The sequence below is a fragment of the Hymenobacter sp. BT18 genome (assembly GCF_012273015.1).
In the GTDB taxonomy this organism is placed as follows: domain Bacteria; phylum Bacteroidota; class Bacteroidia; order Cytophagales; family Hymenobacteraceae; genus Hymenobacter; species Hymenobacter lutimineralis.
On record NZ_CP050954.1, the window covers coordinates 2,778,406 to 2,833,749 of the forward strand.

The following is a 55,344-nucleotide window of genomic DNA, read 5'->3' on the forward strand; positions in this document are numbered from 1 at the left end:
GCGGACGCGCCGGCACCGGGCTATAGTTGACTACGGGAAGTGAGAATAGTGAAGCCGCTGGTCGCGTTTCGACGTGACTGAGCGCTGCCTTGCTGTGTGTCACACTTAACCCAAACGGTATGTTGCTCTTTACCACTTTGCTGGCTATGTGCTCCCCTTTAGCCGGGGACGCTAACGACTCAACGGCGCACGCGCCACCCTACAAGCTCTCCGGCTACGCCGATGTGTACTATCGGTACAATTTCCAGAACCCCAAAGACGCACCCTATAACAACCTCACCAGCTTTACCAACAGCCACAATTCGTTTGAGCTGGGCATGATTTCGCTGAAAGGCGAGCATACCATTGGCAAAGTAGGAATGGTGGCGGATATTGGGTTTGGTCGGCGGGCCGAGGAATTCTCCTACGCCGATGATAAAACCCGCTTTATCATCAAGCAGCTGTACCTCACGTACAGCCCCACCGAAAAGCTGAAGCTGACGGCTGGCAGCTGGGCCACCCACGTCGGATACGAGTCGGTAGACCCCTACCTGAACCGGAATTACAGCATGAGCTATATGTTCTCCTACGGTCCGTTTTTCCATACGGGCCTTAAGGCCGACTACCAGCTCACGCCCAAAACCACTCTGATGGCCGGTGTGGCTAACCCAACCGATCTGAAAAGCGCCAGCGCGATGCCCAAGGTGCTGATTGCGCAGGTGGGAACCAGCTCCGGCGACGATAAAATCAAAGCCTACTTCAACTACCAGGGTGGCCGCCAGCTTGATTCGCTACGGCTGCAGCAGGGGGATGTGGTGCTTACTTACGCTTTCACGCCGCAGTTCAGCTTCTCCTACAATGGTACCGTGCAGTACCGCAGCGAGCGGACGGAAACCGGCTGGCAGAAGGGCACCACGTGGTGGGGCTCGGCGGGCTACGTCAACTTCGACCCGGCTCCATGGCTGGGATTCACACTGCGGGGCGAGTACTTCTCCGACCGCAAAAATATCCTCGGCTTCGACCAGGACATTCTGGAGGCCACGCTGTCGGCCAACCTGCGCAAAGACAACCTGACGCTCATTCCCGAACTGCGCCTGGATAGCGGGCAGCAAACGGGCGGCCTTTTCGTGAACTCGGCCGGCAACGTGCGCAAATCCACGACTACTGCCTTGCTGGCGGCCGTCTACAAATTCTAGCCTCCTCAACTTTTTCGCCTCCTCACACCTGCTGGAAACGCGCATCGTCGCGGCCTACCGGGTACGTGCTGCTAGTCCATAATCAACCTTTTTTACTTTTTGTATGGAAACCACACATTCCTCAAAGACCAGGCTAAACTACGGTACGCTGCTGCTGATAGTGCTGTTCGTGCTAAGTGCGGTGGCTGCCTTCGTGCCCCTGCCGCACCCGTCGGCCTCTTCTACCGATGTACTCAATGCCGCTGATGTGGCTTGGATGCTCACCGCCTCGGCCTTCGTGCTGCTTATGACGCCGGGCCTCTCGTTCTTCTACGGCGGTATGGTGCGGCCCAAAAATTTGATTTCCACCATGCTGCAGAGCTTTGTGGCTCTGGGCGTGATTTCCCTGGTGTGGTACTTCGTGGGCTTCTCGCTGGCCTACGGCGACTCCTGGCATGGTATCATCGGCAATCCGCTCACGTTTGCTATGCTGCGCAATGTGGGTACGGCTCCGCATCCTACCTTGTCGCCGGCTATTCCGTTTGTATTGTTCTTCGCCTTCCAGCTGAAGTTTGCCATCATCACCCCGGCGCTTATTACGGGTTCGTTTGCCGAGCGGGTACGTTTTAAGGGCTACCTGGCGTTCATCATTCTCTTTTGCCTGTTCATTTACTGCCCACTGGCGCACTGGACCTGGCACCCTGAGGGCTTCCTGCGCAAGTGGGGTGTGCTTGACTTTGCCGGGGGCACCGTAGTGCACATCTCGGCGGGTATTGCCGCGTTGGCAGGGGCGCTGGTGCTGGGACCCCGTCGGGCCCACCGCGAAACGTCTTTCTCCACGCCCAATGTGCCATTTGTGCTGCTGGGCACGGGGCTGCTGTGGTTTGGCTGGTTCGGCTTCAATGCCGGCTCGGCCCTGGGTGCCAATGAAATGGCCGCGCTGTCGTTCGTCAACACCAACCTGGCTTCGGCTGCGGCCTTGGTGGTGTGGATGCTGCTGGAAGTAAGCCGGGGCGGCAAGCCCACGGCTATGGGCGCCTGCATTGGGGCAGTAGTCGGCCTGGTGGCCATTACGCCCGCTGCCGGCTACGTCGACTATGGCCAGAGCATCCTGATTGGGGTGGTTGGCTCGGCGGTAAGCTTCATGGGTGTGAACTGGAAAAACCGCACCACCCTTGATGATACCTTGGATGTGTTTCCCTGCCACGGCCTGGGCGGCATTGTGGGTATGATCCTCACGGGCGTCTTCGCCGCTAAAGTGGGCTTGGTAAACGGCACGGCTACCGTATTCGGCTACCACCTGCTAGGCCTCACCATCGTCATTGCCTACACCTTCGGGGTATCGTGGGTGCTGCTGAAGCTGACCGACAAACTATTCGGTCTGCGCGTGAAAGTAGCCGACGAAGAGCTAGGCCTCGACCTGAGCCAGCACGAGGAGTCCATCTACCACGTCGACGAAGAGTTCGAGAAAACCTACCGCAAGGAACTGGTTTCGTAAGCCACAGGTGGTGCGGTCAGCCTCGTGTTGGCCGCGCCCCTAGCGGGCTACTAGGTCTGGTCCCTCGGTGTGCATGGCCTGGCGCAGGCTTTCCAGTAGCCGTTGCAGACGGGAATGTACTTCGGCTAACTTCCGGGTGCGGTACTTGCTGGGCCGGGCATATACCAGGGCTTCCAGGCGCTGTGTAACGGCCCCGGCACTGTATTTACCTGCCCGGGCATAGTCAGGCTGAGTGTAAGCCAGGTCGGTAAGCTGGTACGTATACGCCCCATTCTCCACGCGTATGGTGAGGTGGCCGGTATAGTTTTCGAATCCGTGGCGGCTGTCCACGCGCATTTTCAGGGTGCCGGTTTCGGGGTTGCAGCGCCGAAGCGTCGCCTGATACGGAGTACCATCGGGCCAACTTTGGGCCCGCGCCAACAGCTCCGGCGCATTGGCGGCTACCGGCACTGTGCCGCTGTACAACACCTGATAGGTGCGGGTATCCAGCGGCAGTGGCGAAAACTGGAACGGCTTTTCCTGGGCCATTGCCCGGGGGCTGGCCAGCAGGCCAAGCACCAAAACAAGGTATTTCATGGGTGGGGGTGGGTACGCGTTGGCTCAAAAAGCAAAGAAACTGTATACGTGCCAAACAGCTGTTTGGTAGTGCGTAAGCAGCAGTTCCTTTCGCCCAGGCAGGAAGTAAACTCTTGGCTTAGCAAAAAGTCCCGTTCCCGCTCGGAACGGGACTTTCATGCTTAGTGCCCGTGGCTAGGCTGCCAGGGGCTCAATATCGAACCCCGCTTGCGCTACGGCCTTCATTACCTGTTCCGGAATGACGTTTGTGCCTTCCACCGTCAGCACCTTCGCCGGGGTAGCTGTATCAACGGCCCACTTTTCTACACTGGGCTCGGCATTAAGAAAAGGCGTAACGGCGCGCAGGCAGTTGGCGCAATTGATGCTGGTTTTGAATTGAAGAGTCGGCATACAAAGCAAGTTGGGTTAAGCCACTGAAGCGGTTAGAAACGGCCCGGGGCGGGTGAGGTATTATAACAACACAAAAGTAGCCCCGATGGTAAACGAAGGCAGTATAGACTTTGACTGACAGCGTGCAGAGTTTTGCCTTTACGAGCCGAGTGCCAGGTCGAGGCTCTGAATGAGCAAGCAAAACTCTTGCGTCTGCCGCAGCCAGCTTGTCAACGGTCAAACCTCTCCTGACGGATTAAAAATTAACTCTTGCGAAAAAGGCAAGGCCCGGCTACGTGTGCAGTCGGGCCTTGCCTTTTGAGATATATGCCTTACGCCGGTCGTTGGGGACGCTTTTCCAGAATCAGGTTGGTGCGGAAGGTGTGCAGGCTCTCTTCCAGGCCTACTGGGTATACGTGCGGGTTCAGGAAGCGGCGGATGCTGGGGTCGAGGCTTTGCACCTCGCGCTGGGCGTGGGCGCGGCTTTCGGCTAGTGAGGGCAGCGCATGCACCAGCTCGCCGCGGCGGAAAATGGGTGCCAGCAGCTCCCGGTAGGGGGCATCGGGGCGCACGGGCCGGCGCCGGGTAGCGTCCAGGGGGTCGATGAGAGTGAGGGCGGCCGGGAGCGGCTCGGCTACGTTGTAGAGCATGTCGGCGCGGGGCTGGCCTTTTTCTGTTTCGTAGCGCCGCACCTGCAGAATGCCTGGAATACTGGTTTTGGCCAGCTGTTCGGAAAGCTTGATGGTGAAGTCCCAACCGGAATCATCGGGCTTGCGCAGGGCCGCCAGCTTGTACACCCCGCCCAGGGCCGGCTGGTCGTAGGCCGTAACCAGCTGCGTGCCGATGCCCCAGGTATCAATCTGGGCGCCCTGCTGCTTAAGGCTGGTGATAAGGTTTTCCTCCAGGTCGTTGCTGGCCACGATGCGTACTTTCTCAAAGCCCGCCTCATTAAGCAGCGCACGGGCTTCGCGGCTGAGGTAGGCTAAGTCGCCAGAGTCGAGGCGAATGCCGCCCAACTCGTGGCCACGGGCGCGCATGTCGCGGGCTACTTTGATGGCATGCCGTACCCCATCCAGCGTGTCGTAGGTATCTACCAGGAACACGGAGTCGTCGGGGAAGGCCTGGGCATACGCGGCAAAGGCAGTCGGCTCGTCCTCGAAGGCCATTACCCAGCTATGGGCGTGCGTGCCTTTCACCGGAATGCCGAAGCGCTGTCCGGCCAGTACGTTGGAGGTCGCATCGACCCCGCCCAAATAAGCGGCCCGGCTGGCACTTAGTCCCCCATCCGGGCCCTGAGCCCGGCGCAAGCCAAACTCCAGCACCGTATCCGGGCCGGCTGCCTCGCGGATGCGGGCGGCTTTAGTAGCCACGAGGGTCTGGAAATTTACGAGAGTAAGCAGGGCCGTTTCCACCAGCTGAGCCTGTAGCAAGGGCCCCTGCACCCGAACCAGCGGCTCGTTGCCGAAAACCACCGTGCCCTCGGCTATGGCATCCACGTCGCAGGTGAACTTGAGGTTGCGCAGATATTCCAGAAACTCCTGCGGAAACAAGGGCCCACCCTTGGCGCCCGGCAGGCTGCCGAGGTAGGAGAGGTCGTCGTCGGAAAAGCGCAGGTTCTGCAGAAAATCGACGGCGTAGGTCAGGCCGGCGGCCACTGCGTAGCCTCCCGCAAATGGGGCCTTCCGGAAGTAGAGGTGGAACACGGCTTCGCGGTCCTGGAGGCCCTGGCGCCAGTAGCCATACGCCATGGTCACCTGGTACAGGTCGGTAAGGAGGCTGAGTGAAGGCGCATAAAGGCCGGAAAGGGGAGCAGGGTTCATAAGCAGGAAAAGAGCCGCGAGGCCTGAGTGGAAGCAGAAACCAGACTGGGTGGCACAGCAGGGCCGGTAGTCCTATACCCGGGGGCGAAGGTATAGGTTGTAGCGCGTTGCACCGTGCCCCCGGCCGCATCGAGCGGTAGTGCTGCTGATGGCTTCTGCCCTGAGGCTCTTTTCCCGGACGGCCCAGCCAAGTAAAATGCGTACAAATACGGGGGCGAAATACGTATGAATGCTGAGTTTTTACTCGCTGCTTTTGGGGAACTATGCATAAGCAAATACACGACTTCCCAACAGCCTGCCGGCTGCTTTCACACCAAGTCTTCGGCACCACTTACCCTACTTATTATGGTCGCGCCCCGGCCTACTGGTTTTATACTATGGAATTCTTAGTATCAGCATCCTAGGTACTAGTTTATGTGCACAAGGAACGAAAAGGGCTGGCAGTTTCTGCCAGCCTTTTTTGTGCCTGGCCGACGCGGTAGCTACCCGCGCAGCCTGCGCAAAAGGCAGTGGCAAACGATAGAATCAGGCAATCAGCCCATGGCGAACGGCGTACTTGATCAGGGCCGCCGTGTTCTTGACCTGGAGCTTATCGAGGATGTTCAGCCGGTGCGACTCCACGGTGCGCTTGCTGGTAAACAGCTGATCCGCAATTTCGCCGCTGGTCAGGCCTTCCCCAATCAGCATCAGCACTTCCAGCTCCCGCGCCGACAGCTCGGGGATAGAGTGCGCCGGTTTGCGGGGGGCCAGCTGGCGCAGCCGGGCCAGGGCATCCAGGCCAATGGCGGTGCTCAGGAAGGGCTTGCCGGCCGCCACGGTCCGAATGGCGTAGGCCAGTTCGGTGGCATCGGCGGTTTTTAAGGCATAGCCCAGAGCGCCGGCATCCAGCATCTGGCTCACGTCTTCTTCGTGGTCGAGCATAGAAAGCGCCAGCACTTTCACGGCCGGGAAGCGCTGCCGCAAAAAAGGCAGGGTAGCCAGGCCATCCAGCACGGGCATGCCCACATCCATCAGCACCACTTCGGCCGGCGTGGTTTCCAGCATATCCAGCAATTCCTGTCCGTTGGCAGCCTCCCCTACAACTTCAACTTCTTCTACCCGGGCTAGTAAGGCCCGCAGGCCATTTCGCAGCAGGGTGTGGTCATCAGTAAGGATGATTCTAATCATGTAGGACGTAACGGAACGGGGAAGAGGTAGCGGCGCGTGGGGTAACGACAGGATATAACTAAAAAGTACGCGGAGTAGCCCCGGCGGGAATCCCGCTGCACCTTGCAAGTGGTTTATTAGTAGCAGATTGCTGGCCTTCTTGGAGAGTAACTAACCCAGGCACTAACCATGGGCGCGGCTCTCGTAGCCAGCGGGTGAGTATTCAGGCAGAACTTAGGCGGCGATACGCATCACGGCCAGCGGTTCTGCTGCTTCCTGAATACTCAGATTAAAAGACCCGGTTGCCTGAACCTTGGACAGGTCTACGCCTGATCGAAGTAAGTCCCGCAGCAGGCGGTTATGCTCACGCAATTCCCGCAGCTGCTCTTTGAGCTCCTTCACCTGGTCGGACTCAGGCACCACGCTGAGCGGGCCGGCCGTGGGCGTCGCCGGTGCTGGGTCAGCTGGCAGCCTTGTTAGCTCCCGGCCATCTCGGAGCATCTCTCCGGTACCGAGAAGTAACCAGTCTGGATTGAGGTCCGGAAAGCCGGCAATGATCTTCGCCATGTTTCCGCTTTTCGGGTCTGTACCCCGCTCCATCTGTGTGATGTTGCCTTGCTCCAGGCCGCACTGTTCAGCAAAAGCCTGCTGAGACAGCCCCTTATGCTTGCGAAACGCAAGCACTCGGGATGCAAAGGTTGTCTCCATCTTTATTTAGTAAAACTGTGTTTAAATTAGGTCAACTTTATTAGCTTTGCTTCGTTGAAAATCAGCAGAAGCGTGCTATTAATACGTAAACGTAGCAAAGTTTCCCTGAAAAAAGCAAAGAACGCCTAAAAACCCATCCAGATGGCCTACTCAGATGAACAAAAGCAAGAGTTTTCTACTCGGTTAGTAGCCGTCCGGGAGGGGCTCAAGCGCCGAAACATTAAGTATTACGCTGAAGCAGCCAAGGCAATCGACCCGCAGGCCAATTCCAAGCAGTTGAACAATGTCATGCAGGGCAACATCTACAATTTCGCCGCTCTGCGACTTTTGGAAAGGGTTGCTGGTGTGGTAGAGCCTGTAGCAGAGGACGTTCAGGCTTAGTAGGGGCCGGCTTTTTTGGGTCAATACTTAGTAAAACTTTATTAAAATACTTTTGGTATTAAGTAAAGTTCTACTAAATTTGATTCATCAAACAAGTCAAAAACTACTAAGCATGCAAGTCTCTACCACGACCAACCCCCGCGTGAATCCGGCCGAGCTGCGCTACCTGCGCCAGGCTGTTGATGCCACCACCACTGATTGCCGGCGCACGGCCATTCAGGCCATCGTCGTCTACGCCCAGCTGCACGACGGCATGGACTTGACCGGAGAAGCCGCCTACCTGCTGGCCGAAATGGAGCAGGGGAGCAGCAAGCCCCGCCTCTGCGCTGTCGCTGATTGCCTCGAAACCGCCGCCAACTAAGCCGCCATGCTGACCTCCCTCGCTTGCCTGAATCACTCCCTGCGCGTGCTCTTTCACGAGTGGCCGGTGCGCGCCCAGCTGGAGCACTTCCTGCGCAACCCGCTGCTGGTGGCCACGTGCCCCAAGCGGCTCGATGCCACCCGCGAAGCGATGGGCGGCTACACGGATAAGCGCTGCCTGCAGGCGCTAATTGCCCTCAAATCGGAGCGGGACCGGATGCGCCACCGCCTGGCTGTGCCGGCCGATGTGCTGCCCGCCTCCAAGCTCACCGACCTCTTTTACCACGAGCTGATTACGGATGCCGAGCGCAACCGCCTGCGCACCAACTGCTGGCACCCACTGGAGCGGCAATGGGAATACGCCCGCGTGGAGCAGGTGCTGCAGGCCCGCGAAGCGGCCATGTACGAACAGGATCAATACGCCGCCTAAGCTATGCGCACGCCCCTCAATCCTACGGCCGTCTACCACCGCGCCCACGCCAGCAAGGAAACCGCCCTGGCCTTGTTTCACCTCCTACACGCCGCTGGCCTGCACCAAGCCGCCCTGCTGGTGCACGATCAGGTTCGGATAACCACCATCGAATACGAGGCCGCCCAGGCGGCGCTGCTGGCTCCCTGGGAGCTGCCCAACCCGGATACTATCACCGAAGACGAGGCCACCCAATACCAGGTGCTGGGGGAAGTCTTTGCCTGCTGCGCCCGGATGTGATGAAAGCTCCCCAGCGCCTCCGCTTTATCGGCCCCATTTCTCAACTACTCGCTTACCTCCGCCATGCCAACAGCTAATTCTCACCCCCGCACTTACGAGCAAGCCCAGGATGCCCGCCGCCGTGCTCAACTCTACAACCGGGCCGAGGGCTTTGCCCTGCTGGTGGTCGTGGTGCTGGTGGCCCTGGTGGTGCTGGCCAGCTGCTCAACCACCCGCCCCGCCGGCATCCGGGCGGGCAAGTTCGCTCAAGAGAACCCCGAGCCCCGCATCAACCGCTTGTAAAAAAACGAAGCGGGACCCCCTAGCACGAGGTCCCGCTTCTATTCAATCACCAATAGAGACGCGAATATAATGGCTTCTGAATCAACACCTGCACCACGTACCACGAAAGCAGTAACAGCCAAACCGGTTGTAGCAAACCTCAAAGCTCCCAGCTCCTCTATCAACGTAGCCCAGGAACTGGCCCGCTTTATCAAGGAGAAGAACCTTTGCTCCAATATCAAGGGCAAGGACTATGTGCAAGTAGAGGGGTGGCAATTCGCCGGCTCTCAGCTGGGAATCGTGCCCATCATGGGTGCCGTGGAAGATTTGAGCTTTGAGAAGGAGCTGCGCTTTCGTGCCACGGTTTCGCTCTACGACCTGCACAATAAAATCAACCTGGGTGGGGGCGTAGCAGAGTGCTCCAACACGGAGACAACGAAACGCTACTACGAGCGGTACGCCATCTGCTCGATGGCCCAGACCCGCGCCGTAGGCAAGGCTTACCGCAACGTGCTGGCCTGGCTGATTAAAGCCGCCGGCTTCGAGGCGACGCCTTACGAGGAAATGGTGGATGTAGTGGATGCCGGTACCGGTGCCACCGTGGTAGAGGAAAAGCCGCGCCCAGCCGGTGGCCCTGGCCATGAGAAGGATGCTGCGCCAAGTGATGAGGACGCACCCGCGCAGCCTAGTGAGGCCCAGCGCAAACAGCTCATTGCCCTGATAGCCTCGCCGCTGCTGGATGACGAGGAGCGTAGCACGCTGCTGGCTGTGCCGGTGGATAGCCGCCCGCTGGACTGGATGGAGAAGACGCTGGCTAAGCTGCCGGCCGTGCTCAAGGAGCGGGAAAACCCCAAGAAAGCCTTGGCTGCTGCCCAAAATCAACTGCGACAAGTAGCCACTAAATACGCTGCCCAGCTCGGAGAGCAGGAGCATAAGCGGTGGATGCTTCGGGCGGATTCCCTGACCGCTAAGCCGGAAGAATTGCGGGCCGAGTCCCGCGCGCTGGTTGCCCACTTCACCCTTCAGCCAGCGTAACGAGATGAATAGCCAGCAACTATCCTTGTTTGGTGCTGCTCCTCAGCGCGGGGTGCTTAATCGGCTAGGCCCTCACCCTGAGGGCCCAGATGCAAGCGCCCCCCGTCAGGTATTGTCAGGTGGACTGATTGCGCGGGTGCAAGCTGAAACCGGTGGGGAACTGCACTATTACATCTACCAGGGCAGCACATGGATCGGCACGCTGTTCCATGTAGGGCAGTCCTTGTGGAGCATCTACCTGCCCGGTGAGCATGGGGTAGCTGAGTTTGGTGGACCCACCCTGCGCAAGGCAGCACAGCAGCTGGCTACTCTGGTAGCCAGCGGAAAGGAGCTGGCCAATGCTTAGTTCATTAAGCCCCAAAGCCCTGCTGGATAGTGAAAACCCCGCGCAGGTTCTGGCTGACTACTATGCTACCTGCTCCGATGAGCAGGTAGCTACAGCTTACTCGAATGTTGCCAAGGGCCTGGCAGTGTTTGAGGAAACTCCTCGAGGAGAATTAGGGCTGGCCCTGCGCCGTCACCTGAATGTTATCGTGGCTGAGCAGCAGAAGCGAGGGGAGGTTCACCATGCCTAGCTACTTCAAACTGCGCACGGGCTTGAGCCGCGGCATCGAGGATGGGACATCCAAGAAGAAGGTGTGCACCTACATGATGCAGTACTTCTACCGGGATGCCACTGGCCGCCTGGCTGAGATTACTGTGTGCGAGGATGGCTTCTGCTATCGTAGTGCTGCCTCCTTCCGTCAGCAACTCAATCCCGAGTGGCCCGGTAAGCCCGGCCAGAAGCCTACCCCGCGCAAGTATGTGGAGGTACCAGGTGATGAGCTAGGCCTGCCCGTTGGGGCGGTGCCCTGCTCGGCAGCCGAGTACGATGCGGCGCTGGCCCAGGTGATTGCGGCCGAGAAGAAAGCGGAAGCAGAACGGCTGAAGGAGAAGGAGTTTGCCGAGTCGCTGAAGAAGGGCATGGTGCGCAACCAGCATGCAGCGGAGGAAGCCGGCGTGGCCGAGCCATTGGTATTGGCCCCGGCTCACTTCCTGGATGACTTTACCGTCTTCGATACCGAAACGACGGGGTTTAGTGCCGAAAACTGTCGCCTGCTGGAGGTAGCCGCCGTGCGCTACATCAACTGGGAAGAGGTGGACCGCATGCAGTCCTTCGTGCGCTTCACCGAGTTTATCCCGGCTAAGATCAAAGCCCTGACGGGGATTCGGGAAAGTGATGTACGCCAGGCGCCCGAGGCCAAGCAAGTGCTAGCCCGTTTCCGCCAGCTGGCGGGTGAGTCGCTGCTGGTGGGGCACAACGTGGCCTTTGATATCCGCTTCCTGGAAGCTACCCGCACCCGCCTCGGGGCTAAGCTACCCCTGCCCAATAAAACGCTCTGCACCCAGGCCGTGAGCAAACGCTACGATGGTAGCCATGTGCTGGGCGACCTGTGCACGCGCTTCGGCATCAGCAACGCCGGTGCCCACCGGGCGCTGAATGATGTGCTGATGACCTACCAGCTGCTGCGTCACATGCACCAGCAGCAGCCGATTGGAGCCGAGATGATTGGCGCCTCGGGCAAGAAGAAAGCAACACCCGCCCTTTCACTCTTCGCTGCCTGATGAGTACGCTCCACCGCTTCCTGCGCTCCGATGCCGCCGGCAGCTACAACCCGCCCCGCCTTGCCGCCCCGAACATGAATTACATCGAACTCATCAACCGTTTCTGGGCCATGGATGCTGAAGATCATTTCGGCGCCAGCAGCACGCGCCTATACTTTTTCCTCGTGCAGGTATGCAATCAGAAGCGCTGGGAGAATCCTTTTACCCTCTCTGATGCCCAGCTGTGCCTGTCACTCGACATGACGGCCAACACGATGAAGAAGGCCCGTGAGGAGCTCACCGAGCGTAAGCTGGTGGCCTATCAGGGAGGCAACAATGGGCGTGGTCTGGCTACGGTGTACCGCCTGCTTTCGGCCCCCAATAAAGTATCAAAAAATGACACTTATGGTACCGATAAATCCATCGGAAAAGTATCAGGTAAAGTATCAGAAAATGACGGTTTAAGTCCGATAAAAGTGTCAGATAAAGTGTCAAAAAATGACACGCCTTATATAGATAAAACAGTAAACAGTTCTGTAGTAGAAAACATAAACGAAGAAGTAGCGTCCGAGGCTTCTTCGTCGGCGGCTCGTTCGGAGAGAAAAGTTACCCCTCAACCTGCCAGCCAAAAGCCAACGTTGGGAACAGAGGGGGGCGCGGCGCAGCGGCCCGAGAGCCAGCACGCCGATGCCCAGCAGCTAACCACGGCGGATGTTTGCCCGCTGCTCAACAACCCCGCCGTGTTCAAGGCTGCTTGCCTGGACATCAACCCCGACTACGCTGGCATTGATTTCAATCACTATCGGCTGGAAATGCGCTTCGATGCGCTGGAGCAGCAGCTTACCCTCATGCCCTTCGAATGGCGCAAACGCCTCCGGAACTGGCTTACCAACGCCAAGGGCAGCCGCAACGGCCTGATCCTGGCACCCGCCCCAGGCCAGAAGGCCGACCCTCGGGCCCAACAGCCGCTGGCCAGCAAGTCCAGCGCCTCTCCCTCCAAAGTCAAAGACTTCAGCTAGATGAACACCCAGACCCACGTTCCCCCGCATTCGACGGAGCTAGAAGCGGCCGTGCTTGGCATTGCCCTGCAGGAGCGCAACGCCCTGAATACGATTCTTTCCCTGCTGCCCTCGGAGCAAGTTTTCTACACGCCCAAGCATCAGACGGTGTACAAAGCCATTCGGCAGCTACACCAGGCCGGCCACGCGGTGGATATGAAAACCGTTATCCACCAGCTGGCGGCCACGGGCCAGACGCATAAGGTCCGCCCGGCCGACGTGAGCGAGCTGGCCATCGGTATCGGCTCGGCGGCCCACATTGAAACCCACTGCCGCATTGTACTGGAGCAGCACGCCCGCCGGGTAGTCATCACGGCCGCCCGAGGCATGGAGGCGCACGGCTACGATGAAAGCCGGGATGCGCTGGAGGTAGTAGCCGAAGCGCAGGTACAACTCACCCAGCTGCATCAGCTCATGGAAACGCGCGGCGCTGTCTCCGCTGCCTCACTGCTGCCTGGTGTGCTGGACCGTATCCGCCGGGCCGTGGGCATGAGTGGCATGACGGGCATCCCCACGGGCCTCACGCAGCTCAACTCCGCCACCGGGGGCTGGCAGCCCAAGCACCTGATTGTTATCGGTGCGCGGCCCGGGATGGGTAAAACGGCGGCCCTACTGCACCATGCCCGCGAAGCGGCCCTAGTGGAAGGCATTCCCACTGGCATCTTTTCGATGGAAATGCCGGCAGATGAGTTGGTAGAGCGTCTGCTGGCGACGGAAGTAAAAACCTACTCCAACTCGGACCTGCGCAAGGGCAACCTGCAGGGCGGCGTGGAGGAGGTAGACCACTTGCTAAGCAAAGCGCAGTTACTGGCCAATGCCGATAATTTATTCATCGACGACACGCCAGCCCTGAGCCTGCACCAGCTGGCCTCCAAGGCGGCTCGTATGGTGGCGGAGCATGGGGTGCGCTTCATCCTGGTAGACTACCTGCAGCTCATGTCGGGGCCCAGCAAAACCAGCCGGCCCGGCAATCGGGAGCAGGAGATTTCGGAAATCAGCCGGGGGCTTAAGGCCTTGGCCAAGGACTTGAATGTGCCGGTGGTGGCGCTGGCCCAGCTTAGCCGCTCGGTAGAGCATCGCGGTGGCGAGAAGCGGCCGCAGCTCAGTGACCTGCGCGAGTCGGGCGCCATTGAGCAGGATGCCGATATGATCATTTTCCTCTGGCGTGGCGAGTACTACGGCATTGAGGAGTACGAAGACGGCACCAGCACGAAGGATACCATCCTCTACGACATAGCCAAGCACCGAGGCGGGGCGCTGAATGAGCTGATTTTCTACTGCCGCATCAGCCGGGGCATCTTCTCGGATTTGGACCTGAGCCCAGCGCCGGCGGGAGAGCGGCCTTTCTACGATAAGGACACCCGGGAAACGGTGCAGCTGGGTCGCCTGCCTGCCTCGCAGTTTGAGCAGGAGTCATCGGTACCGGTGGCCATGGTGGATGATAACGACATGCCCTTCTGATGTGCACCGATGAAGAGTACTCGCCCGAGCTGAAGAAGTGGGTCGCCAAGCAGCTGCACCAAGCCGACAAAAAGACCTTCCTGCAACTGCTCAACTACTTCCAGACACGCGGCGGCCCGGGCCTGGTACTGGCCCAGGAAGAAGCTGAATACCGCAACCTACAACCGCATTCCCTCACTCCCTCACTTCGTCCCTAATGAAAGCCATCTCACTCCTTCAACCCTGGGCCTCGCTCATTTTCCTGGGCTACAAGCATTACGAAACCCGCTCCTGGAATACCTCCTACCGTGGAGACCTGGCTATTCATGCCAGCCTGGGCAAGCCCGCTGAAGCCCGGCGCATAGCAGCTACCTGCCCCGAGATATCGGCTATTCTGGAGCGGCACGGCCTCACCTTCGACACGTTGCCGCGCGGCGCTGTACTCGGCACCTGCGAGTTAGCGGATACCCATAAAACCGATGATCTGCGGGGGCTGAGCATTACAGAGCTGGCCTGCGGCGACTACGGCCCCGGCCGGTATGCCTGGCGCCTGATAGCGCCCTTCGTGTGCGCCAAACCTGTGCCCTGCAAAGGAGCCCTGAGCCTGTGGGTAGTGCCTGAGGAGGTGGAGCAGGAAGTGAATGCTACGACCCTGCCTTTCTGATACTAACGCCCTCACGCACTTCCTTATGAAACTCCGCTTTATTGCTTCCGCTACTCGGGCCCACGCCCACCAGAGCACGGCCCGCACCGTTACCGTATCCCGCGGCGCTGGCTCCCTGAGCTTCTCTTCTGCTTTGGTGCGCGCACTCAGCCTGCAGCCAGGCCTACCAGGTGCTACCCTCACCGAGGATGCCGACGCGCCGGGTTCCTGGTACGCGCTGTTCGGTTCCGCAGATCCAGTTCACGACAGCCGGCCGCTGCGCGCCAAAGTGGCTGCCAAGGACCGGACACCCAGCCAAGCCCTTACCCTCATCAACACCGCGCTGGCCCGTGCCGTGCTCGACAGCTATGGGGTGCCGGCCGATGTCAACCGCCTGGTGCTCTACGTGCTGCCGGAGGCGGTATCGTTCGAGGGGCTGACGCTCTGGCCTCTGCGCCAGTCAGGTGCGCCCGTGGTGGCCCCGGTACCTACCCCGGCCCCCGCCCGGAAGGCCGCGCCCCCGAAGCCTACCCCGAAAACCGATGCCCCGAAAGCCGCCGCCCCGGCTATGGCTGGCCCCGCCCGCCCGGTGGCCAGCATCCCGGATGCCAGCACCGAGCGCCTGCAGCAGCGCCGGGAGCACCTGGTTACGCTGGATCGGGACTACACCAGCCACGAGGAGAAGGAGCTGGCTAAGGTCAACAAAGAGCTGCAGAAGCGCGGCGTGCTCACCTACTCTGAAACCTTCTAACCACAACGTAAAACCATGGCAAGCAACCTACCTCCCGGATACTGTGATGAAACCCATAGCTGGCGCGGCTTCGCGGCCGGCAACGCGGGCACCCCTCCATTCCCTACCGAGCCTACCCGCGCTCAGGTAAATACTGCCCTGCACGAGGTAGCCACGCTGGTGAGCACCAACCCGCAGTCAGGGGGCTGGGTAAACTGGACAGAAACGAAGCAACTCCCAGTTGGGCACCATGAAGTTGAACTGTGGGACGGACATTTAAAGCGCGCCTTTGGCCTGCTCGATAAAGACGAAGACCCGGTTGATGGCGGTGAGTGCTGGATACTATCCAACGATCAGGAAGTAGTAGAGCTTGATCGGTACATCTTCTGGCGTTATGCCGCACCCGCAGCGGCCCCCGAGGAATTCCAAGTAGAACCCGCCCCTTATCGGGAAACCTGCCTCAGTGTAAACGCTGATCAGTGCCCTGGGTGTGTGATATGCGGGAAAGGAGGTGAGGGGAAATGAACTACTTCCACCTCACTACCACCAAGGACGACGCTGGCCAGCCTGTCGGCCCGCACCATGTGCATATGCAGCTCACTGCTGAAGCAAAGGCCACCGGCTTTGGTGAGTTCCTCCAGCACTTCGAAGTACCCGTGCTGCAGGGCCGCAGCGAACCATGGGGCGACGACGGTACCGAGTACTGGTTCGAACTCAATGACGAGGATGCCCGCATCTTCTCGCAGGCCCTCACGATTTGCTTTTACGGTCTACCACCAATCAACTAGCTCCAAATGAGACGCTGCCACGGATACCATATCCAGAGCTGCCACTGCGGCGGCGACCTGTGCCTCTGCGGTCGGGATGGGGAGGAATGTATGGGCTGCCCCGATTGCGAGGGTGATGGGTCAGAGGATAGCTCAGAGCCCGACGCGGCCCCGGCTGGTACCTACCGCTGGCATGATGAAGATGATGGCGACGACTTCAACCCCGATGCCTGCCCAGAGTGCGGGAGTGATGAAGCCGGCGCTCTGATATGCTCCCAGTGCGGCTGCATTCTGATCGATGACAGCAATGATGAACTCGACTAATGGCTAAGCAGCCCCCACCACCCAAATACACAGCCCCGCCCGGGTATGCCGTCGCCACCGGCATGCCTGGGCGCGTGGTGTTTACCAACTGCCCGCCCGAAGTAGTGAAAGCCCTGCACGGCCTGGCCAAGCACTACGGCATCCGCTGCCTCAACCTGACGCTGACGGCTCCCGACCTCGGTACCGACTAACGCCCCCTCCCCATGCCCCTGATTCAAGATGTACCGATGTTGACGGTTTACCGGAATGGTTACGTCAATCTCAATGGAGAAGCCACGAGGCTGATGCATGACCGGCACCGGCAGGCTGATTTACTGCCTCCAGTCAATGCTCGTCATCCCTGGCAGCTGGACCGCCGTGCTGGAGCATCGTGCAACTTGCTAAAAGGGGGGCGTGACGGGTCCCACCTGCGTTTCTCGGCGCCATATCGAGCAGCAGAGCTATTTCGCCAGCAGCCGGCCTCGGTGAAGCGCATCGTTTTTCGCATCACGCCACACACTCAATTCCTGGATATGTATACGCTGGCGGCGGAGTTACCCCTGTTTACCCAGAAGCGCAACATTGCAACATAAGAGCCCCCGTAATTCGTCATAAGGCTACCCCGAGGGAGACATTTGGCCTATGGCCAACCCCGCTATTCAACTCGTGCCCATTGAGCAGGTGTCGCTGCATCCGCAGAACCCGCGCCTCATCAAAGACAACCGCTTCGAGCAACTGGTGCAGTCGCTTATCGACTTCCCCGACATGCTCAGCGTGCGGCCCCTGGTAGTTGATGAAAACTTCGTCGTGCTCGGCGGAAACATGCGCCTGCACGCGGCCATGCGCCTGAGCTACCACGAAGTGCCCGTGCTGCAGGTGACTGGTTGGAGCGAGGCCCTGAAGCGCGAGTTCATGATCAAGGACAACGCCAGCTTCGGGGAGTGGGACTGGGATGTGCTAGCCAATGAGTGGAGTGACAACCCGCTTGGGGCGTGGGGCATTGATCTGCCTGATGATTGGCTCAAGGAGCCGGATGAGGAGGAGGCCACCAGTAGCAGCAGCGGCTCCGACGACAGCCCCGACAGCGCTTTCGACGAGGAGGAAGAGCACGCGTCCGGTCCCCGCATGACCATCACCTTTCCATCGGCGGAGGAGTTGCAGAAGGCGGAAGCGGATGTGCAGGAGCTGCTGGACCGTAAGTACCCAGGAGCCAGTTTAACGGTGCAAGTAGGAGAGCGAAATGGCTAGAAAGTCCGAACATACCGAACAGCAAAAAAGGAAGTTGCTCGATGCCTTGCGCAAAAGCCTGGGGGTGGTGGAAACCGCATGTCGTAACGCCGGCGTTGGCCGAACCACCCACTACGAATGGCTGCAGAAGGATAAGGGGTATGCGGCCGAGGTAGCGGAGATTGATGAGGTGGCCCTGGACTTTGGTGAGTCGCAGCTGCATAAGCTGATGAATGGGTATACCCTGCCCGACTCCAAGGTATTCCTGGTGGATAAAACAGAGTTTAAGGCGGGGAAGGCCGTAACGGTGAAAGTGCCCCTGGTGGTGCCCCTGCAGAAGCATGTCGGGCCGAATGAGGCGGCTGTTATCTTCTTCCTCAAAACTCGGGGCAAGAAGCGCGGCTTTGTAGAGAAAACGCAGGTAGAGCACCAGGGCGAGCTGAGCGTTAAGCCGGCTGTCGACTACGACAAGCTGAGCAAAGAAACCCTAGCCGAGATTCTTCGTGTCACAGCTGCCTCCACTGAGTAGAGCCGGGGCCCTGGCCGGAGCCTTTAAGCAGGGGTACTACGACCTGCTCGGCCTGAGTCCGAAGCAGCAGGAGGCGCTGCGGTTACTCAGTGATTCTGAAACCGCGGCCCTGGCTTTCGGCGGGGGCGCCAACGGCGGTAAGTCCTGGCTGGGCTGCGCCTGGCTCATTATCATGTGTATGGCCTACCCCGGTACGAGCTGGTTTATTGGCCGCGAGGAGTTGAACCGCCTGATGCAGTCCACCTTCCTGACCTTCTACAAGGTGGCGGCCCAGCTGGGCCTCGGCCCCGACGACTTCCGGTTTAATGCCCAGCGCAACTACTTCAAGTTCACCAATGGCTCCCGTATCCAGTTGCTGGAGCTGGTACACAAACCATCCGACCCGCTGTATGAGCGCTACGGCTCGGTGGAGTTTACGGGCGGCTGGATTGAAGAGGGTGGAGAGGTGAACTTCGCTGCCTACGACACCCTGAAAAGCCGCGTTGGCCGCCAATTAAATGATAAATACAACCTACGGGGCCGCATCCTCATCACCTGCAACCCGAAGAAGAACTGGCTCTACACCATGTTCTACAAGCCCAGCAGCAAAGCAGCGTTGCCGCCGCGGCTCAAGTTTCTGCAGTCGCTGGTAACGGACAATCCCAACCGGGAGAGCGGTGCCATCGAAGCCCTGGAAGGCCTCACCGATGAGAGTAAACGGCAGCGCCTGTTGTATGGCAACTGGGAGTACGACGACGATCCGACGGCCCTGGTGCCCTACGAGTACGTTGTGCAGCTCCCAAACAACACCCACGCCCTCGGTGGCCTGCCTGCCATCACGGTAGACGTGGCCCGCTACGGCTCGGATAAAACCGTCATATGGGGCTGGGATGGGTGGCGCGCCAAGCTGCTGCAGGTGCTCAAAGGAGCATCGGTGCCTGAATCGGCCGAGGCCGTGAAGAAACACATGCGGGAGAGGCAGTGCCCGCCGAAGCGGGTAGTCGTCGATGATGACGGTGTGGGCGGCGGCGTGCGTGACCTGATACCCGGTAGTGTCGGGTTTATTGCCAACAGCCGCCCCCGAGCTGATCCCAAGGCCGAGAAGGTGCTCGACCCCAAAACCGGTAACCTAGTAGCGGTACCGGAGAACTACGACAACCTGAAGTCGCAGTGCAAGTTTCGTATGGCGGCCCGGATGGTGGCCGGCTCGGTGCTCATCGAAAACCCGGGGGCTGAAGCCTGGGAGCTGGTGAGCGACGAAATCAGCCAGTGGAAGCGCCAGGACGGGGAAGATGGGAAGATGGCCGCCGTATCGAAGGATGACGAAAAGCAAGCCCTGGGTCGCTCCCCTGACTACGCCGACCCACTGTACATGCGGGAGATTCTAGAGCTGCTCCCGCCGGCCCCGACACGGGCCCGCGCTCGGTGGTAAAAGTGCTGAGGTGCAGATAGAAAAGTCGTATCTTCGGATATACCAAATTAGCAAAATACAATGACAGCAAGAGCAATGCTATCCGGCACCTGCGCCCCGGAAGACGTAACCAAGTTATTCGGAGAGTTAATGGATAAACTTGAAGACATGTACCCTGGCGTTGGCATTGCTAATGTGCAGCATAGTGTTGCTGCTTGGGGCGTAGCTTCTAATCCATATGTGCTACTCACGCTACTCGTTCAATTCGAGGAGCTGTAGCCGATGATTCGCTTCCTCGATAGCACCGGCCCCTTCCTGCTGCCTACCGGCTGGCACGAGGTCACCACCCGGCAGTACTGCACCCTGGCAGCCCTGCCCGCGCCGCTGCTGTTCGATGTGGTGCCGCTACTGGTTGGGCGGATGGTGGAGCTCACCCCGCAGATTGACGAGTTGCTGAGCTTCATCACCGAGGGCACGGAGCCCCCGACCACCGGCGGCCTGCCATACCCGGCCGACCTGGGCCAGGAAACCTACCTGCAGGTAGAGCTGCTGCGGAGCATGCTTGGCCGCCTGCCGCTGCACGAGTGCCTGATGTCGCTTTACGGGGTCTTTGTGCAGCGAAAGCAGGAGCTGGGGGGCACGGGCCTGTTTAACCAGGCCGCCGCGGCCGCGCGGGCCGAGCGCGCCCTCAACTACCCCATCACGGACATCTACCCGGCCGTGCACCACAGCCTGAGCGAGTTGGCGCGGCTGGCCACTAAGTACCAGGCCCTGGCCGAGCCCGACCATACGCCCGCCGGGGAGGATGCCCAGCGCGCTGGAGTTGACCGGTTCGACAAGTACCAGTACTTCAACGTGCTCAAGCGCGTCGCCCAGGACTACCGGACTACCCCGGACTTAGTGGCGCAGTGGCCCTACGATACCGTGGCCACGCACTTGCTGCACGAGCGTGACACCTACGAATACCAGCAACAACTACACGCCCTCAAAAAGCACGACAAATGAACGCCTCCGCCTACCTCCAATCCGCTGCCACCCGCGCCCTGGGCCTTGACCTGGATACGCAGGCGGGCTTCTTCAGCTACGGCACGAAGCAGCAGGCTACGCTGGATGACAGCCAGCCCATGCCGCAGATTCACGCCTTCGAGCTAAAAAGCATTCCCGGCGGCTCTGATAAGACCGAACGCTACGAAGCCGTGCTCTACTTCGCTACCGACGTGGAAGGCGACAACGACGACCGGCCCGGCCTGAACGAAGCCATTGCCGAGATGCGCACCCTCAAAAACCGGTTCCTGCGCATCCTCGATACGAACCCGTTGGTAGAAGTGGCTGCCCCCCGTGATGAAGAATTGCGGGGCGTGCTGCAGGCCCGGCTCACCGGCGTGGCTCTGGCGTTCCAGCTGACGGTACCACGCACTGCTGATGCCCTCTACTGCTAATGGCCACCTTCGCCGCGCCCCTCGTCGTCCGTGAGTTGGAAACCTTCGGGGCCGAAGCCGTTTCTTTGATTCAGCAGAACATCCGCAGCAAGGCGGTTACCCGGTTTGGCGCCATGAATGCCAGCGGCCGGTCTGCTGCCTCCATCCGCCACGAGGTCACCGAGCGGGAGGACGGGCTTACGCTCACCATCTACGGCATCGACTATGCCCTGCACCTGGAGTATGGCCGGGGGCCGGGCAAGTTCCCCAGCCTGCTGGCCATCAAGGAATGGATTGGGGCCAAGGGGATTGTTCCCAAGCCCGATGCCAAGGGGCGGGCGGTGTCCGTTGATTCGCTGGCCTACCTGATCGGTCGAAAGATTGCGCGGGAGGGCACCATCCTGCACCAGCAGAAGCAGCCCAGCGGCATTCTCGCCGACGCATTAAACGGCCCCGCCCTCGGCATCCTGGAGCGCAAGCTGATGCCGGCGCTGGTGGAGCACGTCACGAGCGTACTACTGCAGGCCGCGTAAGTTTTGGCCGCAAATTGCTCCCATTTTGGGGCCAGCCATACGGGCGCGCGCGACCTTGCGTTGAACACGGCTCGTCATGGCTCAAACCCCGCTACTTACCACGTATAACCTGCTTTCGCAGGAGAATGACCCGCAAAACCCCGGTGTCTACAACGAAACCTACGAGGTGGTTGCCTACGTGTGGGATACGGTTACCAAGGAACGTTTAGGCCCGACAACGCGCACGGAAAGCTACGCGCAAGGGTACCCCGGCGCGCCGGCGCCGCCGCAGAACTTCAGCTGGCCCACGGATGTAGCCGTCGATACCTACACCGTGCCAGGCGTTGGCCAACCGGGCTACGTTGCCGGCAAGGTCGGCCAAGTGGCCACTATTATGCACGATGGAGAAGGCGGTATAGTGGCTACCTACGCACAGGTGTGCGACCTGCAGATTGGCGAGCCCTCCTTCATGCCCAACGGCGACGACGTGGACTTTGTCGTGTCCTTCACCACGAGCGCCGGGGATGGGCAGGCTGAGCTATCCGTAAATGGGCTACCCTACAATGGCGTCTTTTTCCCCTCCCCGGTCGGTGACACACTCCCGCCCGGAGAGCAGGTCACATTGGCATTTCGGGATCGAAACAACTGCGTTGGCTCTGTCGCATTCACCGTGCCCTTATTCGGCTGCACTGACCCTGAGGCAGACAATTTCAACGTCCTAGCCACCGCGGATGATGGTAGCTGCGTCTTTTTCCCCCGCTACGATGCCGTGCACCTGCCCGTTCTCTGGAACTTCACGGCCCCCGCTACCCTGACCGGGGAAACGGCCCTGCTGTTCGTTATCGATACCACGCCCGATGCCGGTGCTACCTGGAACCCCATTGCCTCCCTGCGGCGGCTGGTGCAGCCCGGAGACGCTGTGCAGCTGAACCTGAGCGAGTACCTGAAGGCGCAGTTCTCGATTGAGCCCCCGGTAGAAGGGGCCGACCCGAACCTGCTGGTAACCTACCGCATCCGCTACGGCGCCTTGCCGGACTTCACCGGGCCCACGGGTACGCCCATTCGCACTACCCGGGCGCACTACGTACTGAACGCCACCGTGCCCATTCCGGCCGATGATGACCGGCTCTCAACGGCCGCTTACTCCTCCGTGCCCGTGGGCGCGCTCGGGCTGCGCACGGATCTGGACAGGGGAAACCAGCAAGTAGTCAACACGGCCACCTTAGCCGAGAGTGCTACGGCCTGGCCCTGCGCGGCCCGGCAGCTGTTCTGGCTCAACGAGCGAGGCGGCTGGGATTATGGCTTCTGGCTAGGCAAGCATGAGCGCGGTGTCAGCGCCCAGGGGGGAACGGTCGTGCGCGACTATCAGAACGCCCCGCGCTACACGAGCCGGGGCGTAGTTCAGCCAACGGCCACGCTCTACAGTGACCGGCTCACCCTTACGCAGGCACAGGTTCTTTGGGGCATCCGGCGCAGCATTCAGGTGTACGAGCGCACGGGGCTGGGCACCTACATCCCGGTCATCGTGCAGGAAGGCTCTTTCCGCGAGTACCAGGAGACGGATAAACTCTTCTTCGTCGATGTTACCCTTGCTTATCCTCCGCTGCTTATCCAGACGCAATAATGCTGACGCTCTTCCTCGACTCGCAGCGGGTAGACTTACCGGATGACGCCTCGCTGGCCCTATCTTACCAAGCTAGTGACCTGGGCTCTTTTGCTTCCCGGGAAGCTAGCCTGAGCGAATCTTTCACGCTCCCGCTAACCAACCGTAACCTGCGCGTGCTGGGGCTGCCGCATGTGCTGGATTCGGGCACGGATACCCCGTACCGGATGCTGCCGGCCCTGCTGCTGGAGAACGATGTGCAGCTGCTCGAGGGAATAGCCATTCTCGAAAGTGCCGGGGAAGGGTACGAGGTCACACTGACGTCGCAGGAGGGGGCGCTTTTCTCGCTGGTGAAGGACCGCGGCCTGCGGGAGCTGGACCTGTCTGCCTATGACCACTCGCTCACGTTCGCGCAGGTGCAGGCCAGCGGCACCCACGACCCCGAAAGGGGCTACCTGTACCCCTTGTACGACGATGGCCGCCTGACCCAGCGCACAACCCACCTCAACGGAGGTAACACCATTCACTTCTCGGAACTCAACCCAGCCGTATACTCGGCTGTCGTGCTGCGTCAGTTAGTGCGCGAGACCCTGGGGTCGGATTGGACGATGAACGGCACCCTGCTCAGCGACTGGCGCTTCATTCGCCATGTGCTGCCCTGCGCCACGCCGGGCCCGCACCACCGACCAGCCTACACTGATGCCCGAAAAGCCAGCGCGTTCAAGAACAGCCCACAAAGCAACCGAGCCCCTGAGCATGGGTACGTTGACCCCGTGGTCTTTTTTCAGGATGAGGTAGTAGACCCGGGCAATGTACTGATTCAGCTCCCGTTCGTGGCCACGAACTACCAGCTGCCAGGTGAGTACAGCGACGTGCGGGTGCAGGTGAGCATGGTGCTGCGTATTGAGGCGCCGAATTTCAATGAGAAGAAAAGCACAGCGCCCAAGGTAACGGCCCGCGTCATTTCGGACTACGAGCTCGGGGAGGAGCAGACCGTACTGGAAGGCTGGGGCTACCTCCCCGGCATCTTCATTTACCGCAATGTCGTCTTGGATACCACCTTGAGCCGCCTGCCGCCCAATGGCACGGTAGCCGTGCAGCTCTTCATCCAGGACGGGCTGCTGGTAACCGTGCAGCCCGGCGCGCAAGTGGTCTTTTCCCTGCTGCCCCGCGCGTACCCCGAAGGGCCGGTACACCTGGATGCTTCCCTGCCCGACATCAGCCAGGGGGAGTTTCTACAGCTGCTGGCGGTGCAGTTCGGGGCATTGTTCCAGTGTGATATGGCCACGCGCACCGTGCGCCTGGACTTGCTGCAGGACGTGGACCAGCGCCGCGCTCAGGCCCGGGACTGGACCTACAAGCTCGACCTCTCCCGCCGCCCCCGGCTATCCTACCGACTTGGCGACTACGCCCAACGCACAACGCTGGCCTATGCCGACAGCCCAGGTGAGACAAGTTTAACGGATCAATATACCGGTGAGGGGGCGTTACTTATTCCCGACGCGACGCTGGAACGGACGACAGAAGGCTACACGGCACCCGTAGCGCTTCCCCTGCTGCGGCAGGCCCTCCGGCAAACCACGGCCCTGGCCTATACCGGTCAGTTTGCATCTGAAATCGGCCGCCTCCTCTGGGTGCCCGGGGTGTTGTGGGAGCCTGGTGGGTACACGTTCTATAAAAACCGCTACTACAAAGCCATACGCTTCATGGTCTGGGAGCCGGGCACCCCGCCGCCGGATGATGAGGGCGGCCCGGTCTGGGAGCTCGTCAGCGAATCAGTGGTGCACGGCTCGGGGCAGGATTCGCCCACGGTTGCGCTGGTAACGGACCTGCCCTCTTTGGGGGATATTCTGGTAGGCGAGGGCGTGGAAGGGTTCGGGTTTCTGCCGGCTACCACCATCACGCCCGTGGGGCTGGACTTCGCCGCCGACCTGCTGCCGGCTTACTACCCTATGCTGCAGCGAATGCTGGGCCGGGTGCAGGTACTTGAGGTGGACGTGCGCCTGAACGCTGTGGACATTGCTGGGTTGGACTTCTCCTATCCCATCCTGCTGAACCTGCCGCACATCCCCGGGTATGGAGCCCTCCAGGGCTATTTCTACCTGAACCTGATTGATCAATACAACCCTGGCGGCACGGCCCCGGTGGCATGCACCTTGGTCAGCCTCAACAGTGGGCTGTTCATTCCGGCCGAAGTTGATACCGATCCAGTTTTCGTTCGCGTCACTGAGGCGGGCGAGGCAATACTCACCGAGGCCGGGGAAGCCCGCCTGAACGAAGCCCCGTAATGGCACAGGAACAGATACTTCTAAAGCTGGACGTAGACTACAACGACAAGCGCGTAGTAGAGCTACAAAAGCAACTCAACGAAAATAAGCAGGCCGTTCAGGACCTGAACAAAGCCTTCAAGGAAGGACGGATTTCGGCCGACGATTTGGCCGCCGGACAGGTGCGCCTAAAAAATGAGGCTAGCACCCTGCAGAAGGAGCAGGCCGTTCTCAATAAGGCCAGCCGGGATTTTGCCAAAGCCAACCAGGAGGCCGCGGGCTCCATCGACCAGCTCAAGGCCAAGGCCGCCCAGCTTACCGCGCAGTACAATGCGCTGGGCAAGGAGGAGCGCGAGAACACCGCCGCCGGCAAAGCCCTGCAGGCCGAGTTGCTGGCGGTGAATGAGGAGCTCAAAGCCGGCGGTTTTGCCGTGGGCGACTTCCGCCGCAACGTGGGCAACTACGCCGGCAGCATCGGGCCACTGGTGCAGGAGCTGGTGAAGCTCCAGGAGCAGCAGAAGGCCGTAGGGGAGGGGTCTGAGGAATACAAAAAGATTACCACCCAGATAGGCTTTGTTACGCAGGCCGTCCGGGAAGCCGGTGCGAAATCCGGCCTGTCTTTCGAGCAGGCCGAAGCCAAGGTAAAGGAGTACGGCGAGAGCATCCGGCCCGTGGTGCAGGAAATCATTCGGCTCGAAAAGGAGCAGGAGAACCTGGACGAGAGTTCGGATGCCTACTCACGTATTGGCTTCAAGCTGGCCGCCACGCAGAAGAAGCTAGCCGAGGCCCCCGTCGAAACCAAGAAGTTCGGCACGGCTCTCGTTGAGGCCGCCAAGGGTAGTGATACTCTTGGTGGCGCGGTGGGCCGGGTTACCGGGCTACAGGAGCGTTTCACCCAGGCGCAGGGGCTAGCGCGCACGGCCCTCGGCGGCACGGCCACGGCCACCAACGTGCTGAAGGTCGCTATGCTGGCCTTGCCCATCTTCCTGATCATCGCCGCCCTGGGTACACTCTATACCTACCTGACTCGCACGGCCGAGGGTACCCGGTTGGTGGAAAACGTCTTTGCCCAGGTGGAGGCGACCATCAACGTGGTGATTGACCGGCTCGGGGTAGTCGGCAAGGCCGTCATGCAGGTGCTCAGCGGGGACTTTGCCCAGGCGGCCAAGACCGCCACCGGCGCCTTCAAAGGCATCGGCGACGAAATCGAGCGGGAGGTGAAGCTGGCCGGTGACCTGAGCAAAGCCCGGCAGCAGCTGGACCGCGACACCGTGAACAACATCGACACGAACAAGCGCCTGCTCAACGAAGTGGAGCGCCTGAAAAACGTGCGCGACAACGAGGCCAACAGCCTGGCCGTGCGCCGTAAGGCCAACGAGGATGCATTTGCCAAGGAGCTGGAGCGGGAAAAGACCCTGGCCGATCTGGCCCGGCGCCGTATTGCCATCCTTAAAGCTGAAATAGACCAGCGGGGCGGGTTCGACAAGGTGTCGCTGGAGCAGCTGCGCGAGTATAAGGAGGCCCAGAACGAACTATCCGACATTCTCGAAGATGCCGCCGGGAAACAGAATGAGTTGATCACGAACCGCTTCGCCCTCAACAAGGAAGGGATGGAGAAGGAGAAGGAGGCGCGCAACAAGCTGGACGAAGCCATGCTGGCCTCCTACGAGGAAGAAAAGCGCCTGCAGGAGCTAAAGGAGGCCCAGGCCGAGAAGCAGCTGGAGGATGACATCAAGGTAGCAGCCAACAAGCTGGCCGAGGAGGAGCGCGCGTACCAGCAGAGCCTGAACGACCTGGACTTCTTTCTTGCGGGCCGCAAACGCGCCATCGAAAAGGACAAAGCCACAGGCCAAATAACGGAGGAGGAGTACCAGAAGGCGCTCTACCTGCTGGATATGTCCTCCTTTGAAGCCCGGGAGTTGATTCAGAAGAAGTTCAACAAAAGCACAGCCGAACTGGTAGGGCAGCGGGCAGACCGGGAAATTGCTGAGGAAGGCCGCGTAACGGAGAAGGTACAGGCCGAAACAGAGAAGCGGATAGAAACCGCCGTGGCGCTGGGGCAGGCAATGGGTCAGCTGTTTGCCGACACACTCAGCCAGCAGGGAGTGACATTGCAGGGCTTCCTGGGTAAATTTATCGTCCTCATCCTGGATGCGCTGGAAAAGCAAGTGCTGGCGCAGCAGGCCGCCGCTACAGCCGCTTCCCTAGCCAGCCCGGAATCTGTCGCCACGTATGGCACGGCGGGCATCCTAAAGGCAGCGCTCATCAATGGCCTGATTGTGGCGGCCTTTGAGTCAGCCAAGTTCGCCATATCGGCCGGAACGCAGACCGAGTTTGCCACGGGTGGCGGCATCGAAGGCCCTGGCACCGGCACGTCTGACAGCATACCAGCCTACGGGCCGGGCAACTACAGTGGAGCCCCTCGGTATAAACTCAGCAACGGGGAGCACGTCTGGACGGCACAAGAAGTTCAGAATGCTGGCGGCCACAAAGCCGTTGAAGCCATGCGGGCGCAATTCAAGCACCCGCTCAGCTCCCTGCAGGCGCTGCTACCACAAACTGCTTTCGCTACTGGGGGCGGGGTGCTTGCCCCTGGTATTGCCGATGGGGGAGCAACGCAGCGAGCAGCCTCGGCGGCCGTGTCGGGACTTGATTACACCGAACTGGCCCGGGCCATGGCCCAACAGCCCGTCTTTGTAAAGGTGCGCGACGTAACCAATGCCCAGCAGCGCAAAGCAATCATCACCAATAAAATCACGCTAGGTAAGTAACTACCAGTCCTTCTTTGATTGCTGCATGGCCTGCTTCAGCGCTTCTACCTGCTGGCGGCTAACCTCATCGATAGACTCAGTGGCTTTCAAAAGGGCTGGCTTCGGCTGGCCCTTTTTCGTCATGTACACGCTGCGGGCGGGGTCATACATGGTTTCCAGTGAGGTTTTGCCCGGCGCCTCTGGCTGCTGCGCATTGACAGGCACTCGGGAAATGGCATAGTTCGCCAGCTCATACCGGTAGCGCCCATCCTTTACTTCCACTTTGATGGTGCGCCACAACCGATGCTCAAGCGCAAGCCCGGCTTGGGTGAGAAATAAAGGGCTGAAGCCCTCTGCTATCAAGCGTCCGCTGGCCGCGTCCTGCGTGACGATGCTGCTTTTACCGGTCTTAAAAGAGCCCAGCAGCCATTCCTGGGCCCGGCTGTAAAGTTCCGACTGGGTGGCCCCAGCTACTTGCACAACACCAGAGTATGTAATCTGGTGCGTAGTGGAATCCAGGGGCAAGGGGTTCTGCCACGTCTGCGCGAAGGATGCAGTCGGGAATAGTAGCAGGAGCAGTACCAGGAGTTTCATGGCCGGCAATGTAGCAAAACGCCGGCCAAGTGTCAGGGCTTACCGCCTACGGTCGGGCCGCTGGTACGGTAGGTCCGGTGGATTTCCCCCCGGCCCAACGCGTTGACTACTGGGGCTACAAAACTCTGCAGGGTCGTGTGGCCCTCATCGTCTTTGAGCTTTTCCAGTGCCTCATATATCTCTGAGGTGACCTTGATGCGCAGGTCGCGCATGGGCTTCTTCTGCTCAGTCATAACGGGTATAGTTTATGCCGCAATTTGTGGCAAATCTACCCCGCTAGTTATTCGGGCACTGCATCTTTACCCTATGCATGTTGCAAAGGTAAATTTTGGAGAAACGATAGGTAGCGGGGACTGCTTCTGGGGGACTACCCTGATGGAGGTTCGTTATCTGTGTGAAGGGTATAGTGCCTTTGATTCTTCGCTGGAGCAGCAGCTGCCCGAGGTCGTTGAATTGCACTTTTGGAAGTGCTACGGCGGCGAGGTCTACGAGGGTTACTCCATCTACAACTACCTGCGCGGCCTGGCCAAGCAGGGCGTTGTGGTGAAAAGCTATAGCCACGGCCTGTGCGCCTCCATTGCCGTGCTGGTGTACCTGGCCGGGGATGAGCGCTACACCGATGAAGCCAGCCAATTCTTCACCCACAAGCCCATGTGCGACCTGGGGGCTTACGCCAACGCCGACGACATGCGCACGGCCGCCAACTCGCTGGATAAAATCCAGGACCAGATAGCGGGTGTGTACGCCTCCCGGGGCGGCATGAGTGCCGAGCAAGCCCAGGCCTTTATGAATTCAGATGCTTGGATAACGGCCGATGAAGCCGTTGCCGCTGGCTTCGCCACGGCCAAAACCAGCGGCGAACTGGTAGCTCCTGCGGGAGCTGAGAAGGTCATCAACTACTTCAAACCTCCACAAACCCCGCAGAACATGGCTATTACGCCCGCTGACGAACAACGCCTCGTTGATAAGTTTATCAATGCGGCCAAAGCCTTCTTCCTGCCGCGCAACGAAGCGGCCGAAGAAACTTCGGCTACGACGAACATGACCGTTGCCCTCGCTGATGGCACTTCCATTTACGTGGACGCTGCCGGCGACGACATTGCCCAGGGCGACCTGGTGTACACGGATGAGGCCATGACCACGGTGGCCGCCGATGGCGACTACACCCTCGCCGATGGTCGCACCATTGCCGTGGCTGCTGGTGCCATTACCTCCATCACGGAGGCTCCCGAGAACAACGCCGGCGCCACCAACACCGCCGACCTGGAAGCCGCCAACGCCCGCATTGCGGAGCTGGAGGCCGAGGTAGCCGCAAAGACCAACGAGGTAACCAACGCCACCAACACAGTGCGCGCCCTGCAGAACAAGCTCAAGACGGTGCCCGGCGCGGGCAACCCCACGCCTCCCGGCTCCACCAACAGCCTGCCCATCAAAACCGGCAGCGCCAAGCCTGCTGCTCAAAACTCGCTGCCCATTCGCACGCAAGCCTAAACGCAGCGCCGCCCTTTCTGAGGCTCAGATATTCCTCTCTCTTCCCATTCGCACTCAAGCCTAAACGCACATGGCCATTCCCGTTTACATCGAATCAGCAACCTACGCCGGCAATCAGGTAGATACCCCCGGCGACGTTATCAAGCGCGGGGTGTTCAACACCCAGGACCTGGCCATGCTTGGCTTCACCGTGCGTGAAGACGTGGTCGTGCGCGAGCAGATGTACCTGCTCTCGGCGCAGGAGAACATCACCCGCAAGCGCACTGGCTGCGGGGAGCGAACCAACACCGGCCGCCTCATTGCCCGCGAGAAGTGGCTGGAGGTGGAGAACATGCAAATCTGGGACGAAATCTGCGCCGAGGATTTCGGCGGCACCTTCTGGGAGCTGTACCGCAAGAAAGGTGGTGACGTGAACAACCTGGACGGCACGCTGATTCAGGACGTGCTCAACGAGTTGTACAGCAACATCTGGAAGCGCGACATGCTGACCATCGTGCAGTTTGGCGACACCAGCATCAACCCCGGCGTAAAGCCCGCCACCCCCGGCCCCGAAGCCACGTCGGCCGAAAAGGCCGCCTACCAGCTCTACATGCTGAAGGCGACCCTCGCCTCGCAGGATGGCTTCTGGAAAAAGGTATTCACCGGCGTAGGGCTGAAAAATGCCGATGCCGCCGACCCTGATGGTATCGTGCGCGCCGTGACGATTGACCAAGCTGCCGCCCTACCGGAGCACTACACCCGCGATGTGCTGTTGCCGGCCCTTTACAACGGCCAGTCTGACCTGATGGACGAGGTAGACGACAGCGAGAAGCGCTTCGTGCTGAGCCGTTCGCTGTACGCCAACCTGGAAGCCTCGCTGCGCAACCCCGGCGTTACGCTGGAGAAAGCCTACGACATCTTCCGCGACGGTGCTGGCGAAATCCGCTTCAACGGCATCCTCGTCGTGAAGAACAAGCTCATCGAGCAGCGGGCCCTCACGCCCTATGCCGCTGGCGACCCCCGCACCTTCAAGCGCCGGGCTTACCTGATCGTGGACGGTGGCTTCCAAGTGGGCACTGACACGATTCAGGAGTCGCAGACCATGAAGACATGGTACTCGGACGACACCGACCTGAACAACATCCGCATCCGCTACAAGCTGGGTACCCAGTACGTGGACGGGGACGTGCTGGTAGTTGCCTACTAGAAACCGCTCTACCGGCCTGCCTTCGGGTGGGGCCGGTTAAGTGTTTCACCTCTCACTTGCTTTCCCTATGTCCGCCTGCGCACTCAATCTCTCCAGCCTACTGCCTTCCTGCGAGGCCCTGAACAAGCCGGGTGGCACCCGGGATTTCCTCTACACCGTTCGCAAAGCGGATATCACGTCCGTTTCACGCGCCACTGATGGCACGGTAACGGGTGTCACGGTGACCACCGGAGCCCTGAAAAAGCACCGGGGCCGCAAGTTCCAGAACAAGGGCGACTATGAGCTGCAAACCTCGGCAACGGGTGTGCGCACGTTCCTGCACAAGGTAACCGACCGCCTTTACCACGACACCCAGGTCGAGCGCACCTCCATTGAGGCGCTGGCCAACGTGGAAGACCTCGTTGTTTTCCTGCCTACCAACGCCTCGCAGATTGAAATCTACGGCTTGGACCTGGGCCTTTCGCCTGCTACCGGCAAAGGTGGCACCGGCGTAGCCCTCGGCGACGACAACACCTTCCTCTTCGAGTTCCAGGGCTCGGAGTCAAAGCTGCCGGTGCTGTTCCAGGCGCCGAACGTGGTCGGCCCGCCTGCGCTGTCCGGTATCGACGCTTCGGTGGCGTTCCTGGATGACTTGGTAGGCGCGTAAGTGGCCTCCCTGCTCGAACGGGCCCGCTCCTTTGACGGGCGGCCCGGCACGGCCGAAGGCATTGCCCAACTGCAGCAGCTCTACTACGACATCACGGGCTACGCCCGGGCCTGCACGGCCTGCCACTGGTACGAGCTGCTCACCGAAGTCGAACAATTCGCCGCCCTCGGCATCGACCGGGAGCCGCACCCACCTTACTCTTCTCAACTTATGGCTACTACGGGCAAATTCCGCTGGAAGCAGAGCTTCAAAAAGCAAACCGCCATCCTCAACGACCCCGAAACGCGGGTTGTGGGCATCAACAACTTCGCCGACACCGACGAGCCGCTGCTCCGCCGGCATGGCTACGGCCATCTGATCGAGAAAAACCCCGACTACCAGGAGCCGACCGCCGCGTCGGAGCCGACGGAGGATGATGACGCGCTGCCCGCCCTGAGCCACCTGAATAAGTCGGAGCTGCGGGCCGCCTACGAGGCCGAAATCGGGGAAGCCCCGGCCGAAGACCTCACCAAAGCCCAGCTCACCGAAGCCATTGAGGCGAAACGTGCCACTGCTTAAAAATAACCCGCTGTGACCCAGCCCACCAACCAGGCCGACACGCCACGAAAGCCCCGCAGCGCACCCCGCGTGCGGGGCTTTCTCAATCTGGCCCCCGATGCACCTGTTTCCGACATCGTCCCGCACAAGGACGGGGCCGTGATAACGGGTGGCGTGTGGGGTGGCAGGGGCATTGCCTTTGGGCAGGGCAACACGGCCCCGCAAGTAGCCCTGGAAGCAGCCCTAAATTCCGGTACCGCCTACCGGTGCCTGGAGAAGCGGTCTGCTTTTCTGGAAGGCATGGGCCTGCCGCAAGTCCTGGCCGACGAGGAAGTGCCCGGCCAGCCCGGCAAGACCCTGGGCGAGTTGTGGGCGGAGGAGTGCAGCGACGGCAGCTACTTCAACGGCGCGGCTTTTCTGGTGCGCTACAACCTGGAAAAGCAGATCGGCGAGATACACCTGCTGCCTTTCCCCTCGGTGCGCAAAACCGACAAGGGTACTTTTCTGCTCAACCACAAATTCGGTCGCAAGGGCTTCAAGGCCGCCGACACCACCGAGCACCAAGCCTTCGACAATCGGCCCGAAACCATCGAGGCCATTCTGAAAACGGCGGAGGAGCCCATAGACGATAAGAAGCCCGGCGGCCCCAAGAAAGGCCAGCCCGGGCAGATTCTGTACGTCTACATTTCCAAGGCAGGGGAAAAGGACTACCCCTTGCCGCCGCACTGGGCGGGCCTGGAGGACGTACTCGCCGATGCTTCCTACGCGCGCTACGAACTGGATGAGGTCGATGGCGGCTTCAACGCCAAGGGCATGCTGGCCATGATCGGGGAAGAAAGCACCACGGCGGACGGGGAAGGCAAAACCGAGGAAGACCGCACCGACGACGAGCTGAAGCTATTCACGGGCAACGGGGCAAAGCAGGCTGGCGTGAAGCGCAAGAGCATCATGGTGCTGGATGTGAAGACCAAGGAAACCGTTCCGGTCTGGATTCCCATGAATACCACTGTGGACCTGAAGTGGCTTTCCGAGAAGAAGGAAGCCATCGGCCAAACGGTCTGCCGCCACATCGGCATTCCCCCCATTCTGGCGGGCTTTGCCAAGGCCGGGCAGCTCGGGGCCGCGCAGGAAATCCTGAACGCCGTGGAGCTGACCCAGGACGACCTGATGCCGCTGCGCCGCAAACTATTCCGCGGCTTCTGCCAACTCTTCCCACAGGCGAAAAACGCCACCATCGGTAATAAGCGCCCGATCAGCTTCGTGCCACCGGAGTTGATGGCCGTGCTCACCGAGGAAGAAAAGCGCAAGCTGGCCGTGGAGTATGGCATTCTGGCGAGTGCTGCCCCTGCTCAACCCGCCGCCCAACCCAACACCCAGCCATGAAGCCCCTAGTCGCCGATTTCTTTACCCGGTTCACGGCCTCCAAGTCCATCGAGACCCGGCAGCTGCAGCCCTTCATTCAGGATGCGCGCCTGCTCGATATGGAGCCGGCACTCGGGTACGAGCTGCTCGAAGCCGTGGAGAACCTGCCGGCCTTCACGGTAAGGGAGGCAACGGATATTGAGCTGCCCTCGGTGCTGCTGAATGACTTGGTGCGCCGCCGTGACCACGTATTCCGCGCCCTGGTAGACGCCCCACTGCTGGCGCCGCCAACTGAACCCGTGACCACGGAATTGTGGGCGTACGAGAGCCTGATAACCCTCGCCTACAGCTTCGCCCTGCCTTACTGGCAACACGCTGCCTACGCCCGGTTTCTGAGTGATTTCGGCATCAACGTGGTCAAAGGTGGGCTCACGGTGCCCACCGACCCGGGCGGCACGTTCATGCCGGCTTCTCCCGCCCAACGCGCCCAGCTACTAGCCAGCGCGGAAAGCAAGACCGAGGCGATGCTGGCCCGCCTCATGCGCTTCCTGCCCACCTACAAAACCGAATCGACCTGTGGCCCCGCGTCTCGCGTGTACCGTCGGCGTTTCCGCAGCATCTAATCTTCTTTCGTATGCTCCTGCCCGGCCGCAAGACGTCTAATTTTAAAACTACCCCCTTTCTGCTCCCGACGGACTACGTCGCCGTGCTGCGGACGCTTGATACCCCAGATCCAGCTGATCAGGACCTGGTGGGGACGGTGGAAATGGTGCTACGCGCTGTCCGCAGTGACCTATACCAAGCCAAGACAGTGGAGGAGATGCAGCAGCTGCAGGGAGATGAGCAACTCAACCCGGCTGTTATTTACCGCATCACCGGCCGGCGCGCACCCGACACGACGGCATTGCCGGACTTGATTATTGGCGGCCTGAGCAACGTGAGCCTCTGGCCTGAAGGCGTGCTCGACCCGGATACAAGCCCGGTCGTGGTCGCCTACAACCTGGTCACCGACACAACGACTGCCCGCGTGGGCGGGGCTTCGGATACCATCACCTTCCCCGTTACGCGGGCCCTGGGTGGGTATGCCATTGGTGACATCGTGGAAGTGGTGAACGATGCCACCGGCCTTGCTTTCAAGCAACTGCTGGCTCCGGAGAACCCGCCGGTTATCCAGGCTTTCACGGCCTCCAACACGCCCCGACAGTACGGCGCTTCTACGGCCGTTGCCCTGTCCTTCCAGGCCGCTGCCGGCGTGAATACGCCGGCCATCAACGTGGCGCAGGTGAAGGTGAACGGGGTAATCCAGCTCAACGGTGATGGAACCCCGAAGCTCTCAGGTACGGTGAACGTGAACACGGCAGCCGATACCGACACCAGCTACACGATGGAGGTAACGGATGCGGATGGCACGAAAGTGAGCCGCACCATCCAGGTGGACTACAGCAGCAAGCGCTTCTGGGGCGCCCTGAGTACCGACCCGGCCACCATGAGCGCCGCCGAGCTTTCTGCGGCGCTCAAAGCCCTGGTAACGCAGGAGTTCAGCGAGAGCCGCAGCCAGCTGCGCACCATCACCCTGGCCAATCAATACCCGGTCTTCGCTTACCGAGCCTCAGCCGGGGTGCCTACTGTCACGGTAGGCGGCCGGGCTAACAACAACTTCCGCAACGCGGCTTTCACCTTCACAAACAGCGAAAACACGCCCGAGTCCTTCCTCTGGGTAGCGGGTTCGCTCAATACGGGCACGTTCACTTTCGGCCTTTCCTAAGCTATGGCACATCCTTCAGGAGACGTAACCTTCGACACCATTACTACCTCGGTAGACAATGGCAAGAACTCGGTGTGGGCCCGGCAAAGCGAGTGGGACAAGCCCGTAAAGGATCAAGCTGCTCGCAATGCCCTCGGCATCGACCCCGAGGAAAAGCTCAACGCTTACGGCAATGGCTCCGGCCTGCGCACGGTCAATATGACCGTTACCTACGACAACGGGCAGAAGTGGCAGTTGCAAATACCTACCTGGGCTACGCTTACCCCAACGCAGAAGATTGCCGCGCTGAAGAACAACGCCAACTGGGTCGAGGTAACCGGCGGGAGCGGCTATGACGATGCAGCCCTCACCGCGCGGGTGCAAGGCGCCGAGGACCGCTTGGATGCGTTGGAAGAGTCGCAGGCACTGGCCTTGGGCGCTCCTGTGGTAAAGCGTGAGAGCACTGGCCTGGAGGGCTTTGCCAATGTAACGGAGGCGTTCGAAAACGGTGGGGGTAGCTTCATTTTCAATCAGTACCAGAACCTGCTCACTGGGGTGCGCAGTATCTCGGATACCGTTATTGAAGGGGGCGGGGCGCTGCTCTACGTAGGCAGCGGCGCGGAGCTTGAACTGGCGGACGGGCTCACCGTCGAAAACTTCGTCATTGCCAAGCACCTGGGCTCGCTCATCACCAACGATGCTCTGAAGGCTACCCTGCGCGGCACGAGCCAGCTGATTGGCCTAGCGATGAGCGATTCGGAGGTTCACGCCTTCGACTCCTCCGTGGTGGACACCTGCACGGGCACGGGTACCGTGTACCTCTACGACAATGCCTCGGCTACCTTCAACGCCCCGGGCATTACGATAGTGGACCGCCGCCCAGGCGCCAGTGGCTCCGGCCTTGATGCTAACCTGCTGGCCGGCCTGCAGAATGCCAATGCCCTGAGCGGGCTGAACCCGGTGCTGACCCGGGATGACCAAATAGCCGAGAACTTCCTGGTGCCCGGCGGGGGTACCGCCGGGCAGGCGTTGCTAGTGCAGCCGGACGGCACCTCCCGCGCTTTTCAGACGCTTACCGCCGCGCAGGTAGCCGACTTCACCGAGGCGGTGCAGGATGCCGTGGCCGCGCTGCTGGGGGCAGGCAGCAACATCACGCTTAACTACAACGACGCCACCAACTCCCTGACCATTGCGGCCAGCGGGGGCGGGGGTACCACCGACCTGGAGGCCGTTCGGGATGCCATGGGCATTGCCCTGGTGGGCATTGGTAACATCAGCATTGCGGTCAACGACGCGGCCGATACCATCACCATCAGCACCACGGCCACGCAGAACATCACGGACGCGGCCTCCGCGGCCCTGATGGATACGAAGGACGCGGCGGTGCAGGCGTACGCCATCCAGCGGGCCAACCACACGGGCAACATGCCGGCGGCCAACGTCACGGAATCGACTACCCGGCGGTTTGTCTCGGACACGGAAAAGGCCACCTGGAATGCGAAGCAGGATGCCTTTGCTCAGCGCACAGCCTTCCCCGTGAAGTTCGATGCAGAGGCCAACTATGGCACCAAGGCCACTCCCTTGACCGGGGTTTTCAGCTTCGACCTAACCGGGGCGAAGGTGGGCCCGATTGTCAAGCTGTACTGGACGCCCCCGGCCGGCACCACCTCCCTGGGTAGCACCATTTTCAAGGTGTTGGACGGGGGCAGCATCGTGGCCTCGGTGATGAACATGATCATGTTCGACTTCCAGGACGTGAACAACATCGAAACCAAAATAACGCAGTACAGCTAATGAGTCGCCGCCGAGCCTTTATGCTGATGGGAGACGGGCTGAAACCGCAGCTGGTCTTTACCATTCCGGGTACCTCCGTGACGGTCAACGCCACCACGTTGGGCGGCCAGCCTATGCGCCTGGTATTCGATGACGGCACCAGCCTGGCTGGCACCAGCGGCACGAACATGGTCAAGACCTTCAGCGCCGGCGGCCCGCATACCTGCATCCTCTACCTGCGCAACACGACCGACCTGACCATCCTGCGCATCCTGAGCACCCAGGGTATCACGACCGAGGGTCAGAGCACCGGCGTGGCCAGCTTCGCGCAGTTCCCGAACCTGGCGACCCTGAACCTGGACAACACCCCCTTCAACAAAGTCATCTGCACGGCCACCAGCTTGCAGATGCGCTTCTGGGTGCCCACGGCCACGATTGGTAAAAATGTGGACTTCTCGGGCATGGACTGCGTGAACGTGTTTGCCCAGCAAAGCCAGATCGAGTCGATTGTAGCCTGGCCCACGGTGGCCCGCCTCAACCAGCTGCGCCTCGACGTGAACAAGCTGGCCGGCTCCTATACTGTACCCGCTGGGCTTACGGGCCTGCGGACCCTCTACTTCGGCGACGGCAACACCACGGGGCAAACGAGTGGCACCGCGGCCACTACCTCGCTCAACGTGACGGGCGCCAGCGGCCTGCAGAGTTTGTACGCCAACGACCTGGGCAACCGTACGGTCACCTTCCCCACGACCCAGCGCCTGCTGGACCTAAACCGCAGCGCCCAGGGCAGCCTGCAATCGGGCAGCATCAGCAGCCTGATTACCCAGGCCAGCAGTGCGCTCAGCCTGAACGACCTGCGCCTGCGGGTGTCAGCCCTATCGGGGGCGGAGCAGCGCGACCTGGTAGCGGCCCTACACGCCAACCGGGCCAGCCGGATTGCCGGCACCAAGCGCCTGTATTTGGAAGGCGGGGAGCTGGCCTTCCCGTATCCGCAGACCGGCAGCACGGCTTTCCCCGGCCGGATTCATAACGCCGGCATCGTGGACGCGGCTACGCGCACGAAAATCGACGAGCTGACGGCTACGGGCTGGGTGGTGAGCTTCAACCGGCCGAACCTGAAGCTCCAGTACATCGACGCCTCGACGGTGGAACTCACCTACGAGGGTGACCTGGATATCGACATCTGGACCGCGACCCAGACCATCCGCCTCTCCGACTGCACCATCCGCACCGGCACCACGCCCTGGCTGGCCAACGGCGACTACCAGGTGCTCAGCGGCTCGGGCAAGGTATGGCGCATCAGCGCGGCCATGCCCAACAACGGAAGCACCGTGGTACGCGGGGTTTTCGACAAGATCTAACCTTCCCACCGTGAACCCCGTGCGCCACTCCTTTATTGAATTCTACAAGCTGCTCGGGTTTCGCGGGCCGAAGGACTTATTGGCTTCCGCCTACGGGCTGAAAGCCTACTCGCTACCGCTCCTGAAAATCCAGATCAGCGGTACGCTGCTGGCCGCCGTGGTGGCCTTCTGCACCAAGTGGGTGTGGAGCCCGCCGCTGGCCATGGTGCTGCTCCTGGCCCTGGACGTGCTCAACGCCTGGTACGGCTACCGGGTGGACGTGACGCTGCGGGGCGGCCACTTCAAATTCGAGGAGCTGCAGCGCACCTTCGGCAAGGTGGTGGGCACGCTGCTGGTGCTCACCTGCATCAAGAATCTGATCAACTCCTACGAGTACTATGCCTACGCCGCCGACGTGGTATTCGCCTGGCTTTTCACTTATAAGCTGCGCAAGCTGGTGGCCAAGATGGTGGCGCTGAAAGTCGTCGAGGGCGGCCTGCCGAAGCTGATCATGGGCCTGCTGGCCTCCAAGTTCGGGCCCTACATCGTGGACCACATCCAGAAGAAGGAGCCAACCCCTGAGCCGGCTCCCGATTCTACACCCGCATCCACCCCGGATGCACCAACACCTGTCCTATGACCATTGAAGTAAAACGCCGTGCCAGCACGGCCCAGAGCACCCTATCCGAGTGGTTCGTGAACGGGGTATTTGAATGCTACGGCATTGAGGACGTGGTGCGACCCGCCGGGGCCGCCAAAGTTTTCGGCAAAACAGCCATTCCCGCCGGCACCTACCAGGTGATTATCAGCTTCAGCCCGCGCTTTCAAAAGCAGCTACCCCTGCTGCTAAACGTGCCCGGCTTTGCGGGCGTCCGGATTCACCCGGGCAACTACGCCACCGATACCGAGGGTTGCCTGCTGCCTGGTACTGGCGCCGGCAAGGATATGGTGACCAACAGCCGGGTGGCATTTGACAAGCTATTCAAGAAAATCGAGGCGGCGACCAAGAAAGAGCGTGTGCTGCTCACCATCCGCTAGGCCCACATCTACTCACATTCTTTTCCATTTCACCCTTACCACTATGAAAAATTGGTTTGCCCGCATTTTCCTGTTTCTGCTGCTCGTGTCCGTGGGCCTGTGGTGGCGCCACGCCGCTAAGTCCAGCGACTACGGCTCCATTGAGGGCACGGCCTACCTGGTGGGCTTCGTGTTCGTCGCCCTGCTCAACATCGGCAACGGCTACGCCGACTGGCGCCAGCGGCCCGGTCGGCTGAACGGCAAAGCCCGTCCGCGCTGATGTTCTGGCTGCTCTACAACCTGTTTGCCCTGGTCGACGGATTCTGCGACGCGCTGCTCTACGGTGGCAAAGGCGCGGAATCCTTCGCCTGGAACGAGCATGCGCCCCTGCTCACGCGCCGGGCGCTGGCTGTGCTGGCGGCCGTCGCGGCGGCCGTGGAGGCGCTGCTGGCCGGCCCGGGTGAAATAGAAGGGGTGCCGCTGGGCCTGGCCTGGGTGCTCTGGAACATCCCGGCCGCGGCGCTGAGCTTCTCCCTCTTCCATAATGAGTGCTACAACTTCGGCCGGGTGCTGATCCGGGAGAAGACGGTAGCCCGGGCCCGGAAGGTGTTCCGCTTCAACTACCAATCCTCGACGACCACCGCCCGCTGGGATTTCGACGGTACTGCCCGCTGGGTGATGGCCGCCGCCGGCGTGCTCTGGCTCGGCCTCGGGTTTCTCTTACACGCCAAACTATGAATGAGCCCGTCATCCTGCCGATTAGCAACACGCCCGGCTACTACCTCTTCCATTGCCCTGGCTGTAAAGAAAGCCACCGCATCAACACCAACCCCGCGAATCCCGGGGCCTGCTGGACGCTGAGCGGGCCGCCCGACAAGCCGACGATTCGGGCCTCGGTGCTGGTGCGCAGCGGCCACTACGTGCCCGGTGGCACCGCCAAGGATGGCCGGTGCTGGTGTGACTACCACCGCGAAAACCCGGATAGTGGCGCGCCCACCTGCTACATCTGCCACTCCTTCGTGACAGATGGAAAGATTGAGTTTCTGAATGACTGTACTCATGCCTTAGCCGGCCAAACTGTTCCCCTTCAACCGCTATGAGACTTCTCCTTTTCCTCTGCCTGGTGCTGGCCAACTGCGCTGGCTCCGATAAGGTCCTTCGTGCTGCTCAGGATGACAACCGGCAAATGTCCACGAAAACCCCTGGAATACGTGGCAACTACGTGGCATTACCCGATTCGCTGCCAAAGCGCCGGCTCTTTGGCCTGCTGCCTGCCAAGAAGCCGGCGGCCGCTGTGCCTGGCTACACCTTCGGCAAGAAAAGCACGGTCATCATTCAGACTGGTACCGGCAACACGGCGGCTACGGCCACCAAGCCCGGCACCATGGCCACCGGCACTGAGGCCACGGCCGTGGATGCCGGCAAGGCCCGCGCCCCGGTGCAGACCGGCACGGCCAACCAGGCTACCGATAACACCAAGGCAGGCCAGCGCGGTGGTGCTGCGGCCACTGCGCCGGGCGCCAGTGCCGAGGCTACCAATAAAGGAGGTGGTACGCCCTGGTGGGTGTATGCTGTGTGTATTGGTGCCGGCGGGGTAGGGGGCTGGATGCTCCGGGGAAAGGCCAGCGTGTGGAGTTGGTGGCCGGCATGGGCCCGGCCGGGCTAGTAATATTTTTGGCTGTTTTTTACTAATAATTTTCTCCGCCACTCGGCGGGCTCAGCCGGCAATCGGAGCCGGCTAGGGAGAATGGGCAGCCCGAATACCCTGGCCTGAAAATCAAAAGCCCCGGATGCTATAGCCGGGGCTTTTTGTATATTCGATTATGCCTCGCTACTCCTACGAAGACGACAAACCGCTGCCTGATTGGGCAAGAGTCCTGATCACTATCTTCCTGATTGCCGTAGCCGGCATTCCCTCTTGTGTACACCCATACGGATAATCCGTACCTTTCAGCATGCTGCTGCCCCGCACGGGGCCGGCAAGGGTTGGCCTGAGCCAGCATCATGCTCCGCAGCCGGTGAATCATCCTATACTTCGCTGGCAAGTCCCAGGATGGGTAGCCGAGGGAGACGAGCCAAACCGAGAGAAGCCCGAACGCTGTCCGCGTTCGGGCTTTTTTTGTATGTTGGATCATGGCAGAACTAACCCCAAAAGTTTACCAGTTCGACGAAGGCACGCTCCAGGTATCGTTTACCCCGCGAATAGAAGAAGGAGAGCCCAATGGCCCCCTGCAGGCAAGGGTGCTGATAAAGGCCACAGGTATGCCTCCGGGCAAATACAAGGTCGGAGACAGCTGGGTGGAAGAGGTGTATGCAGAGGAGGTATATGCACGCCACCGTTTTGATACATTCTCGCAGGAAGATGCCGAGTACTGTATGCAGCATCTTTACCTAAACTATTTAAGAAGTGCCGACGACTACTGATGCGCTACTACCCGATGCTCTTCCGCCGCCGCCAGCGCTACCGGCGCCCACTGCCTGGCTGGGTTCAGGCATTACTCTGGCTGCTACTGGTTGTGCTTTATGACCTAGCCTGCCGCCTGCTGTTTGGCGTGCATACCGAGGTGATAGGGTAGAACTGAGGAAAGCCCCGACCTACACAGGTCGGGGCTTTCTTTATAAAAAGTGCCAACAGCTAGCCCCAGACTGTGTATTACCGGTGTGAAGTCCTAGCAGGAACAGCAGGCGTAGGCTGATTGCCAATGCATGTAGCAGAATAAAGCTCATGTAATTAGCAAAAACCAATTTGCAATGGCGCAATTTTTACACCCAAAACCTTTGTATTTGCGTTCAAAGGCTTATATTTGCTTTTGCAATGACGCAAATTCAATGTTCACGGGTAACATGGCCAATAGGTTCGATGATATAGATGCCTTACTGCATGGTCTCATGCAGCAGGACAAACCTTCACTGAAGGAGTTGTTCGACAGAAAGGTCCAGGAGTTGGACCTCCCTGTAACGGCGGCCTGCAAGCTGATCGGAGTACAACACCGGTCTGTGAAAGGGCTGCTGACTGGTGAGCAGAAGATTGTCGATATCACGACGCTCATCAAACTAGCCGAGTTCCTGCAAGTACCCCAGGAGGAAGTTGTGCAGTTGTATATGCAGGCCGTACAACAGCATAATCCTGTTACGACGATGTCGTTGCAGAAAATCGAGTTCATAAAAGCGAATTTCGATTTGGCGGCGCTTAAGAAAGCAGGCTTAATTAATAGCCTCTCCGATTATGAGCACATCGAAAACAGGATTACAAAGAGGCTCGGGCTTAAATCAATTCTTGAGTATAAAAAACCCAATGGTGATGTAGCCTTTAGCTCAGGTGTATTTAATCCGAAAAATGTTCTTACGCGCTCTTTCTGGATTAGTGCCGCAATAGCTTGCTTCGAAGAAATTGATAACCCATTCCCATATAGCAGAGAAGGGCTGATTAATATTTTTCCTAAGCTAAAGCGGTACTCAACCAATGTCGATCTGGGTCTCAAGGATGTAGTGAAGCTTTTATACAAAGTCGGCATCACGGTAGTATACCAGCCGCCTATGGCTGGGCTAAAGCTCCGGGGGGCAACGTTCAACCACAGAGGTAAGCCCTGCATTGTGCTAACCGATTACAAAGGCTTCTACCCAACCTTGTGGTTTGCGCTGGTGCACGAGCTGTACCACGTGCTGTTCGACTGGGAAGAAATAAAGACGATGAGGTACCACCTGACCGACGATACCAATGACGAGGTGTCCGTTCGGGAGCGGGAGCAAATGGCCGACATGTTTGCGAGAGAGTATCTATTCTCCCGTGACAAAACCAAGGAAATCAAAAGGTACATTCATGACAGCGAATACATTCGGGAAATTGCTGAAGAAAACCACATTCACCCGAGTATTATTTATGCCATGAATGCCTTCGACTTAAGCGGCGATGGTGCGCAGTGGGCGAAGGTTCGATTAATGTCACCACCATTCGAAACAACCATTAAAAACATCAATGCGCCACTTGACGATGACACACCAATAGAACAACTCTTACATGGGTACAAAACCGCCATTAAATTTTAAAGAAACCAACTAACATCCACATGAGAAAAGACGACCAACATCCTCCAGAGGATAAGAAAATTCTCTCCCTGGTAGAGCCAGAGGAGACCAACGCGGAAGCGCCTGTTTCTGCTCAGCCTGCAGAAGTAGCTAGTCCGGAGATTAGCGAAGAGGCCCGGCTGGAGCGGAACAAGCAGACCATGCTCTTGCTGCTCAGAACCCGCGAGGAGGATGAGAAAGATGCCAAGAGCAAGAAGGCTCGTAAAAAGCAGGAAGCCGAGCTTCTAGGCATCGAGGAGAAGTTGTGCCAGCATGTTATGGCACGCAAAGGCCCATACGCTCCACTCTTCCCTAACGAGGTTCCTTTTTTCGCGGAGATATTCCGGCTTAACGGCTGGGGACATCTTGACCCTACGGACTACCATAAGCCCAAAATCGTCTCCACTTGGGTGAAGGAGCTTATCTACAATCGGTTTGCAGTTGAAGTTCGGCCTACGTTAGAGGCTGTGAATCCATTAACACCTAGTGGATTCAGACAGTATAAGCATTTCGAGTATCTGGATAAGGCTGGCCGAGATAAGGTTGTGCAGTTCCGAGACGAAGCAATAGATGCAATGGGTAAGTGTACCACCTGGTATGAGTTCCGGCAGCTTATGCACAAACTACATGGTGTACCGTACCAGCTGCGGCTAGACCTGAAGTATTAAGCTTCATATTGGCACTGAGCGAAGCGCCCTGACTACAATAGTCAGGGCTTTTTCTTTTTCATTTCCTCCGGCCTTGCCATTCCTGGCTCACGTTGTCGCCTCCCTCATCCTGGAAAGCGTCATCGTACTCTGCCTGCCGTGCATCAAAGTCTGTGTCCTGTGAGCCTTCGTCGTAGCTCACATCCTGCGCCTCATCAAAGTCGGGCTGCTGGTACTCTGGGTCTAGCTTTACAGTTGCCATGGGTAAAATAGATTATGTGAAAAAACGGGAAAAGACGTGTTAAACAGCATCCCTGTCCTGCTGGCCGAGGATGAGCTGGCGCAGGAGCGCCGCCTGCTCTGGGTTCTGCATGGCCGTTAGCAGCTGCTGCGCAAGAGTAGGAGGAGCCGCCACCGGCAGGGCCCCGCGCAGCTTTTCGTACTCGGCTGCTATGCGGGCCTCCCGGATGCGCGAGTAGTGCAGGTTCATCGTCTTCGGATCGTGGCCGGCCATCGAGGCGGTTACTTCATCAGAGAATCCCATATCCCGGATGCGCTGCGAGAACGTGTGCCGGGCCAGGCCTACCGTAAGCGGCACGCTCAGGTAGCAGACCGCGCTAATGACTTTCAGTTCCTCATTAAAGTGCTGGTTGCTGAAGCGCGGCAGCCCACCCCGGTACCGGCTCAAGATGGCTTCGGCCTCCGGCAGCAGCAGCATGCTAAACTTCACCTTGGATTTTTGGCGCGTCATGCGAATCCATTTCACGCCGCTGGCATCGGTGTGCACGTGCTCCTGGGCATTGAAGCGCATGTAGTCCACATAGGCCAGCCCGGTGTAAGCGCAGAACAGCCAGGCATCTGCCACCCGGGCCAAGCCTTCGCGGCAGAACTCGGTAGTGGCTAGTAGCTGCACCTCCGCCTCGGGCAAATACAGTGGGTCGCGCTTTTGTATGCTTACCTGAAATTGGTATTCGGCAATGGTATTGCTGCTGAGCTTGCCCTCGTGGGCGCCGAAGCTGATAATCTGCTGCAGGGTGTTGACGTGCTTACGCGCGGTGCTGCCCGTGTACTGTTTATGGTCGACGCCCCAACGCTCGAATTTCCGGACCCAGGGCAAGTCCACCGCGGCGGCTAGTAAGCCCGCCTGGCTGGTGGAGCGCAGGTACTCCTCTAAAACACGCCGGCGTACCCGGAAACCCTTCAGGGTATTTTCCGCCTTGCCCTCCGCCGGCCGGCTGATGTTGGTATAGAACAGATCAGCTAGCTCCAGCAACGTGAGGGGCCTCGTGCCGGTGGCCGCTACCTCCCGCTTGATGCGGTCGGCAGTTACATAGGTTGGTCCGTCCTTCAGCCGATTCCAGGCCGAGTTGATTTTCGACTTCCATTCCAGCAGCATAGCGTTAGCATCCTGCACCCATTCGCGCTGGGCCTCGGCCCGGTCGGCACTCATGCCTTTGACGATGGCCTTTACTTCGTGCTTATCAATATCCCACTCGGCCTCCGTGGCTTCGATGCCTGTGGCAATTTCACGGCGCTGGGGGCCGACCTTGATACGGACATAAATAGGAGCCTTCCCGGTTACGGGGTCGGTCTGGTTGTTCACGCGCCAGAGGAGCGGAGGCTGCATACGGGGCTGTGGAATATGCGGCATGGCAAGGCTTTTAGTTACTAATATAATTAGCAAAGTAACGCTAATTAGATTGGTAAGTTGTTTGCCTGCCTGCAGAAATCAGGGGGAAAGGGGGCTACTAACCTCGGGGCCGAATACTAACCCAGGGCCTAACCCCTGGTCAGCAGCTGAAAAAGGGCCAAAACAAAGCCGCCAGCGCATATTGGCTGGCGGCATCCGGTGATTCTGCTTACTAAAAAACTACCTTGGTAGCCCCGGCGGGAATCGAACCCACATCAAAAGTTTAGGAAACTTCTATTCTATCCGTTGAACTACGGGGCCAGGCTACGCGCCGTTTGCAAAGTAACCGGAAAGTAAAGTGGAACCCAAACCTGCCGAAGCCCCCCCGCCGTATAGGCCCATATTTCTGCCTTCCCCTCCCGATTTCCTTTTCTATGGGCTTGCTTGATGAACTGCGCACTGCCCGACGACTGGCCGGCCAACGCACCCGCACTGCCGTGCCGGAAACGGCGGCCCAGCCTGCCTTGCTTTTCATCCCCGATATCAGTGGTTTTACCCGGTTTATCGAAGAATCCGGCAACAACCAGGCCCCTTGGCTGATTGCCGACCTGCTGGAAATTCTCATCGAAGCCAACGTGCTGAACATGCAGGTAAACGAAATCCAGGGCGACGCCATCTTGTTCTACCGCCTGGGGCCGCCGCCCACCATTGCCGAGCTGGCCAGCCAGTGCCGCCGCGTGTTCCTCGACTTCCAGAACTACCTGCGCATTATTGAGCGCGACACGGATTCGGCGCTGGCGGCCGTGGTGCGGGAGCATGCCCTCACACTCAAAATCATTGTGCACTACGGGCCGGTACACGTGGCCCGCATCCGGGAGCATACCAAGCTCATGGGCCGCGACGTGATAGTGGTGCACCGCCTGCTCAAAAACGACGTGGTAGGCAGTGAATACGTGCTGCTGTCGGCCGAGTATCTCGCTACGCAGCGTGCCGCCGCCATCCGTGCGGCCTTTCCCTGGACGCGGCTGCTGGCTGGCGTTACCAACTACCAGTACCTGGGCGACATTCACTACCAGTACGCCCACCTCACACCTTTGCGTCTGCTGTTACAAGGAGCAGAGCCCGGGCGCAGCAATGCTGTGCAGGTACGGCGGGTGCTGCCCGTATCGGCGGCCTACGCACTGCGCGTGGTAAGCAACCTGCGGCTGCGACCCAACTGGCTGCAGGGGACGCACAGCGTGCGGTACGACGTGAGCAAAAGCAACCGCCTGGGCAGCACCTACAACGTGGGCCTGAACCGCGGGCAGGTAGACTTTCAGGCCGTGCAGCACTTTGTGGGGGCCGAGCGACTGGAGTACGTGGAGAAGATTGCTCACTTCCGCATGTTTCCCAACTCTCTGCTCTTCTTTTTCCTGGAAGAAATATCCGATAAAGCCTGCCTCCTGACCCTGGAATTCCGGTACGGCCACGTAGCTGCCACCAGCCGTTTGGTGCGCTTTGGGCAGCTTCGGCGCCTGCACCGGTTTTTGGGGGCGTCGGTGCATGCGTTGGCGGCCCTGTGCCGCCAACTCACGCGCCCGGGCCCCGGGCCCACGCCGCCTAACCGCACAAAGCCCCGCATCTAATGCCACGGCCGGCCTCCTGCGCAGGAAGCCGGCCGTGGCGTTTGGCGGACTGCTCAATTACATTTTGTAGAGCAGCACGATACCGAAGGATATGGCCGTGAGAATAAGCCCGACCATGAAGATGGTGTAGCTGATGCGCAGCAACCGGTATTTGCGCGAGAGTACTTCCCCTAGGTAATAAATATCGGTTATCATGTTGGTGTACAGCAGGTCTTTGTCGCGCATCAACTCGTGCATCCCCGCCTGAAAGTTGTCGAGGGAAAGCGTGGTGAAATTGCCGAAGAACAGCAGGTTCACGCGGCGGTTGGTGGCAATCTGGGGGGAGCGGCGCAGCCACTTAAAGCTAGTCACATCGGGCTGGGCCGAGAGAATGGCCGTCACCACCGAGCCCAGGGCCGTAGCCACCAGCAAGCCCATGGGAATAGCCAGAATAGGGTTTTTGGTGAAGGCCGGGCCCACCTGGGAGGTCTTGGCGCCCAGGTACGTGATGATAACCGACAGCATCACCGTGTTCAGGCTGATCATCATGTTGGCCTTCTGATCGGCCATGCCGGAGAGCTGAATGTGCTGCCCGTAGGTGGCCCGAAACATCGTTTCGACGCCGCGCTTGCCCTCGGCGAAGTTCTCAACCTGCTGCTCCTCCTTCTTCTTGGCCTTTTTTTCCATCTTCTTGAGTAGCTCCCGCTGCTCCTTGATGTTGGCCTTGAACTGCTTGCGGTACCGCTCCTTGCCTGCCTCGGAGTAAAACTGCGCCGACGACAGAAAGTCCAGCTGGTACTCGGCCCAGTCGGGGTTGGAGTAGGTTTTGCCTTGGGTTGTTTCCCACTCGGTGCGCAGCAGTTCGGCGTTGCCGAAGAACTCCTCCCGGCCCATGCTGCTCATGTCGGCATCCACCATCAGCTGCTGTAGCTCGGTTGTGGGCTGCTCGTCGCGGTGGGTGGCTTTGATGAGGTCTTTGACGAGGGCAATCCTGTCGGCAGGGTACTGCTGCTGCTGCAGCCACTGCTCGGCCAGCTCCATGCTGCGAAACTCGTGCCCGTCGTACACTTCTATGTAGCCCGTATCGTGAAACCAGGCGGCCAACTGCAGGGCCTCCAGGTCCGGGGCCGCAACGCCCGCCGCTTCGCCCAGGGCCGTGGCTTCCTTGGCAACGGTGCGGGTGTGGCGCGGCGAGTGGTACACCAGCTGCTTGGGAAGCTTTTCTTCGAGCAGGGCTTCCACGTAGGCTTTGGCCTGCTTGACAATTTCTGACTTAGGCTTTTTAACCGGGAGAGTATTGGGAGCTTCCATAAGTGAGGCGGGAAGGGCGAAGATAGCGGGGAGCTGCGGCCCGGGCAACGGGCCGCAGCTCCCCGCCCTACAACGCGAATCGGGCGGGCAGGTTGTAAGCTCGGCAGCCCAACCGTAGGGCCCTGCTTTGCGTACGGCAGCCCACAGCCATCAACGTTGGAACTGCCGGGGCCGTATCCTGTCAGAAAGGCGCGTAGCGCTTGCCCCACGCCGGCTGTTTGCTGCCCGACGCATCATCTTTTGTTTATGAGAATACTTTCCGCCTTTTGTGGTCTGGCGCTGCTGCTTGTGGGTAGCGCGTCGTCGGCCTGGGCTCAGAAAACCCAAACGCCCCATCCTACGCGGCCCAACTACCGGGGAGCCGGCAAAAACTGGGAGCAGCAGACGCCACCCGACACGTCGCGCATCCGCTATTCCGTGTTTCTGATCGGGGACGTGGGTGCCCCCGCCCTCGACTCAGTGGGCGAGCCTTCCCTGAACTTTCTGCGGCGTCAGATTCTGCAGGCAGGCGCCCGCAGCACCACGGTGTTCCTCGGCGACAATATCTACGAGTACGGAATGCCCGAAACCAAGGCCCTGGACCGCAAAACGTCGGAGAAGCGCATCATCGCGCAGCTCAACACCATGCGCAACTACGCCGGCGAGAAGTACATGATTCCCGGCAACCACGACTGGAAGCAGGGCCTGAAAGGCAGCGTAGAACAAGTAAACCGCGAGCAGCAGTTTGTGGAGGACTTCATGCAGAAAGACTCGGCGGCCTTTGCCTACACTGGCGACTTTTTCATCCCCCGCGACGCCTGCCCCGGCCCGTTTGAGGTGCGCCTGCAGGACGACATCGTGCTGATTGCCATCAACTCGCAGTGGTTTCTGCAAACCAACGAGCGGCCCTACGGCAGCAACAGCGGCTGCGGGGTAGAAGACGAAACCGACTTCTTCTCCCAGCTCGAAGACGTGATTCGGCGCAATGCGGGCAAGAACATCATGGTGGTGGCGCACCACCCGCTGTACTCCGATGGCATCCACGGGGGCTACTTCACCCTGGCCGACCACTTCTTCCCACTCAGCATCGTGTACAAGTACGCGTTTGTGCCCCTACCTATCATTGGCAGCATCTACCCCTTCGCGCGCAAGTACGGCGGGGTCAGCCAGGACATTCCGCACCCACTCTACCAGCAGTATAAGAAGGGGTTGATGGATATCTTCAATAAATACCCCAACGTGGTGTACGCCGCCGGGCACGAGCACAACATTCAGTACTTCAAGGAAGGCAACCTGAGCCACATTGTCAGCGGCTCGGGCTGCAAAACCCAGCACGTGAAGCCCGGCGACGGGGGCGACGCCCTCTTCTCCGACAAGGAAAAAGGCTTTGCCCGCGTGAACTACTACAACAACGGCGAGGTGTGGGTGGAGTACTACGTGCCCGAAGACAAAGGCGAGAAAGGCCGCCTGGTCTTCCGCACGCCCATGTACGCCCAGCAAACGGCCGTGGTCGACAGCCTCGCCGATGCGGGCAAAGTAAACCGTCCTAGCTTCGGCGACAGCACCAAAACCCTGGCCGTGAACCCCCGATACGCCAAGCGCGGCGGCTTCCACAAAGCCCTGTTCGGGGAGCATTACCGGCAGGAGTGGGCCACGCCCGTAGAGTTTCCGGTGCTGGACCTAGCCACCGAGCGGGGCGGCCTCACCCCCTACAAAACCGGCGGGGGCAAGCAAACGGCTTCCCTGAAAGTGCGCAACGAGGAAGGCCGCCTCTATACCCTACGCAGCCTCAACAAAGACCCCGCCGCCGTGCTGCCCGAGGCCCTGCGCGAAACCGCCGCCAAGGACATTCTGCAGGACCAGATTTCGGCCCAGCACCCGTACGCTTCCTTTGTGATTCCCCCGCTGGCTACGGCCGCGGGCATCCTGCACACCAACCCCACGCCCGTCTACATCCCCCGCGACCCGCTCCTGGGGCCGTACGTGGACCGCTTTGCCGACATCCCGGCCGCTATTGAGGAAGATGCCAAGGACGACCAAAGCAACGTGGAAAGCCTGGGCAACGCCACCAACCTGGTAGGCACCGACAAAGTGCTGGAGCGCCTGCGCGATGACAACGACAACCGCGTCAACGAAAAAGCCTTTGCCCGCTCCCGCCTCTTCGATATGTGGATTGGCGACTGGGACCGGCACGAAGACCAGTGGCGCTGGGCTGAGCGCAAGGACAAGGACGGGGACCGGAAATTCACGGCCGTGCCCGAAGACCGCGACGTGGCTTTCTTCAAGGGCGACGGGCTGCTGCCCTACCTGGCTTCGCGCAAGTGGGCCATCCGCAACTTCCAGAACTTCGGCAAGGACTACGCCGACTACAAAGGCCTTAACCTGACCGCCCTGGCCAACGACCGGACCTTCCTGGCCTCAGTGAGCAAGGAAGACTGGGTAAAGATTGCCCAGGAAATGAAAGCCAGCCTCACCGACGCCGTTATCGACTCGGCGCTGCGCGACAACTGGGCGCCCCAGATCTACCGCCTGCACGGCCCCGAAATTGCCGCCAAGCTCAAGAGCCGCCGCGACCTGCTGCCCCAGCTGGCCGCCGACTACTACGAGGTGCTGGACAAAGTGGTGGAAGTGAAAGGCTCTGATAAGCGGGAGCAGTTTGAAGTTCAGCGCCTGCCCGGCAACAAAACCCGCGTCACGGTCACCAAAATCAACAAGGAAGGGGAGCGGAGCAAGCAGCTCTTCGATAAGACCTTCGATGGCGATGTGACCAAGGATATCCGCATCTACGGCTTTGCCGGCAACGATGTGTACCGCGTCACGGGTGAGTCGAAAGGCGGGCCCGTGGTGCGTATCATCGGCGGCATAGAGCGCGACTCCATAACCGACAACTCCCGGGTAGGTGGCCTGCGCCACAAAACGCAGATCTACGACGCCGATACCAGCAACGTCATCAACGTGGGCAAGGAAGCCCGCCTGCGCCTGGAGCCCGGCACCGAGGTAAGCCGCTACGACCATCCCAGCCGCGCCGACCGCAAAGACTACAAGCTGCCTTACTTCGGCCCAGCCCTGTACTTCGGCTACAACATCGACGACGGCCTGTTTGTGGGGGGCGGCGCTACCTACCGCACCTACGGGTTCCGGCGGGAGCCATTTGCCACCGAGCAAACCCTGGCCGCCAACTATGCTCCCGGCCGCCAGGCCTACAACGTGCGCTATACTGGCACCTTCACCGATGTCATCGGCGACCTGAACCTGAACATCAACAGCCAGCTCTATGGCCCGCAGCTGCTCTACAACTACTTCGGCAAGGGCAACGACACCCGCAACGTGCTGCTGGACTCCGACGATGAGCGCATCACCAACCGCCAGATCAACAACACGTACCGCATCCGCTTCTCGCGCTTCAACTTCGCGCCCATGTTGGAAAAGGACGTGTTCAGCTTCCTGAAATTCGGCTTTGGTCCGCAGTACGACCAATGGCGCATCAGCCGGGAGGACCTGGGCCAGCAGCTCCAGCAGGGTATTGATGAAGGCTACACCGGCGCGGCATCCGGTATCCGGCCTTCCGACTTTCAGATGAACCGCTACCTGGGCGGCAAAGCCTACCTGAACCTCGATGCCAGCTCCTCGCCCAAGAACCCGCGCATTGGCCTGCGCTGGTACAACTCGGCGGAGTACAACCGCCAGCTCAACGGCGAAAAGCTCCAGTACGGCCGCCTGGCCTCCGAAGTACGCTTCTACCTCTCGCCCAACTTCCCCTTCCAGCTCACTTGGGCCGGCCGCATCGGGGCCAACCGCAACCTGGGCGACTACCGCTTCTACCAGGCCAACACCCTGGGTGGTACTACTAACCTGCGCGGCTACCGCCGCACCCGCTACGCCGGCCGCTCGTCGGTGTACGCCAACGGGGAAGTGCGCGTGCAGCTGTTCACTTTCAACGCTTACCTGGTGCCTGGCAAGTTCGGCATCCTGGGCCTGGCCGATGCCGCCCGCGTGTATAGCTCCCAGGATCAGCGTACCGGCCTGAAAGCCTTCCACACGGCCGTGGGCGGTGGGGTGTGGGTAGACGTGCTCAAGCAGGCCGTCATCAATGCCACCTACTCCGTGGGCGAGGAAAACCTCGTCTTCGTGGGCTTCGATTTTCTGTTCTAATCCACCGTGCGGGGCTGGTCAGTTGGCCGGTTTCGCCCTTTTAGTTGCCTGTGATGCTATTGAATGTTGCCAAGCGAAGTTGCCCTGCTGTCCTACTGACGGCCAGTCTGCTGACGGCCGGGCCGCTGGCGGTGGCGCAGGTATACCCGCCACCCGCTCCACCGGCTACCGACACCCTGGCCGCCGACCAGGTAGGCCGCGACCAGGAGTTTGCCACACCCTCGGTGGTGGGCATGGGCCCCAGCAAGGGCCTCGTGTTTCACTACGAGCGGATGCCGCGCTTCAACGTATCCTCCGACAGCAAGGTGGGCACCGTGACGGACTACAAGGGCGAGGCCACCAAAAACGCCCGCCTCATCATCAAAGGCTACATCCCGTTTCTCAACCGTCCGCACCTGAAAGTGGTGATGGGCATCAATTATGAGCGGGAAGAGTTCCAGTTTGCGCCCCCAGCCAACTATCAGTTTTACCAGAATATCGAAGACAAAGGCCTGAAGGTACTAGGCGCCCAGCTGGCCGTTATCCGGCCCGTGAATACCGTGAACTGGTATTTGTTTCGGGTGAAGGGTGAGCTGAACGGCGACTACACATCCTCGGAGCTGGGCATCAAGGATTACCTGAAAGTATCCTCGGAATTTGTGTACGGCTGGAAGCGCAGCCCGCAGTTTTCCTGGGGCCTGGGCCTGCAGCTCGGCTATACCTTCGGACGGCAAAGCATCTACCCGGCCCTGCTCTACAACCGCACCTTCAACGATAAATGGGGCGTGGAAGCCCTGTTCCCGGCCCGCGTGACGGTGCGCCGCAACCTCTCCTACCGGTCCCTGCTTTTTGCGGGCTACTCCGTGGATGGTCTGAGCTACAACATCAAGCTGCGCGAGCCTATCACCAACGCGGAAGGCCAGCAGCTGCGCACCCTGGAGCTGCGCGAAACGGAAGTGCGCGGCCGCCTGCGCTGGGAGCGGGAAATCTACGACTTCCTCTGGTTTGGGGTAGAAGGCGGCTACCGCTACAACTACGCCTTCGACGCTTTTGACCGCAGCAATAATGACCGGCGCAAAATCATTGACTCCAAGCTGGCCAGCGCCCCCTACGCCAGCCTGGAGCTGTTCATCGTACCCCCGCGCAAGTTCCTGAAAAAGACCCTCAACAAGTAAGCCCAACTGTATTGCCCTACTACGCAACCGCCCCGCCGACAATGTGTCGGCGGGGCGGTTGCGTAGTAGTGAGGACCGGCTATCGGCGGGTGCTCCGCTTCTTCAGGTAGGCGTAGGTAGCCGTTTGCGCCTGTATGCGGGGCGCGGCGGCGTCAGCCTGGCCAATGAAGTGGTTATGGAAGTCGCGGGACTTCACGTTGTCCTGGCGCTGCAGGTCCAGCAGGTCGCGCACTTCCTGGCGCACGGCGGGGTCGTAGAGGGGGAAGGCCACTTCCACGCGCCGGTCGAGGTTGCGCACCATCCAGTCGGCGGAGGCCACATACACCTTTTCCTCGCCGCCGTTGCCGAACACGTACACGCGGGCATGCTCCAGGTAGCGGTCCACGAGGCCCCGCTGCTGCAGGTTCTCGCTCTGGCCCGGCACCTGCGGCACCGCGCACGAAATGCCCCGAATCAGCAGCTCCACCCGCACGCCAGCCTGGCTGGCATCGTAGAGGCGCTGAATCATGCTCTCGTCCTGCAGGGCGTTTAGCTTGAGAATGATGTAGGCATCCTTGCCGGCCTGGGCCTGGCGGATTTCCTCGTCGATGAGGGCAATGAGCTTTTCGCGTAGCTCAAACGGGGCTACCAGCAAATGCTCGAACCCCGTTTGCGGCACCCGGTCCACGAAAAAGCGGAACACGCGCCCAACTTCGTGGGTAAGTCGCTCATCGGCCGTGAGCAGGGCGTGGTCGGCGTAGATTTCGCTGGTCACCTCGTTGAAGTTGCCGGTGCTGAGCATGGCGTACTGGCGGGAGCGGCCCTCTTCTACCCGGGTAATGAGCACCAGCTTGCTGTGCACTTTCAATTCCGGCACCCCGTAAATGACGTTGGC

General features: G+C 60.1%; 63 protein-coding genes and 1 tRNA gene (1 of these 64 only partly in view). 52 read left to right on the plus strand and 12 right to left on the minus strand.

Going from position 1 to position 55,344, the window contains the following annotated elements:
- The first annotated feature begins 119 nt into the window (after positions 1-119).
- Together HER32_RS11785 and HER32_RS11790 are read left to right on the plus strand one after the other, a co-directional pair.
- The gene (locus HER32_RS11785) at positions 120-1,175 is read left to right on the plus strand and encodes an outer membrane beta-barrel protein (protein ID WP_149069965.1); all 1,056 of its coding nucleotides are present in this window, start codon (positions 120-122) and stop codon (positions 1,173-1,175) included.
- 103 nt (positions 1,176-1,278) lie between these two features.
- Entirely contained in the window at positions 1,279-2,652 is a 1,374-nt protein-coding gene (locus HER32_RS11790) for an ammonium transporter (protein WP_149069964.1), read from the plus strand.
- Positions 2,653-2,691: 39 nt separating this feature from the next.
- On the opposite strand, the gene HER32_RS11795 is transcribed toward HER32_RS11790, so the two are convergent.
- The 5 genes from HER32_RS11795 to HER32_RS11815 all read right to left on the minus strand — a co-directional run bounded on the left by HER32_RS11795 (position 2,692) and on the right by HER32_RS11815 (position 7,271).
- Positions 2,692-3,228 carry a hypothetical protein gene (locus tag HER32_RS11795; protein WP_149069963.1) on the minus strand — a complete coding sequence of 179 codons (537 nt, stop codon included), beginning with the start codon at positions 3,226-3,228 and terminating at the stop codon, positions 2,692-2,694.
- A 174-nt stretch (positions 3,229-3,402) separates the two neighbouring features.
- Positions 3,403-3,618, minus strand: coding sequence for a heavy-metal-associated domain-containing protein (locus HER32_RS11800; protein ID WP_149069962.1), 216 nt, complete (start codon positions 3,616-3,618; stop codon positions 3,403-3,405).
- Between the two features lie 311 nt (positions 3,619-3,929).
- Positions 3,930-5,417 carry a nicotinate phosphoribosyltransferase gene (locus HER32_RS11805; RefSeq protein ID WP_168682003.1) on the minus strand — a complete coding sequence of 496 codons (1,488 nt, stop codon included), beginning with the start codon at positions 5,415-5,417 and terminating at the stop codon, positions 3,930-3,932.
- Between the two features lie 525 nt (positions 5,418-5,942).
- Positions 5,943-6,584, minus strand: coding sequence for a response regulator (locus tag HER32_RS11810; protein ID WP_149069960.1), 642 nt, complete (start codon positions 6,582-6,584; stop codon positions 5,943-5,945).
- A gap of 213 nt (positions 6,585-6,797) precedes the next feature.
- A complete protein-coding gene (locus HER32_RS11815) occupies positions 6,798-7,271 on the minus strand; it encodes a helix-turn-helix domain-containing protein (protein ID WP_168682004.1) in 474 nt (157 codons plus the stop codon).
- A 141-nt stretch (positions 7,272-7,412) separates the two neighbouring features.
- On the opposite strand from HER32_RS11815, the gene HER32_RS11820 reads away from it, so the two are divergent.
- The 28 genes from HER32_RS11820 to HER32_RS11955 all read left to right on the plus strand — a co-directional run bounded on the left by HER32_RS11820 (position 7,413) and on the right by HER32_RS11955 (position 28,259).
- Positions 7,413-7,652: a hypothetical protein gene (locus tag HER32_RS11820; protein WP_168682005.1), complete on the plus strand. Its 240-nt coding sequence runs from the start codon at positions 7,413-7,415 to the stop codon at positions 7,650-7,652.
- A gap of 112 nt (positions 7,653-7,764) precedes the next feature.
- Entirely contained in the window at positions 7,765-8,013 is a 249-nt protein-coding gene (locus HER32_RS11825; RefSeq protein WP_168682006.1) for a hypothetical protein, read from the plus strand.
- 6 nt (positions 8,014-8,019) lie between these two features.
- Positions 8,020-8,442: a hypothetical protein gene (locus tag HER32_RS11830; protein ID WP_168682007.1), complete on the plus strand. Its 423-nt coding sequence runs from the start codon at positions 8,020-8,022 to the stop codon at positions 8,440-8,442.
- Positions 8,443-8,445: 3 nt separating this feature from the next.
- Positions 8,446-8,721, plus strand: coding sequence for a hypothetical protein (locus HER32_RS11835; RefSeq protein ID WP_168682008.1), 276 nt, complete (start codon positions 8,446-8,448; stop codon positions 8,719-8,721).
- A gap of 63 nt (positions 8,722-8,784) precedes the next feature.
- Positions 8,785-9,003: a hypothetical protein gene (locus HER32_RS11840; RefSeq protein ID WP_168682009.1), complete on the plus strand. Its 219-nt coding sequence runs from the start codon at positions 8,785-8,787 to the stop codon at positions 9,001-9,003.
- 69 nt (positions 9,004-9,072) lie between these two features.
- Positions 9,073-10,017 carry a hypothetical protein gene (locus tag HER32_RS11845; RefSeq protein WP_168682010.1) on the plus strand — a complete coding sequence of 315 codons (945 nt, stop codon included), beginning with the start codon at positions 9,073-9,075 and terminating at the stop codon, positions 10,015-10,017.
- 4 nt (positions 10,018-10,021) lie between these two features.
- A complete protein-coding gene (locus HER32_RS11850; protein WP_168682011.1) occupies positions 10,022-10,363 on the plus strand; it encodes a hypothetical protein in 342 nt (113 codons plus the stop codon).
- On the plus strand, positions 10,356-10,592 hold the full coding sequence (locus HER32_RS11855; RefSeq protein ID WP_168682012.1) for a hypothetical protein: 237 nt from the start codon (positions 10,356-10,358) through the stop codon (positions 10,590-10,592). Before HER32_RS11850 ends, HER32_RS11855 begins: the two co-directional genes overlap by 8 nt.
- The gene (locus HER32_RS11860; RefSeq protein WP_168682013.1) at positions 10,585-11,622 is read left to right on the plus strand and encodes a PolC-type DNA polymerase III; all 1,038 of its coding nucleotides are present in this window, start codon (positions 10,585-10,587) and stop codon (positions 11,620-11,622) included. The genes HER32_RS11855 and HER32_RS11860 overlap by 8 nt, the downstream gene beginning before the upstream one ends.
- Positions 11,622-12,620, plus strand: a complete 999-nt coding sequence (locus HER32_RS11865) for a hypothetical protein (protein ID WP_168682014.1) — start codon at positions 11,622-11,624, stop codon at positions 12,618-12,620. The genes HER32_RS11860 and HER32_RS11865 overlap by 1 nt, the downstream gene beginning before the upstream one ends.
- The gene (gene dnaB, locus HER32_RS11870; RefSeq protein ID WP_168682015.1) at positions 12,621-14,120 is read left to right on the plus strand and encodes a replicative DNA helicase; all 1,500 of its coding nucleotides are present in this window, start codon (positions 12,621-12,623) and stop codon (positions 14,118-14,120) included.
- Positions 14,120-14,317: a hypothetical protein gene (locus HER32_RS11875; RefSeq protein WP_168682016.1), complete on the plus strand. Its 198-nt coding sequence runs from the start codon at positions 14,120-14,122 to the stop codon at positions 14,315-14,317. Before dnaB ends, HER32_RS11875 begins: the two co-directional genes overlap by 1 nt.
- Complete coding sequence (locus tag HER32_RS11880) at positions 14,317-14,763, plus strand: ASCH domain-containing protein (protein WP_168682017.1); 447 nt, start codon at positions 14,317-14,319, stop codon at positions 14,761-14,763. The genes HER32_RS11875 and HER32_RS11880 overlap by 1 nt, the downstream gene beginning before the upstream one ends.
- A gap of 25 nt (positions 14,764-14,788) precedes the next feature.
- A complete protein-coding gene (locus HER32_RS11885; RefSeq protein ID WP_168682018.1) occupies positions 14,789-15,493 on the plus strand; it encodes a hypothetical protein in 705 nt (234 codons plus the stop codon).
- Between the two features lie 15 nt (positions 15,494-15,508).
- The gene (locus tag HER32_RS11890; protein ID WP_168682019.1) at positions 15,509-15,997 is read left to right on the plus strand and encodes a hypothetical protein; all 489 of its coding nucleotides are present in this window, start codon (positions 15,509-15,511) and stop codon (positions 15,995-15,997) included.
- Positions 15,994-16,260, plus strand: a complete 267-nt coding sequence (locus tag HER32_RS11895; RefSeq protein WP_168682020.1) for a hypothetical protein — start codon at positions 15,994-15,996, stop codon at positions 16,258-16,260. Before HER32_RS11890 ends, HER32_RS11895 begins: the two co-directional genes overlap by 4 nt.
- A 6-nt stretch (positions 16,261-16,266) precedes the next feature.
- The gene (locus HER32_RS11900) at positions 16,267-16,563 is read left to right on the plus strand and encodes a hypothetical protein (protein WP_168682021.1); all 297 of its coding nucleotides are present in this window, start codon (positions 16,267-16,269) and stop codon (positions 16,561-16,563) included.
- Positions 16,563-16,754 carry a hypothetical protein gene (locus HER32_RS11905; RefSeq protein WP_168682022.1) on the plus strand — a complete coding sequence of 64 codons (192 nt, stop codon included), beginning with the start codon at positions 16,563-16,565 and terminating at the stop codon, positions 16,752-16,754. Before HER32_RS11900 ends, HER32_RS11905 begins: the two co-directional genes overlap by 1 nt.
- A 12-nt stretch (positions 16,755-16,766) precedes the next feature.
- Complete coding sequence (locus tag HER32_RS11910; RefSeq protein WP_168682023.1) at positions 16,767-17,135, plus strand: hypothetical protein; 369 nt, start codon at positions 16,767-16,769, stop codon at positions 17,133-17,135.
- Between the two features lie 49 nt (positions 17,136-17,184).
- Positions 17,185-17,790 carry a ParB N-terminal domain-containing protein gene (locus HER32_RS11915; protein ID WP_168682024.1) on the plus strand — a complete coding sequence of 202 codons (606 nt, stop codon included), beginning with the start codon at positions 17,185-17,187 and terminating at the stop codon, positions 17,788-17,790.
- Between the two features lie 46 nt (positions 17,791-17,836).
- Positions 17,837-18,298 (plus strand): hypothetical protein, encoded by a 462-nt coding sequence (locus tag HER32_RS11920; RefSeq protein WP_168682025.1) that lies wholly within the window; start codon positions 17,837-17,839, stop codon positions 18,296-18,298.
- Positions 18,273-19,709, plus strand: coding sequence for a phage terminase large subunit (locus tag HER32_RS11925; protein WP_168682026.1), 1,437 nt, complete (start codon positions 18,273-18,275; stop codon positions 19,707-19,709). Before HER32_RS11920 ends, HER32_RS11925 begins: the two co-directional genes overlap by 26 nt.
- Positions 19,710-19,970: 261 nt before the next feature.
- On the plus strand, positions 19,971-20,693 hold the full coding sequence (locus HER32_RS11930) for a hypothetical protein (protein WP_168682027.1): 723 nt from the start codon (positions 19,971-19,973) through the stop codon (positions 20,691-20,693).
- Entirely contained in the window at positions 20,690-21,127 is a 438-nt protein-coding gene (locus HER32_RS11935) for a hypothetical protein (protein WP_168682028.1), read from the plus strand. Before HER32_RS11930 ends, HER32_RS11935 begins: the two co-directional genes overlap by 4 nt.
- Positions 21,127-21,639 (plus strand): hypothetical protein, encoded by a 513-nt coding sequence (locus HER32_RS11940; protein ID WP_168682029.1) that lies wholly within the window; start codon positions 21,127-21,129, stop codon positions 21,637-21,639. Before HER32_RS11935 ends, HER32_RS11940 begins: the two co-directional genes overlap by 1 nt.
- Positions 21,640-21,715: 76 nt before the next feature.
- Positions 21,716-23,242, plus strand: a complete 1,527-nt coding sequence (locus HER32_RS11945; RefSeq protein ID WP_168682030.1) for a hypothetical protein — start codon at positions 21,716-21,718, stop codon at positions 23,240-23,242.
- Positions 23,242-25,509, plus strand: coding sequence for a hypothetical protein (locus tag HER32_RS11950; protein ID WP_168682031.1), 2,268 nt, complete (start codon positions 23,242-23,244; stop codon positions 25,507-25,509). The genes HER32_RS11945 and HER32_RS11950 overlap by 1 nt, the downstream gene beginning before the upstream one ends.
- A complete protein-coding gene (locus HER32_RS11955; RefSeq protein WP_168682032.1) occupies positions 25,509-28,259 on the plus strand; it encodes a hypothetical protein in 2,751 nt (916 codons plus the stop codon). The genes HER32_RS11950 and HER32_RS11955 overlap by 1 nt, the downstream gene beginning before the upstream one ends.
- Here the strand turns inward: HER32_RS11955 and HER32_RS11960 are convergent, their stop codons facing one another.
- Entirely contained in the window at positions 28,260-28,832 is a 573-nt protein-coding gene (locus HER32_RS11960; protein ID WP_168682033.1) for a DUF4468 domain-containing protein, read from the minus strand.
- A 32-nt stretch (positions 28,833-28,864) separates the two neighbouring features.
- Positions 28,865-29,065, minus strand: coding sequence for a hypothetical protein (locus HER32_RS11965; RefSeq protein ID WP_168682034.1), 201 nt, complete (start codon positions 29,063-29,065; stop codon positions 28,865-28,867).
- A gap of 142 nt (positions 29,066-29,207) precedes the next feature.
- On the opposite strand from HER32_RS11965, the gene HER32_RS11970 reads away from it, so the two are divergent.
- The 19 genes from HER32_RS11970 to HER32_RS12060 all read left to right on the plus strand — a co-directional run bounded on the left by HER32_RS11970 (position 29,208) and on the right by HER32_RS12060 (position 44,661).
- Positions 29,208-30,323, plus strand: coding sequence for a Clp protease ClpP (locus HER32_RS11970; protein WP_168682035.1), 1,116 nt, complete (start codon positions 29,208-29,210; stop codon positions 30,321-30,323).
- 70 nt (positions 30,324-30,393) lie between these two features.
- Positions 30,394-31,509, plus strand: coding sequence for a hypothetical protein (locus HER32_RS11975; RefSeq protein WP_168682036.1), 1,116 nt, complete (start codon positions 30,394-30,396; stop codon positions 31,507-31,509).
- 67 nt (positions 31,510-31,576) lie between these two features.
- Positions 31,577-32,155: a hypothetical protein gene (locus tag HER32_RS11980; RefSeq protein WP_168682037.1), complete on the plus strand. Its 579-nt coding sequence runs from the start codon at positions 31,577-31,579 to the stop codon at positions 32,153-32,155.
- Complete coding sequence (locus tag HER32_RS11985; protein ID WP_168682038.1) at positions 32,156-32,713, plus strand: hypothetical protein; 558 nt, start codon at positions 32,156-32,158, stop codon at positions 32,711-32,713.
- A gap of 12 nt (positions 32,714-32,725) precedes the next feature.
- A complete protein-coding gene (locus HER32_RS11990) occupies positions 32,726-34,075 on the plus strand; it encodes a hypothetical protein (protein WP_168682039.1) in 1,350 nt (449 codons plus the stop codon).
- On the plus strand, positions 34,072-34,677 hold the full coding sequence (locus tag HER32_RS11995; RefSeq protein WP_168682040.1) for a tyrosinase family protein: 606 nt from the start codon (positions 34,072-34,074) through the stop codon (positions 34,675-34,677). The genes HER32_RS11990 and HER32_RS11995 overlap by 4 nt, the downstream gene beginning before the upstream one ends.
- Positions 34,678-34,688: 11 nt before the next feature.
- Complete coding sequence (locus tag HER32_RS12000) at positions 34,689-35,819, plus strand: hypothetical protein (RefSeq protein ID WP_168682041.1); 1,131 nt, start codon at positions 34,689-34,691, stop codon at positions 35,817-35,819.
- Positions 35,820-35,822: 3 nt separating this feature from the next.
- Positions 35,823-37,592: a hypothetical protein gene (locus HER32_RS12005; protein ID WP_168682042.1), complete on the plus strand. Its 1,770-nt coding sequence runs from the start codon at positions 35,823-35,825 to the stop codon at positions 37,590-37,592.
- Positions 37,592-38,932, plus strand: a complete 1,341-nt coding sequence (locus HER32_RS12010; RefSeq protein WP_168682043.1) for a hypothetical protein — start codon at positions 37,592-37,594, stop codon at positions 38,930-38,932. Before HER32_RS12005 ends, HER32_RS12010 begins: the two co-directional genes overlap by 1 nt.
- Positions 38,933-38,951: 19 nt before the next feature.
- Positions 38,952-39,551 (plus strand): hypothetical protein, encoded by a 600-nt coding sequence (locus tag HER32_RS12015; RefSeq protein WP_168682044.1) that lies wholly within the window; start codon positions 38,952-38,954, stop codon positions 39,549-39,551.
- Entirely contained in the window at positions 39,548-39,949 is a 402-nt protein-coding gene (locus HER32_RS12020) for a DUF5675 family protein (RefSeq protein ID WP_168682045.1), read from the plus strand. Before HER32_RS12015 ends, HER32_RS12020 begins: the two co-directional genes overlap by 4 nt.
- A 43-nt stretch (positions 39,950-39,992) precedes the next feature.
- Complete coding sequence (locus HER32_RS12025; RefSeq protein WP_168682046.1) at positions 39,993-40,208, plus strand: hypothetical protein; 216 nt, start codon at positions 39,993-39,995, stop codon at positions 40,206-40,208.
- Positions 40,208-40,666: a hypothetical protein gene (locus HER32_RS12030; protein ID WP_168682047.1), complete on the plus strand. Its 459-nt coding sequence runs from the start codon at positions 40,208-40,210 to the stop codon at positions 40,664-40,666. The genes HER32_RS12025 and HER32_RS12030 overlap by 1 nt, the downstream gene beginning before the upstream one ends.
- The gene (locus HER32_RS12035; RefSeq protein WP_168682048.1) at positions 40,663-41,028 is read left to right on the plus strand and encodes a DUF6527 family protein; all 366 of its coding nucleotides are present in this window, start codon (positions 40,663-40,665) and stop codon (positions 41,026-41,028) included. Before HER32_RS12030 ends, HER32_RS12035 begins: the two co-directional genes overlap by 4 nt.
- Entirely contained in the window at positions 41,025-41,594 is a 570-nt protein-coding gene (locus tag HER32_RS12040) for a hypothetical protein (RefSeq protein WP_168682049.1), read from the plus strand. Before HER32_RS12035 ends, HER32_RS12040 begins: the two co-directional genes overlap by 4 nt.
- Before the next feature lie 467 nt (positions 41,595-42,061).
- Positions 42,062-42,352 (plus strand): hypothetical protein, encoded by a 291-nt coding sequence (locus HER32_RS12045; protein ID WP_168682050.1) that lies wholly within the window; start codon positions 42,062-42,064, stop codon positions 42,350-42,352.
- Positions 42,352-42,504: a hypothetical protein gene (locus HER32_RS12050; protein WP_168682051.1), complete on the plus strand. Its 153-nt coding sequence runs from the start codon at positions 42,352-42,354 to the stop codon at positions 42,502-42,504. The genes HER32_RS12045 and HER32_RS12050 overlap by 1 nt, the downstream gene beginning before the upstream one ends.
- A gap of 313 nt (positions 42,505-42,817) precedes the next feature.
- Positions 42,818-43,975, plus strand: a complete 1,158-nt coding sequence (locus HER32_RS12055) for an ImmA/IrrE family metallo-endopeptidase (RefSeq protein WP_168682052.1) — start codon at positions 42,818-42,820, stop codon at positions 43,973-43,975.
- Between the two features lie 20 nt (positions 43,976-43,995).
- On the plus strand, positions 43,996-44,661 hold the full coding sequence (locus HER32_RS12060; protein WP_168682053.1) for a P63C domain-containing protein: 666 nt from the start codon (positions 43,996-43,998) through the stop codon (positions 44,659-44,661).
- A 58-nt stretch (positions 44,662-44,719) separates the two neighbouring features.
- Here the strand turns inward: HER32_RS12060 and HER32_RS12065 are convergent, their stop codons facing one another.
- The 3 genes from HER32_RS12065 to HER32_RS12075 form a co-directional block, all read right to left on the minus strand.
- Positions 44,720-44,902, minus strand: a complete 183-nt coding sequence (locus HER32_RS12065) for a hypothetical protein (RefSeq protein WP_168682054.1) — start codon at positions 44,900-44,902, stop codon at positions 44,720-44,722.
- A gap of 39 nt (positions 44,903-44,941) precedes the next feature.
- Positions 44,942-46,267, minus strand: coding sequence for a phage integrase SAM-like domain-containing protein (locus HER32_RS12070; RefSeq protein WP_168682055.1), 1,326 nt, complete (start codon positions 46,265-46,267; stop codon positions 44,942-44,944).
- 249 nt (positions 46,268-46,516) lie between these two features.
- Positions 46,517-46,591: transfer RNA gene (locus HER32_RS12075), tRNA-Arg, on the minus strand.
- 113 nt (positions 46,592-46,704) lie between these two features.
- On the opposite strand from HER32_RS12075, the gene HER32_RS12080 reads away from it, so the two are divergent.
- Positions 46,705-47,895: a DUF2652 domain-containing protein gene (locus tag HER32_RS12080; RefSeq protein WP_149069855.1), complete on the plus strand. Its 1,191-nt coding sequence runs from the start codon at positions 46,705-46,707 to the stop codon at positions 47,893-47,895.
- 57 nt (positions 47,896-47,952) lie between these two features.
- On the opposite strand, the gene HER32_RS12085 is transcribed toward HER32_RS12080, so the two are convergent.
- Positions 47,953-49,185 (minus strand): Pycsar system effector family protein, encoded by a 1,233-nt coding sequence (locus HER32_RS12085; protein WP_149069854.1) that lies wholly within the window; start codon positions 49,183-49,185, stop codon positions 47,953-47,955.
- Positions 49,186-49,431: 246 nt separating this feature from the next.
- Between HER32_RS12085 and HER32_RS12090 the strand changes: the two genes are divergently transcribed.
- Both HER32_RS12090 and HER32_RS12095 read left to right on the plus strand, forming a co-directional pair.
- Entirely contained in the window at positions 49,432-53,316 is a 3,885-nt protein-coding gene (locus HER32_RS12090) for a metallophosphoesterase (RefSeq protein WP_232066242.1), read from the plus strand.
- 53 nt (positions 53,317-53,369) lie between these two features.
- Positions 53,370-54,470 (plus strand): DUF6268 family outer membrane beta-barrel protein, encoded by a 1,101-nt coding sequence (locus HER32_RS12095; RefSeq protein ID WP_168682056.1) that lies wholly within the window; start codon positions 53,370-53,372, stop codon positions 54,468-54,470.
- Between the two features lie 79 nt (positions 54,471-54,549).
- Here the strand turns inward: HER32_RS12095 and ppk1 are convergent, their stop codons facing one another.
- Positions 54,550-55,344, minus strand: the 3' end of a protein-coding gene (ppk1, locus tag HER32_RS12100) for a polyphosphate kinase 1 (RefSeq protein WP_168682057.1). It continues 1,287 nt past the right edge of the window; 795 of the gene's 2,082 nt are visible here — the last part of the coding sequence; the start codon falls outside the window, past its right edge; the stop codon is at positions 54,550-54,552.

Coding starts and splice junctions, on each gene's coding strand:
- HER32_RS12020 (WP_168682045.1), top strand. CDS start 39,548: ATGACCATTGAAGTAAAACGCCGTGCCAGCACGGCCCAGAGCACCCTA.
- HER32_RS11900 (WP_168682021.1), top strand. CDS start 16,267: ATGAGACGCTGCCACGGATACCATATCCAGAGCTGCCACTGCGGCGGC.
- HER32_RS12045 (WP_168682050.1), top strand. CDS start 42,062: ATGGCAGAACTAACCCCAAAAGTTTACCAGTTCGACGAAGGCACGCTC.
- HER32_RS11825 (WP_168682006.1), top strand. CDS start 7,765: ATGCAAGTCTCTACCACGACCAACCCCCGCGTGAATCCGGCCGAGCTG.
- HER32_RS11930 (WP_168682027.1), top strand. CDS start 19,971: ATGATTCGCTTCCTCGATAGCACCGGCCCCTTCCTGCTGCCTACCGGC.
- HER32_RS11875 (WP_168682016.1), top strand. CDS start 14,120: ATGTGCACCGATGAAGAGTACTCGCCCGAGCTGAAGAAGTGGGTCGCC.
- HER32_RS11820 (WP_168682005.1), top strand. CDS start 7,413: ATGGCCTACTCAGATGAACAAAAGCAAGAGTTTTCTACTCGGTTAGTA.
- HER32_RS11805 (WP_168682003.1), bottom strand. CDS start 5,417: ATGAACCCTGCTCCCCTTTCCGGCCTTTATGCGCCTTCACTCAGCCTC.
- HER32_RS12035 (WP_168682048.1), top strand. CDS start 40,663: ATGAATGAGCCCGTCATCCTGCCGATTAGCAACACGCCCGGCTACTAC.
- HER32_RS11865 (WP_168682014.1), top strand. CDS start 11,622: ATGAGTACGCTCCACCGCTTCCTGCGCTCCGATGCCGCCGGCAGCTAC.
- HER32_RS11910 (WP_168682023.1), top strand. CDS start 16,767: ATGCCCCTGATTCAAGATGTACCGATGTTGACGGTTTACCGGAATGGT.
- HER32_RS11970 (WP_168682035.1), top strand. CDS start 29,208: ATGGAGGTTCGTTATCTGTGTGAAGGGTATAGTGCCTTTGATTCTTCG.
- HER32_RS11885 (WP_168682018.1), top strand. CDS start 14,789: ATGAAACTCCGCTTTATTGCTTCCGCTACTCGGGCCCACGCCCACCAG.
- HER32_RS11795 (WP_149069963.1), bottom strand. CDS start 3,228: ATGAAATACCTTGTTTTGGTGCTTGGCCTGCTGGCCAGCCCCCGGGCA.
- HER32_RS12090 (WP_232066242.1), top strand. CDS start 49,432: ATGAGAATACTTTCCGCCTTTTGTGGTCTGGCGCTGCTGCTTGTGGGT.
- HER32_RS11975 (WP_168682036.1), top strand. CDS start 30,394: ATGGCCATTCCCGTTTACATCGAATCAGCAACCTACGCCGGCAATCAG.
- HER32_RS12040 (WP_168682049.1), top strand. CDS start 41,025: ATGAGACTTCTCCTTTTCCTCTGCCTGGTGCTGGCCAACTGCGCTGGC.
- HER32_RS11915 (WP_168682024.1), top strand. CDS start 17,185: ATGGCCAACCCCGCTATTCAACTCGTGCCCATTGAGCAGGTGTCGCTG.
- HER32_RS11980 (WP_168682037.1), top strand. CDS start 31,577: ATGTCCGCCTGCGCACTCAATCTCTCCAGCCTACTGCCTTCCTGCGAG.
- HER32_RS12080 (WP_149069855.1), top strand. CDS start 46,705: ATGGGCTTGCTTGATGAACTGCGCACTGCCCGACGACTGGCCGGCCAA.
- HER32_RS11955 (WP_168682032.1), top strand. CDS start 25,509: ATGGCACAGGAACAGATACTTCTAAAGCTGGACGTAGACTACAACGAC.
- HER32_RS11790 (WP_149069964.1), top strand. CDS start 1,279: ATGGAAACCACACATTCCTCAAAGACCAGGCTAAACTACGGTACGCTG.
- HER32_RS11880 (WP_168682017.1), top strand. CDS start 14,317: ATGAAAGCCATCTCACTCCTTCAACCCTGGGCCTCGCTCATTTTCCTG.
- HER32_RS11845 (WP_168682010.1), top strand. CDS start 9,073: ATGGCTTCTGAATCAACACCTGCACCACGTACCACGAAAGCAGTAACA.
- HER32_RS11995 (WP_168682040.1), top strand. CDS start 34,072: ATGAAGCCCCTAGTCGCCGATTTCTTTACCCGGTTCACGGCCTCCAAG.
- HER32_RS11940 (WP_168682029.1), top strand. CDS start 21,127: ATGGCCACCTTCGCCGCGCCCCTCGTCGTCCGTGAGTTGGAAACCTTC.
- HER32_RS11860 (WP_168682013.1), top strand. CDS start 10,585: ATGCCTAGCTACTTCAAACTGCGCACGGGCTTGAGCCGCGGCATCGAG.
- HER32_RS11935 (WP_168682028.1), top strand. CDS start 20,690: ATGAACGCCTCCGCCTACCTCCAATCCGCTGCCACCCGCGCCCTGGGC.
- dnaB (WP_168682015.1), top strand. CDS start 12,621: ATGAACACCCAGACCCACGTTCCCCCGCATTCGACGGAGCTAGAAGCG.
- HER32_RS12005 (WP_168682042.1), top strand. CDS start 35,823: ATGGCACATCCTTCAGGAGACGTAACCTTCGACACCATTACTACCTCG.
- HER32_RS11800 (WP_149069962.1), bottom strand. CDS start 3,618: ATGCCGACTCTTCAATTCAAAACCAGCATCAATTGCGCCAACTGCCTG.
- HER32_RS12060 (WP_168682053.1), top strand. CDS start 43,996: ATGAGAAAAGACGACCAACATCCTCCAGAGGATAAGAAAATTCTCTCC.
- HER32_RS12065 (WP_168682054.1), bottom strand. CDS start 44,902: ATGGCAACTGTAAAGCTAGACCCAGAGTACCAGCAGCCCGACTTTGAT.
- HER32_RS11945 (WP_168682030.1), top strand. CDS start 21,716: ATGGCTCAAACCCCGCTACTTACCACGTATAACCTGCTTTCGCAGGAG.
- HER32_RS12030 (WP_168682047.1), top strand. CDS start 40,208: ATGTTCTGGCTGCTCTACAACCTGTTTGCCCTGGTCGACGGATTCTGC.
- HER32_RS11895 (WP_168682020.1), top strand. CDS start 15,994: ATGAACTACTTCCACCTCACTACCACCAAGGACGACGCTGGCCAGCCT.
- HER32_RS11785 (WP_149069965.1), top strand. CDS start 120: ATGTTGCTCTTTACCACTTTGCTGGCTATGTGCTCCCCTTTAGCCGGG.
- HER32_RS11850 (WP_168682011.1), top strand. CDS start 10,022: ATGAATAGCCAGCAACTATCCTTGTTTGGTGCTGCTCCTCAGCGCGGG.
- HER32_RS11840 (WP_168682009.1), top strand. CDS start 8,785: ATGCCAACAGCTAATTCTCACCCCCGCACTTACGAGCAAGCCCAGGAT.
- HER32_RS11965 (WP_168682034.1), bottom strand. CDS start 29,065: ATGACTGAGCAGAAGAAGCCCATGCGCGACCTGCGCATCAAGGTCACC.
- HER32_RS11830 (WP_168682007.1), top strand. CDS start 8,020: ATGCTGACCTCCCTCGCTTGCCTGAATCACTCCCTGCGCGTGCTCTTT.
- HER32_RS11960 (WP_168682033.1), bottom strand. CDS start 28,832: ATGAAACTCCTGGTACTGCTCCTGCTACTATTCCCGACTGCATCCTTC.
- HER32_RS12095 (WP_168682056.1), top strand. CDS start 53,370: ATGCTATTGAATGTTGCCAAGCGAAGTTGCCCTGCTGTCCTACTGACG.
- HER32_RS12085 (WP_149069854.1), bottom strand. CDS start 49,185: ATGGAAGCTCCCAATACTCTCCCGGTTAAAAAGCCTAAGTCAGAAATT.
- HER32_RS12055 (WP_168682052.1), top strand. CDS start 42,818: ATGCAGCAGGACAAACCTTCACTGAAGGAGTTGTTCGACAGAAAGGTC.
- HER32_RS12050 (WP_168682051.1), top strand. CDS start 42,352: ATGCGCTACTACCCGATGCTCTTCCGCCGCCGCCAGCGCTACCGGCGC.
- HER32_RS12025 (WP_168682046.1), top strand. CDS start 39,993: ATGAAAAATTGGTTTGCCCGCATTTTCCTGTTTCTGCTGCTCGTGTCC.
- HER32_RS11815 (WP_168682004.1), bottom strand. CDS start 7,271: ATGGAGACAACCTTTGCATCCCGAGTGCTTGCGTTTCGCAAGCATAAG.
- HER32_RS11810 (WP_149069960.1), bottom strand. CDS start 6,584: ATGATTAGAATCATCCTTACTGATGACCACACCCTGCTGCGAAATGGC.
- HER32_RS11835 (WP_168682008.1), top strand. CDS start 8,446: ATGCGCACGCCCCTCAATCCTACGGCCGTCTACCACCGCGCCCACGCC.
- HER32_RS11890 (WP_168682019.1), top strand. CDS start 15,509: ATGGCAAGCAACCTACCTCCCGGATACTGTGATGAAACCCATAGCTGG.
- HER32_RS11855 (WP_168682012.1), top strand. CDS start 10,356: ATGCTTAGTTCATTAAGCCCCAAAGCCCTGCTGGATAGTGAAAACCCC.
- HER32_RS12000 (WP_168682041.1), top strand. CDS start 34,689: ATGCTCCTGCCCGGCCGCAAGACGTCTAATTTTAAAACTACCCCCTTT.
- HER32_RS11950 (WP_168682031.1), top strand. CDS start 23,242: ATGCTGACGCTCTTCCTCGACTCGCAGCGGGTAGACTTACCGGATGAC.
- HER32_RS12010 (WP_168682043.1), top strand. CDS start 37,592: ATGAGTCGCCGCCGAGCCTTTATGCTGATGGGAGACGGGCTGAAACCG.
- HER32_RS12070 (WP_168682055.1), bottom strand. CDS start 46,267: ATGCAGCCTCCGCTCCTCTGGCGCGTGAACAACCAGACCGACCCCGTA.
- HER32_RS11905 (WP_168682022.1), top strand. CDS start 16,563: ATGGCTAAGCAGCCCCCACCACCCAAATACACAGCCCCGCCCGGGTAT.